The 56,629-nt window shown below is 67.7% G+C and carries 52 protein-coding genes and 1 riboswitch (1 of these 53 cut by a window edge); of the genes, 23 read left to right on the top strand and 29 right to left on the bottom strand.

The window, feature by feature from the left end; genetic code table 11:
* The 5 genes from KBY67_RS02760 to KBY67_RS02780 all read left to right on the top strand — a co-directional run.
* Positions 1-409 (top strand): transposase (locus tag KBY67_RS02760; protein ID WP_255108487.1); only part of this gene is annotated, 409 nt, incomplete at its 5' end.
* 276 nt (positions 410-685) lie between these two features.
* Positions 686-2,008, top strand: coding sequence for an ammonium transporter (locus tag KBY67_RS02765; RefSeq protein ID WP_255108489.1), 1,323 nt, complete (start codon positions 686-688; stop codon positions 2,006-2,008).
* 11 nt (positions 2,009-2,019) lie between these two features.
* Positions 2,020-2,358: a P-II family nitrogen regulator gene (locus KBY67_RS02770; protein WP_255108491.1), complete on the top strand. Its 339-nt coding sequence runs from the start codon at positions 2,020-2,022 to the stop codon at positions 2,356-2,358.
* 68 nt (positions 2,359-2,426) lie between these two features.
* Entirely contained in the window at positions 2,427-3,623 is a 1,197-nt protein-coding gene (locus KBY67_RS02775; RefSeq protein ID WP_255108493.1) for a 4-hydroxy-3-methylbut-2-enyl diphosphate reductase, read from the top strand.
* Positions 3,624-3,788: 165 nt separating this feature from the next.
* Positions 3,789-4,427, top strand: a complete 639-nt coding sequence (locus KBY67_RS02780) for a DUF1997 domain-containing protein (RefSeq protein ID WP_255108674.1) — start codon at positions 3,789-3,791, stop codon at positions 4,425-4,427.
* 78 nt (positions 4,428-4,505) lie between these two features.
* Here KBY67_RS02780 and KBY67_RS02785 read toward each other — a convergent pair whose 3' ends face one another.
* On the bottom strand, positions 4,506-4,964 hold the full coding sequence (locus KBY67_RS02785; RefSeq protein ID WP_255108495.1) for a DUF4079 domain-containing protein: 459 nt from the start codon (positions 4,962-4,964) through the stop codon (positions 4,506-4,508).
* Between the two features lie 100 nt (positions 4,965-5,064).
* Positions 5,065-6,636 carry a bifunctional phosphoribosylaminoimidazolecarboxamide formyltransferase/IMP cyclohydrolase gene (gene purH, locus KBY67_RS02790; protein WP_255108497.1) on the bottom strand — a complete coding sequence of 524 codons (1,572 nt, stop codon included), beginning with the start codon at positions 6,634-6,636 and terminating at the stop codon, positions 5,065-5,067.
* A 73-nt stretch (positions 6,637-6,709) separates the two neighbouring features.
* On the opposite strand from purH, the gene KBY67_RS02795 reads away from it, so the two are divergent.
* On the top strand, positions 6,710-7,378 hold the full coding sequence (locus tag KBY67_RS02795) for a dienelactone hydrolase family protein (RefSeq protein ID WP_315855543.1): 669 nt from the start codon (positions 6,710-6,712) through the stop codon (positions 7,376-7,378).
* Positions 7,379-7,442: 64 nt separating this feature from the next.
* Here KBY67_RS02795 and KBY67_RS02800 read toward each other — a convergent pair whose 3' ends face one another.
* Positions 7,443-7,814 carry a DUF3155 domain-containing protein gene (locus KBY67_RS02800; RefSeq protein ID WP_255108499.1) on the bottom strand — a complete coding sequence of 124 codons (372 nt, stop codon included), beginning with the start codon at positions 7,812-7,814 and terminating at the stop codon, positions 7,443-7,445.
* Positions 7,815-8,220: 406 nt separating this feature from the next.
* Between KBY67_RS02800 and KBY67_RS02805 the strand changes: the two genes are divergently transcribed.
* A complete protein-coding gene (locus KBY67_RS02805) occupies positions 8,221-9,336 on the top strand; it encodes a sensor histidine kinase KdpD (RefSeq protein WP_255108501.1) in 1,116 nt (371 codons plus the stop codon).
* Positions 9,337-9,346: 10 nt separating this feature from the next.
* Here the strand turns inward: KBY67_RS02805 and cobS are convergent, their stop codons facing one another.
* Complete coding sequence (gene cobS / locus KBY67_RS02810) at positions 9,347-10,126, bottom strand: adenosylcobinamide-GDP ribazoletransferase (protein WP_255108503.1); 780 nt, start codon at positions 10,124-10,126, stop codon at positions 9,347-9,349.
* A gap of 53 nt (positions 10,127-10,179) precedes the next feature.
* Between cobS and tgt the strand changes: the two genes are divergently transcribed.
* Together tgt and KBY67_RS02820 are read left to right on the top strand one after the other, a co-directional pair.
* Positions 10,180-11,325, top strand: coding sequence for a tRNA guanosine(34) transglycosylase Tgt (tgt, locus tag KBY67_RS02815; RefSeq protein WP_255108505.1), 1,146 nt, complete (start codon positions 10,180-10,182; stop codon positions 11,323-11,325).
* A gap of 34 nt (positions 11,326-11,359) precedes the next feature.
* Entirely contained in the window at positions 11,360-11,512 is a 153-nt protein-coding gene (locus KBY67_RS02820; RefSeq protein ID WP_006172455.1) for a photosystem II reaction center protein K, read from the top strand.
* Between the two features lie 3 nt (positions 11,513-11,515).
* Here the strand turns inward: KBY67_RS02820 and KBY67_RS02825 are convergent, their stop codons facing one another.
* Positions 11,516-12,247 carry a WecB/TagA/CpsF family glycosyltransferase gene (locus tag KBY67_RS02825; RefSeq protein WP_255108509.1) on the bottom strand — a complete coding sequence of 244 codons (732 nt, stop codon included), beginning with the start codon at positions 12,245-12,247 and terminating at the stop codon, positions 11,516-11,518.
* Positions 12,248-12,340: 93 nt separating this feature from the next.
* Here KBY67_RS02825 and KBY67_RS02830 point away from each other — a divergent pair, with 93 nt between their 5' ends.
* Complete coding sequence (locus tag KBY67_RS02830) at positions 12,341-15,652, top strand: glycoside hydrolase family 15 protein (protein WP_255108511.1); 3,312 nt, start codon at positions 12,341-12,343, stop codon at positions 15,650-15,652.
* On the opposite strand, the gene KBY67_RS02835 is transcribed toward KBY67_RS02830, so the two are convergent.
* The 4 genes from KBY67_RS02835 to psaC all read right to left on the bottom strand — a co-directional run bounded on the left by KBY67_RS02835 (position 15,613) and on the right by psaC (position 20,319).
* Positions 15,613-16,620: a Gfo/Idh/MocA family protein gene (locus KBY67_RS02835; protein WP_255108513.1), complete on the bottom strand. Its 1,008-nt coding sequence runs from the start codon at positions 16,618-16,620 to the stop codon at positions 15,613-15,615. The genes KBY67_RS02830 and KBY67_RS02835 overlap by 40 nt on opposite strands.
* A 102-nt stretch (positions 16,621-16,722) precedes the next feature.
* Positions 16,723-17,985, bottom strand: a complete 1,263-nt coding sequence (locus tag KBY67_RS02840; protein ID WP_255108515.1) for a hemolysin family protein — start codon at positions 17,983-17,985, stop codon at positions 16,723-16,725.
* Between the two features lie 29 nt (positions 17,986-18,014).
* Entirely contained in the window at positions 18,015-19,940 is a 1,926-nt protein-coding gene (gene glmS / locus KBY67_RS02845) for a glutamine--fructose-6-phosphate transaminase (isomerizing) (RefSeq protein WP_255108517.1), read from the bottom strand.
* Positions 19,941-20,073: 133 nt separating this feature from the next.
* Positions 20,074-20,319, bottom strand: coding sequence for a photosystem I iron-sulfur center protein PsaC (gene psaC, locus KBY67_RS02850; protein ID WP_006172463.1), 246 nt, complete (start codon positions 20,317-20,319; stop codon positions 20,074-20,076).
* Positions 20,320-20,467: 148 nt separating this feature from the next.
* Here psaC and acpP point away from each other — a divergent pair, with 148 nt between their 5' ends.
* The 6 genes from acpP (at position 20,468) to KBY67_RS02880 (ending at position 28,398) form a co-directional block, all read left to right on the top strand.
* A complete protein-coding gene (acpP, locus tag KBY67_RS02855) occupies positions 20,468-20,710 on the top strand; it encodes an acyl carrier protein (RefSeq protein WP_006172464.1) in 243 nt (80 codons plus the stop codon).
* 8 nt (positions 20,711-20,718) lie between these two features.
* On the top strand, positions 20,719-21,966 hold the full coding sequence (gene fabF / locus KBY67_RS02860) for a beta-ketoacyl-ACP synthase II (RefSeq protein ID WP_255108519.1): 1,248 nt from the start codon (positions 20,719-20,721) through the stop codon (positions 21,964-21,966).
* A 67-nt stretch (positions 21,967-22,033) separates the two neighbouring features.
* Positions 22,034-24,046: a transketolase gene (gene tkt / locus KBY67_RS02865; RefSeq protein WP_255108521.1), complete on the top strand. Its 2,013-nt coding sequence runs from the start codon at positions 22,034-22,036 to the stop codon at positions 24,044-24,046.
* Positions 24,047-24,081: 35 nt separating this feature from the next.
* Positions 24,082-25,182, top strand: coding sequence for a glycosyltransferase family 2 protein (locus KBY67_RS02870; RefSeq protein WP_255108523.1), 1,101 nt, complete (start codon positions 24,082-24,084; stop codon positions 25,180-25,182).
* 302 nt (positions 25,183-25,484) lie between these two features.
* Positions 25,485-26,543 carry a magnesium transporter CorA family protein gene (locus KBY67_RS02875; RefSeq protein ID WP_255108525.1) on the top strand — a complete coding sequence of 353 codons (1,059 nt, stop codon included), beginning with the start codon at positions 25,485-25,487 and terminating at the stop codon, positions 26,541-26,543.
* Position 26,544: 1 nt separating this feature from the next.
* Positions 26,545-28,398, top strand: a complete 1,854-nt coding sequence (locus KBY67_RS02880) for a SulP family inorganic anion transporter (RefSeq protein WP_255108527.1) — start codon at positions 26,545-26,547, stop codon at positions 28,396-28,398.
* Here the strand turns inward: KBY67_RS02880 and KBY67_RS02885 are convergent.
* From KBY67_RS02885 to ruvB, 7 genes are all read right to left on the bottom strand, one after another.
* The gene (locus KBY67_RS02885; protein ID WP_255108529.1) at positions 28,379-28,528 is read right to left on the bottom strand and encodes a hypothetical protein; all 150 of its coding nucleotides are present in this window, start codon (positions 28,526-28,528) and stop codon (positions 28,379-28,381) included. The two genes, KBY67_RS02880 and KBY67_RS02885, sit on opposite strands and share 20 nt — an antisense overlap.
* A 127-nt stretch (positions 28,529-28,655) precedes the next feature.
* Entirely contained in the window at positions 28,656-30,047 is a 1,392-nt protein-coding gene (thiC, locus tag KBY67_RS02890) for a phosphomethylpyrimidine synthase ThiC (protein ID WP_255108531.1), read from the bottom strand.
* Between the two features lie 94 nt (positions 30,048-30,141).
* Positions 30,142-30,269, bottom strand: a riboswitch (TPP riboswitch).
* A gap of 32 nt (positions 30,270-30,301) precedes the next feature.
* Positions 30,302-30,934 (bottom strand): HEAT repeat domain-containing protein, encoded by a 633-nt coding sequence (locus KBY67_RS02895; RefSeq protein WP_255108533.1) that lies wholly within the window; start codon positions 30,932-30,934, stop codon positions 30,302-30,304.
* Positions 30,935-30,959: 25 nt separating this feature from the next.
* Positions 30,960-31,226, bottom strand: coding sequence for a DUF3188 domain-containing protein (locus KBY67_RS02900; protein WP_255108535.1), 267 nt, complete (start codon positions 31,224-31,226; stop codon positions 30,960-30,962).
* Entirely contained in the window at positions 31,223-32,446 is a 1,224-nt protein-coding gene (locus tag KBY67_RS02905; RefSeq protein WP_255108537.1) for an amidohydrolase, read from the bottom strand. The genes KBY67_RS02900 and KBY67_RS02905 overlap by 4 nt, the downstream gene beginning before the upstream one ends.
* On the bottom strand, positions 32,443-33,249 hold the full coding sequence (locus KBY67_RS02910) for a tetratricopeptide repeat protein (protein ID WP_255108540.1): 807 nt from the start codon (positions 33,247-33,249) through the stop codon (positions 32,443-32,445). The genes KBY67_RS02905 and KBY67_RS02910 overlap by 4 nt, the downstream gene beginning before the upstream one ends.
* Positions 33,249-34,328 carry a Holliday junction branch migration DNA helicase RuvB gene (ruvB, locus tag KBY67_RS02915; protein ID WP_255108542.1) on the bottom strand — a complete coding sequence of 360 codons (1,080 nt, stop codon included), beginning with the start codon at positions 34,326-34,328 and terminating at the stop codon, positions 33,249-33,251. The genes KBY67_RS02910 and ruvB overlap by 1 nt, the downstream gene beginning before the upstream one ends.
* Before the next feature lie 59 nt (positions 34,329-34,387).
* Here ruvB and smpB point away from each other — a divergent pair, with 59 nt between their 5' ends.
* Together smpB and KBY67_RS02925 are read left to right on the top strand one after the other, a co-directional pair.
* Positions 34,388-34,885, top strand: a complete 498-nt coding sequence (gene smpB, locus KBY67_RS02920) for an SsrA-binding protein SmpB (protein ID WP_255108544.1) — start codon at positions 34,388-34,390, stop codon at positions 34,883-34,885.
* A gap of 33 nt (positions 34,886-34,918) precedes the next feature.
* Positions 34,919-35,917 carry an SIS domain-containing protein gene (locus KBY67_RS02925; RefSeq protein ID WP_255108546.1) on the top strand — a complete coding sequence of 333 codons (999 nt, stop codon included), beginning with the start codon at positions 34,919-34,921 and terminating at the stop codon, positions 35,915-35,917.
* Between the two features lie 4 nt (positions 35,918-35,921).
* Here the strand turns inward: KBY67_RS02925 and kdsB are convergent, their stop codons facing one another.
* Together kdsB and KBY67_RS02935 are read right to left on the bottom strand one after the other, a co-directional pair.
* Positions 35,922-36,770, bottom strand: coding sequence for a 3-deoxy-manno-octulosonate cytidylyltransferase (kdsB, locus tag KBY67_RS02930; RefSeq protein WP_255108548.1), 849 nt, complete (start codon positions 36,768-36,770; stop codon positions 35,922-35,924).
* A 28-nt stretch (positions 36,771-36,798) separates the two neighbouring features.
* Complete coding sequence (locus KBY67_RS02935) at positions 36,799-37,308, bottom strand: HIT family protein (protein WP_255108550.1); 510 nt, start codon at positions 37,306-37,308, stop codon at positions 36,799-36,801.
* A gap of 22 nt (positions 37,309-37,330) precedes the next feature.
* Here KBY67_RS02935 and KBY67_RS02940 point away from each other — a divergent pair, with 22 nt between their 5' ends.
* Both KBY67_RS02940 and KBY67_RS02945 read left to right on the top strand, forming a co-directional pair.
* A complete protein-coding gene (locus KBY67_RS02940) occupies positions 37,331-38,263 on the top strand; it encodes a glycosyltransferase family 2 protein (RefSeq protein ID WP_255108552.1) in 933 nt (310 codons plus the stop codon).
* A complete protein-coding gene (locus KBY67_RS02945) occupies positions 38,260-39,336 on the top strand; it encodes a glycosyltransferase family 1 protein (protein WP_255108554.1) in 1,077 nt (358 codons plus the stop codon). Before KBY67_RS02940 ends, KBY67_RS02945 begins: the two co-directional genes overlap by 4 nt.
* Before the next feature lie 16 nt (positions 39,337-39,352).
* Here KBY67_RS02945 and KBY67_RS02950 read toward each other — a convergent pair whose 3' ends face one another.
* The 5 genes from KBY67_RS02950 to KBY67_RS02970 all read right to left on the bottom strand — a co-directional run bounded on the left by KBY67_RS02950 (position 39,353) and on the right by KBY67_RS02970 (position 44,916).
* Positions 39,353-40,270 (bottom strand): hypothetical protein, encoded by a 918-nt coding sequence (locus KBY67_RS02950; protein ID WP_255108555.1) that lies wholly within the window; start codon positions 40,268-40,270, stop codon positions 39,353-39,355.
* Positions 40,267-41,262, bottom strand: a complete 996-nt coding sequence (locus tag KBY67_RS02955; RefSeq protein WP_255108556.1) for a glycosyltransferase family 2 protein — start codon at positions 41,260-41,262, stop codon at positions 40,267-40,269. Before KBY67_RS02955 ends, KBY67_RS02950 begins: the two co-directional genes overlap by 4 nt.
* 32 nt (positions 41,263-41,294) lie before the next feature.
* Positions 41,295-42,368 carry a glycosyltransferase family 2 protein gene (locus tag KBY67_RS02960; protein ID WP_255108560.1) on the bottom strand — a complete coding sequence of 358 codons (1,074 nt, stop codon included), beginning with the start codon at positions 42,366-42,368 and terminating at the stop codon, positions 41,295-41,297.
* A 4-nt stretch (positions 42,369-42,372) separates the two neighbouring features.
* On the bottom strand, positions 42,373-43,143 hold the full coding sequence (locus tag KBY67_RS02965) for a glycosyltransferase (protein ID WP_255108562.1): 771 nt from the start codon (positions 43,141-43,143) through the stop codon (positions 42,373-42,375).
* Positions 43,144-43,245: 102 nt separating this feature from the next.
* Positions 43,246-44,916, bottom strand: a complete 1,671-nt coding sequence (locus tag KBY67_RS02970; protein ID WP_255108564.1) for a hypothetical protein — start codon at positions 44,914-44,916, stop codon at positions 43,246-43,248.
* A 129-nt stretch (positions 44,917-45,045) separates the two neighbouring features.
* Here KBY67_RS02970 and KBY67_RS02975 point away from each other — a divergent pair, with 129 nt between their 5' ends.
* Genes KBY67_RS02975 through KBY67_RS02985 form a run of 3 tightly spaced genes read left to right on the top strand, consistent with a single transcriptional unit; the run spans position 45,046 to position 49,834 of the window.
* Positions 45,046-47,439, top strand: coding sequence for a UvrD-helicase domain-containing protein (locus KBY67_RS02975; RefSeq protein ID WP_255108566.1), 2,394 nt, complete (start codon positions 45,046-45,048; stop codon positions 47,437-47,439).
* Positions 47,436-48,518, top strand: a complete 1,083-nt coding sequence (locus tag KBY67_RS02980) for a hypothetical protein (protein WP_255108568.1) — start codon at positions 47,436-47,438, stop codon at positions 48,516-48,518. The genes KBY67_RS02975 and KBY67_RS02980 overlap by 4 nt, the downstream gene beginning before the upstream one ends.
* Positions 48,512-49,834 carry a CCA tRNA nucleotidyltransferase gene (locus tag KBY67_RS02985; protein WP_255108570.1) on the top strand — a complete coding sequence of 441 codons (1,323 nt, stop codon included), beginning with the start codon at positions 48,512-48,514 and terminating at the stop codon, positions 49,832-49,834. The genes KBY67_RS02980 and KBY67_RS02985 overlap by 7 nt, the downstream gene beginning before the upstream one ends.
* Before the next feature lie 13 nt (positions 49,835-49,847).
* On the opposite strand, the gene KBY67_RS02990 is transcribed toward KBY67_RS02985, so the two are convergent.
* The 6 genes in view from KBY67_RS02990 to KBY67_RS03015 are tightly spaced (at most 19 nt apart) and all read right to left on the bottom strand, a layout consistent with a single transcriptional unit that may run on beyond the window.
* Positions 49,848-51,074 (bottom strand): hypothetical protein, encoded by a 1,227-nt coding sequence (locus KBY67_RS02990; RefSeq protein ID WP_255108572.1) that lies wholly within the window; start codon positions 51,072-51,074, stop codon positions 49,848-49,850.
* Positions 51,074-52,303 carry a hypothetical protein gene (locus tag KBY67_RS02995; RefSeq protein ID WP_255108574.1) on the bottom strand — a complete coding sequence of 410 codons (1,230 nt, stop codon included), beginning with the start codon at positions 52,301-52,303 and terminating at the stop codon, positions 51,074-51,076. Before KBY67_RS02995 ends, KBY67_RS02990 begins: the two co-directional genes overlap by 1 nt.
* A 5-nt stretch (positions 52,304-52,308) precedes the next feature.
* Positions 52,309-53,433, bottom strand: coding sequence for a hypothetical protein (locus KBY67_RS03000; protein WP_255108678.1), 1,125 nt, complete (start codon positions 53,431-53,433; stop codon positions 52,309-52,311).
* Positions 53,426-54,007 (bottom strand): HAD family hydrolase, encoded by a 582-nt coding sequence (locus KBY67_RS03005; protein WP_255108576.1) that lies wholly within the window; start codon positions 54,005-54,007, stop codon positions 53,426-53,428. The genes KBY67_RS03000 and KBY67_RS03005 overlap by 8 nt, the downstream gene beginning before the upstream one ends.
* Positions 54,004-54,816, bottom strand: coding sequence for a 3-deoxy-8-phosphooctulonate synthase (gene kdsA, locus KBY67_RS03010; RefSeq protein WP_255108578.1), 813 nt, complete (start codon positions 54,814-54,816; stop codon positions 54,004-54,006). Before kdsA ends, KBY67_RS03005 begins: the two co-directional genes overlap by 4 nt.
* A 19-nt stretch (positions 54,817-54,835) precedes the next feature.
* On the bottom strand, positions 54,836-56,629 hold the 3' portion of the coding sequence (locus KBY67_RS03015; protein ID WP_315855544.1) for an ABC transporter ATP-binding protein. Its footprint extends 12 nt past the window's final position; the window shows 1,794 of its 1,806 coding nt (coding positions 13-1,806); its start codon lies beyond the right edge, outside the window; it ends in the stop codon at positions 54,836-54,838.

Raw genomic sequence — 56,629 nt, forward strand, 5'->3', positions numbered from 1 at the left:
TGGCCTGGTCCACTCTGTTGAGAGCACCGCCGCCAACGTTCATGAGCTGAACACAGCAGCTGAACGGCTTCATGGGGATGAACGCCTCATCTACGGCGATGCCGGCCACATCGGCATCGAGAAACGAAACGACTTCCAGAACTGCGAGGCTGAGTTCAGGATTGCCATGAAGCCCGGCCAGCGCAGAGTGCTTCCAGAGACACCAGAGGGCAGGCTTCTGGATCTGATTGAGATGGCGAAAGCCCACTTCCGCGCCAAAGTGGAGCATCCCTTTCGGATCATTAAATGTCAGTTTGGCTTCCGGAAGGTCTTCTACCGGGGCATCCGCAAGAACGACCTCAAACTGAAGTTGCTCTTTGCCTTGGCAAACCTCTGGATGGTACGGGAACGAATACCTGATCCAGCGTGATGCAAGGGATTGGTGTGTCTAAAGATCGATAATCATCCAGAAATCAAGCCAGAATGCATGGTGGAAATTACCTAAATGTCCGTTCAAGGACTGCTCTGAGCGAAAAGTGTGCAAAATCTGCTCAGCATCGTCTCATTTACTAGAATGAGACTAGGTTTTTTTGATTAAACCATCTTGATCAGAGCTTCCTTAAAGCTTCTCTCTGGAGTTGGTCATCCCCAACTCCGCCGTTACGGCATAATCCTGCTTGCCGCCGGAGCCGGCTTGCTGCCCTTGATGGCCGGCTCAGCCCATGCGGCCCTCACCAAGATGCCCACCGATGGTGCCGACACCCTGCTGATGCTGATGGGATCGGCCCTTGTGCTGCTCATGACTCCGGGGCTTGCGTTCTTCTACGGGGGGTTCACCCGCGCCAAGAACGTTCTCAACACGATGATGATGAGCTTCTTCCTGATGGGGCTCATCGGAGTGCTCTGGGTCGTGATCGGCTACAGCCTCTCGTTCGGCACCGGCTTCAAGAGCCCCTTCATCGGCGGCCTTGAGTTCATGTGGCTGAACGGAGTGGGCGGGCCGCTCGGTGATGCCCCATTGGCCGATGGGTTCGCGATCAGCGGTACATCCTTCGCCCTTTTCCAGGGAATGTTCGCGATCATCACGCCTGCCCTGATTTCTGGTGCCGTGGTTGAGCGGATCAACTTCAAGGCCTGGTTCTGGTTCTGCCTGCTCTGGAGCCTCCTCATCTATTGCCCCATGGCCCATATGGTTTGGGGCGGCGGTTATCTCGGCAGCTTTGGAATCGGCGCGATCGACTTTGCCGGCGGCACCGTCGTACACATCGCCTCCGGTGTGGCGGCTCTGGTGTCGGCGACCATCGTCGGGCCCCGCACCGGCTATCCAGAAAGCGTGCGTCCACCCCACAACGTGACCCACATCCTTCTAGGCGCGGGCCTGTTGTGGTTCGGCTGGTTCGGCTTCAACGGTGCCAGCTACTTTGCCGCCAAGGGAGCCGGCTTCTCGTTCCTCACCACCACCACCAGTGCCTCGGCCGGCATGCTCACCTGGTGCCTGATCGATTGGTTCAAGAATGGAAAACCCACTGCTGTTGGCGCCGCCAGTGGAGCCGTGGCTGGTCTTGTGGGCATCACCCCTGCCGCCGGTTTTGTCTACATGCCGCAGTCGATCCTGATCGGGGCGGTCACGGCGTCAGCCTGCTTTGTTGCCGTTCAGATCTCCGGCTTCGGCGGTTACGGCGGGACCAAAAAAACCATGCTGGATGAATCCCTCGACGCCTTCTCCGTGCACGGCGTGGGCGGTACAGTCGGCGCCCTGCTCACCGGAATCCTGGCTGCAAAGGAACTTGTTCCTGCCGACTACTTCCCCGTTTCAGCAGAGCTGCTGGCAACTGGTGGAAACTTCGCCCTGTTCGTGTCTCAGTTCAAGGCTGTCCTGATCACCTACGGTTTTGTAGGCCTTGGAACAGTCATCATTCTGAAGGGCCTGAGCGTCGTCATGCCCCTGCGTGTCACTCCTCAGGATGAAGAACGTGGACTCGACTACGTCGCCCATGGCGAAGATGCCTATGAACCCATGACCTCCTGAGGCCCTCTCCAATGCAGCAGATCACAGCAGTCGTCCGTCCTTCCAAGGTGGACGCCGTCAAGGAAGCTCTTATTGCTCTTGATGTGGTTGGCCTCACGCTCACAGACGTGCGGGGCTTCGGCCGCCAGAAAGGCCAAGTTGAGCGCTATCGCGGCAACGAGTTCAGGGTCGATTTCCTGCCCAAGGTGCGGCTCACCACCGTGGTTCCCGAAGACAAGGTGGAGGCCGCCATCGCCGCCATCAGTGAAGCGGCCCACACCGGAGAGATCGGTGACGGCAAGATCTTTGTCACCCCGGTGAGCATCGTTGTGCGGATCCGCACCGGCGAACGCGGCGAGGCGGCTCTTTGAGCGACGGCCCCCACCCCACCGGGCCGGGGGCTTTTCCATAGAGTTGCTGTCATCCGAGTCCTGCTGCCGTGGATACCCGTGCCTTCAAGCGCTCCCTGCACCACTCCGAGCGCTACAACCGCCGCGGCTTCGGTCTGGGCGAGCAGGTGGCGGTCAACCTCCAGGAGGCCTACCAGAGCGAGTTGATCGCCACCATCCGTGAAAACGGTTACGAGCTGCGCCATGGCCGGCTGACCGTGCGACTGGCCGAGGCCTTCGGCTTCTGCTGGGGCGTGGAGCGCGCCGTGGCCATGGCCTACGAAACCCGGCGGCACTACCCCAGTGAGCGGATCTGGATCACCAACGAAATCATCCACAACCCCTCGGTGAACGCGCATCTGCGCGACATGAACGTGCTGTTCATCCGCGTCGAGGAAGGGGTCAAGGATTTCTCCGAGGTGGGCGTCGGTGATGTGGTGATCCTGCCGGCCTTCGGCGCCACGGTCCAGGAGATGCAGCTGCTGAACGAGCGCGGCTGCCACATCGTTGACACCACTTGCCCCTGGGTGTCCAAGGTGTGGAACACCGTGGAGAAGCACAAGAAGCATGCCTTCAGCTCAATCATCCACGGCAAGGTGAAGCACGAGGAAACCCTCGCCACCAGCTCCTTCGCCGGCACCTACCTGGTGGTGCTGGGCCTGGCCGAAGCGCAGATGGTCTGCGATTACATCCTGGGGAAGGGCGACCGTGAGGCCTTCATCAGCCACTTCGCCAAGGCCTCCTCTCCCGGCTTCGACCCCGAGCGGGACCTGGCGCGCGTCGGCGTGGCCAACCAGACGACGATGCTCAAGAGCGAAACCGAGGAGATCGGCCGCATGTTCGAGCGCACCATGCTGCAGCGCTACGGCCCGGCCGAGCTCAACGATCACTTCCTGGCCTTCAACACCATCTGCGACGCCACCCAGGAGCGCCAGGACGCCATGTTCTCCCTGGTGGATGAACCGCTCGACCTGATGGTGGTCATCGGCGGCTACAACTCCTCGAACACCACGCACCTGCAGGAGATCGCCATCAGCCGCGGCATCCGCTCCTTCCACATCGACACCCCCGAGCGGATCGGGCCTGGCAACCGCATCGAGCACATGCCCCTGGGGGGCGATCTGGAGGTGGTGGCCCCGTTCCTGCCTGAAGGGCCCCTGCGGGTGGGCATCACCTCCGGCGCCTCCACTCCAGACCGGGTGGTGGAAGACGTGATCCGTCACCTGATGCAGCTCTGCGGCGACTGAGGCCCGTCGAGCCTCAGCTCCATCGCTGTCACAAGCGCAGAGATTCCCCCTGAAACCTGCAGTTACATTGAGCCCCCATCTCCCGCCATCCAGGGGCAGTCACTCGGGCCACCAGGAGATCGAACAGTTTTGAGCACCGCCCTGTCCCGCGACGCCTCGACGACCGTGGCCCTTCCCCAGGATCCGCCGTCTGCCCAGGGCTCACCGGCCGAGGCCCTGCCGCTGCGCCACAGCGACGATCAGCGGGTTCATCGTTACACCAGCACCTTCGCCGATGTGATGGAGATGCGGGCGCCGTCCCACGTGGTGGGCGACTACCTCGACCATCACGACGGCTGGTTCAGGCGCTGCGCGGCGCCGATGACGGTTCAGCCGCTCGGGCCCAACGGCTATGCCCTGACCCTGGGGCGATTCGGCAATTTCGGCTTCGAGGTGGAGCCCACCATCGGTCTCGAGCTCCTGCCCCAGAGCGAGGGCGTCTATCGCATTCTCACGGCGGCCCTGAGCAACCCCGATGCCAGCCTGCAGGAGATCTACGACGTCGAATTCAACGCCGCCCTGCAGCTGGAAGAGGGCCTGGGCGACCCCCTCACCCAGGTGCGGTGGGACCTGGACCTCTGCGTATGGATCCGGCTGCCGGCGGTGATCGGCCTGCTCCCCGACAAGCTGGTGCAATCCAGCGGAGACCACCTGCTGCGACAGATCGTGCGGCAGATCTCGCGCAAACTCACCTGGAAGGTCCAGGAAGATTTTCACGCCACCCACCAGCTGCCCTGCCCGCCGCGCCGGCGGGCCCCGTTCTGATCCAGGCGGTTCTGGGCTTGCCCATGACAAGACTCCGCTGAGCCGTGAGCAAAGGATCAGATCCCAGCGGATCAGGCTTCAGCGATTGGTCCAGATCTTGTTGACGATCTGCATGCCGGTGACCGCCTGCCAGAGGAAGAGGGTCATCAGGGTCATGTTCAGGCCCACGTGGACCTTGCGGGCGATCAGATTGCCCTTGAGCATCAGCGGCGAGAGGGAGGCCGCCACGGCGATCAGGCTGACCATGGCGATGCCCACCAGCAGGTGAGGCCCCACGAACAGCTTGCCGTTGTTGAGGTAGGTGACGGCCATGCCGCCGAAGCTGCCCAGCACCATCACCGCCAGCACGATCGAGCCGATCTGGAAGTGGCGCTGAGCGAACTTGCCCTTGATCAGCTCCTTGCGCTGCTCCGGCTCGGCGGTGCGGGTCTTCTTGGCCTTGATGCCCAGGCTGAGGGCATAGCCGGAGAGGGCCAGCAACACCCACATCAGCAGCGGGTGAAGGAAATTGAGGTTGAAGGCGAGGGCGTCGGGCATGGTCACGGGGTGAGGCCGTTGGAGGCGAAACTACTGCTCCACGCCCTCCCCGCGCCGTTCACCGCCCGCCGTGCTGCCGTTGAGGGCGTAGCGAGGGTCTTCAGTGCAGGAAGTGGCGCTGGCCGGTGCAGACCATCGCCAGACCGAGCTGATCGCAGGCTTCGATCGATTCCCCGTCGCGCACGCTGCCGCCAGGCTGAATCAGCGCGCTGATGCCGTACTCCGCCGCCAGCCGCACGGTGTCTCCGAAAGGGAAGAAGCCATCACTGGCCAGCACCGCCCCCTGGCCGGCCGCAGCGGCCGCCTCCAGGGCGAGGCGGGCGGAGCCCACCCGGTTCATCTGACCGGCGCCGATCCCCAGGCTGACTCCGCCTCTGGCCACCACGATCGCGTTGGAGCGCACATGGCGCACCAAGCGCCATGCAAAGCGCAGGTCGTCGAGCTCGGCGGAACTGGGCGGCCGCTGGCTGACCACCTGCCAGGCGTCTTCACGGACGGCCTGATCATCGAGGTCCTGGGCCAGCAGGCCACCGAGCACGGTGCGCAGCTGACGCCTTGGCGCCAGGGCCACCGCGGCGGCAGGCAGCTCCAGCAGGCGCAGATTGGCCTTGGTCCCCAGACGCGCCAGGGCCTCCTGGCTGAATCCAGGCGCCACGACGCACTCCAGGAACAGGCTGGTGAGCCGCTCGGCGCTGGCACCATCCACCATCCCGTTAAGGGCCACGATGCCGCCGAAGGCCGAGACCGAATCGGCCGCCAGAGCCCGCTGCAGAGCCTCGGCGATGCTGCCGCCCACCGCCACCCCGCAGGGGTTGGTGTGCTTGACCACCACGGCGGCCGGCTGCACTTCGCCGCCGAAGCCGAACTCGCACACGGTGGCCAGGGCGGCATCGAGATCCAGCAGATTGTTGAAGCTGAGCTCTTTGCCCTGCAGCTGACGGGCCCCGCCCAAGCCCGCCCCTGGCTCGCTGTACCAGCCAGCCTGCTGGTGGGGGTTCTCGCCATAGCGCAGGGTCTGGCGCAAGGGCAACTCCAGCCGCAGGGGGGGCTGCTGCGCAGCGGCAGGCGCCTGCGGCGCGACGGCTGGCTCCAGTTGCTGCGCCAGCCAGGCGCTGATGGCGCTGTCGTAGCTGGCGGTGTGGCGAAAGGCCTCCAGGGCGAGCTGGCGGCGCAGGGCGGCATCCAGCCGACCTTCGGCCAGCGCCGCAAGGAAGTCGGCGTACTGGCAAGGGTCGGTGAGCACCGCCACATCGGCGTGGTTCTTGGCGGCGGCACGCACCATCGCCGGGCCACCGATGTCGATTGTTTCCACCGCCTTCTCCCAGGACACGGCCGGATCCGCCACGGTTTCGCGGAAGGGATAGAGGTTCACCACCACCACATCGATGGGGGTGATCGCCTGGGCCTCCAGATCAGCTTGGTGGGCCGGATCGCCGCGGCGGGCCAGGATGCCGCCGTGGATGCGAGGGTGCAGGGTCTTGACCCGGCCACCGAGGATCTCCGGCGCTCCGGTGTGATCGGCCACACGGGTCACCGGCAGGCCGGCGGCGGCCAGGGTGGTCGCCGTGCCGCCACTGGAGAGCAGGCTGTAGCCATGGCGGTGGTGCAGCGCCGTGGCGAGTTCCACCACGCCCTGCTTGTCCGAAACACTGAGCAGCGCGGTGGGGGCCATGGACGGTCGTGACGGCGTGCTGGCCACAACTTACGCAGCGGCACCCCCCCAAGGGCCGCGATCGCGCAGCACCATGGCCCCAGCTCCGGCCCTGCTGCCGGCGCCCCCACCCGAGCGCGCCGTGCCCCCCACTCCCATGACGGATGACCTTCTGATTCGCGGACCAGCCGCCGCCCAGCAGCGGCTGGTGCTCCTGCATGGCTGGGGCGCCGATGCCGACGACCTGCTGGATCTGGGCGAAGAGCTGGCCGGGCGCTCCACGGGGGTGATCAGCCTGCGGGCACCGGAAGCCCATCCCCACGGAGTGGGTCGCCAGTGGTACGACCTGCAGCAGCCGGAGTGGCCAGGTCTGTTGGGCGCACGGCAGCAGCTGCGCCAGCGGCTGGAGGCCCTGGCGGAGAGCCTGCCCCTGCAGCAGACCATTGTTCTGGGCTTCTCCCAGGGGGCCGCCATGGCCCTCGATGTGGCGGCTGATCTACCGGTGGCCGCCGTGATCGCTTGCAGTGGCTATCCCCCCCCCGGCTGGAGCCCCCATGCCCCCCTGCCGCCGATCCTGCTCAGCCACGGCCGAGCGGATCCAGTGGTGCCCTACGCCGCCAGCGAAGAACTTCAACGGCTCTGGCGCAGCGCCGGCGGCGAGAGCCAGCTGCTGGGCTTCCCGGGGGGCCACACCATCGACCCGGCTCTGTTCCCGTCGATCCGCTCCTTCCTGCTGGAGCACTGGCCGCAGCCATCCCCATGAACAAACCCCCGCGGATCCTGGGATCCAGCGGGGGTTGTTGAGTCCGTGGGCCCGGGGGCTGGGCTCAGACGAAGGCGTATTCGTACTCTTCCATTTCCTCCCAGTCGTCGGAGCCGTTGGCTTCGAGGCCGGCGAAGATATTGTCTTCACCAACCTGATCAACGATCAGGCGCAGGGAAGGAAAGAGGAAATGGTTCTCCTCGGCGTACTGAGCGCTGAACAGGCCCTTTTCGCCCCAGAAGAAGCGATCGGTGGTGTGCTCGTTGCGACGGACGTTGAGCAGAGCAGGCGCCTCAAGGCCGGTTTCGGCGATGTAACGGCGAGCCGCGGTGACCGGCTTGTGTTCTCCAGTCTCCAGATTGTGGGTGGGCACGTGGGCGAGCACGCGCTGACCGGCGAGACGACGGCGACTGATCCGCTTGCGCTTCTTGGACATGAAACAACTCCCGAGGGGGAGATGGAGAGGGATGGGAAGGATGGGCCGGTCTCGCAGTGCGAGACAGATCGGCTTAGCGCCCCTTGGGGGAGCGCAGGCACGTCCAGACATCTGGCAACCGGGAGCGGAATTCCTTGGGCGGCTGCTGGCAGCTGCTCAAGAAATCACCAGAGAGGAAGCATCCTGGAGCGATCCCAGGGGAAAGCTCCGAACAGCAGAGAGAGACGGGCCTCTCACTGCTGTAGCCTCGTTTGCAAGAAAGTGCAACCGATGTGTTCGCTCCTGCACCTGGAGGCCCGCTCGCGGACCGCGAAGTAATGGTCGATACGTAAATCTTAAGGCAGTTTCCGAGATTTTCAGCACGGATCCAGGAATTTTTTTCGAAGGCTCTCCCGTTCAGCTCCAGATGCAGGTGTCACCGCGCTTCCTGACCCTGCTGCAGCTGCAGCTTGAGCAGTTCTCTGACCGCAGCGATCTCCGCTCCCTGGTGGTTTACCTGGCCATGCCCCGGGATGACGGCAAGCTGGCGCTGATGCCGGCTGGCCACTGGCCGCCCCAGCGCAGGGCACTTCCCGCCGTCGATGAAGACCAGAGCCTGCTGCTGCCCAGTGAGCAGCGCCGCTGGCTGCCCCTGCGCCACCAGAGCACCCTGCTGGGCGCCCTGCGGGTGGAGTTGGCCGGCAGCGCCTGGCCCGCCAACCTCCATCCACGGCTGCAGGCGGCGGCCCAGGCGCTGACCGAAGCCCTGCTGCTGGATCTGGAGCACCAGCGCCTGAGCGAGCAGCTGGAGCGGCAGCAGCAGCAGTTGCGCCTGCTGGTCCACCAGATGCGCAACCCCCTGGCCGCCCTGCGCACCTTTGCCCAGCTGCTCAAACGACGGCTCGAGGGCGATCCCGAGAACCGGGCCCTGGTGGAGAACCTGCTGGTGGAAGGGCAGCAGCTGCACCGCTACATCGAAGCGATCGACGGGCTCACGGATCCAACGGCGCTCCAGGCAGGCCCCCAGAGCGCAGGCCCCCTGCTGCTGCCACCATCCCTCCGGACCGGCGAGGCAACGCCGTTGCGGGAGCGGGTCGAACCTCTGCTGCAGCGCGCCGCCGCCACCGCCTCTTTGCAGGGGCGCCACTGGCAGGCCCCCGCCTCCCTGCCGGACTGGCGCGGCGACAGCGCTGTGGTGGCCGAGATTCTCGCCAACTTGCTGGAGAACGCCTTCCGCTACAGCCCCGAAGGAACCAGCGTTGGTCTGCACAGCGCCCTGGCCCCAGGCGGCTGCCCCAGGCTCACGGTCTGGGATGGGGGACTGGCGATCGCCGATCACGAGCACGAATCGATCTTCGGGCGGGGGATCCGTGGGGAAAGGGGTCAGGACCTGCCTGGCACGGGACTGGGGCTGGCCCTGGCCAGGGATCTGGCCCGCAGCCTGGGCGGTGAGCTGAGACTGCTCTGCCCCCCCAGCCGTGCCGCCAGCGATCTCCCCGATGCCGGCAACGCCTTTCTGCTGGAGCTGCCTCCCAGCACCTGAAGCGCAGCGCCTAGCCGGCCCCGGCGGCCAGGGCCGCCAGGGCCAGCAGCAGCAGCGTCAGCGACTCCACCCATTCCACGCAGGCGCCGTAGCTGTCGCCGCTGTGCCCCCCCAGGCGGCGGCCCAGAGCCAGCGGCAGCAACCAGGCCGGCAGCAGACCCAGCCAGCCCTGCCAGGGCCAGCCCATCGACGCCCCCACCAGGGAGAGCGGCAGCAGCAACAGCAGCGCGGGCCTGAGCTCCCGGCGAAGGCCGAGCCAGTGGCGCTGATGGAAGGCCGCTGTGCCGGCGGGGCGCAGATAGGCAAAGTGCTGGATGGCCAGCAACGGGGCGATGCGGCCCCACACCCCGGCCCAGACCAGGGCAAGGGCCAGCAGGGGTCCGAGATTCAGCTCCGCGAGGGTGAGCAGCGCCGCCGTCCGCAGCAGCAGCACCTGCAGCAGAGCGAGTACGCCGCTCGCCCCCACCCGGCTGTCCTCCATGGCCTCCAGGGCCCGATCGCCGGCCGCCAGACCATCGCCGGTGTCCATCACCCCATCGGCATGGATACCTCCCGTCAGCCAGAGGCCCAGGGCCAGCACCAGGGCCACGCGGGCCCCTGCCGGCAGCCAGGCTTCGGCCAGGCACCAGAGCAGTCCCTGCAGCAGTCCCTGCAGCAGTCCGATCCAGGGGGCGAAGCGGGCAATGCGCTCGAAGCGGGGCTGGGGCCGCGGCCAGGCGGGCAGCACCGTATAGAAGATCCAGGCCCCGGCCAGGTCCCGCAGCCAGGGGGGCGCCGCCGGGGGCCTCATCGGCCAGCCCCCGGGACGCGATCTAGGTTCAGTCCCGAACTGTTCCAGCCGCCGTGACCCGCTCCGCCGCAGCGGCTGATCCCTTCCTGTTCGAGACCACGGCCCACTGCCCCAGGACCCAGGCCCGCTGCGGTGTCTTTCACACACCCCACGGCAGCGTCGAAACACCCCGTTTCATGCCGGTGGGCACCCTCGGCACAGTGAAGGGGGTGACCCCGGCGCAGCTGGCGGCCACCGGCGCCCAGATGGTGCTCGCCAACACGTATCACCTGCACCTCCAGCCCGGGGAAGCCATCGTGGCGGAGGCCGGCGGGCTGCACCGCTTCATGGGCTGGGATGGGCCCCTCCTCACCGATTCGGGTGGGTTCCAGGTGTTCAGCCTCGGGGACATCAACGTGATCAGCGACGAGGGGGTGGTGTTCCGCTCGCCCCGCGACGGCTCGCGCATCAACCTCACACCGGAGCGGTCGATGCAGATCCAGATGGCGCTGGGGGCCGATGTGGCCATGGCCTTCGATCAATGTCCGCCCTATCCCGCCAGTGAAAACGACGTGGCCGAGGCCTGCCGCCGCACCCATGCCTGGCTGGAGCGCTGCGTCGCCAGCCACAATCGCCGCGACCAAGCCCTGTTCGGCATCGTCCAGGGGGGCACTTTCCCCCATCTGCGCGAGCAGGCGGCACGGACGGTGAGCGCCATGGACCTGCCCGGCATCGCCATCGGCGGCGTGAGCGTTGGCGAGCCGGTGGAGTCGATGCACCAGATCGTGCGCCAGCTGGCGCCGCTGCTGCCCCGGGATCGCCCCCGCTACCTGATGGGGGTGGGCAGCCTGCGGGAGATGGCGATCGCCGTGGCCCAGGGCATCGACCTCTTCGACTGCGTGCTGCCGACCCGCCTCGGACGCCACGGCACCGCCCTGGTGGGGGGCGAGCGCTGGAACCTGCGCAATGCCCGGTTCCGCCACGACCACAGCCCACTGGATTCCAGCTGCGCCTGTCCGGCCTGCACCGGCCACAGCCGGGCCTATCTGCACCACCTGTTCCGCAGCGGCGAACTGCTGGGCCGGATCCTGCTCAGCCTGCACAACCTCACCCAGCTGATGCGCTTCAGCGCAGCCATGGCCACGTCCATCCGCGAGGGCTGTTTTGCAGAGGATTTCACTCCCTGGGAGCCCGACTCCAGGGCCGCTCACACGTGGTAGCGTCCAGCCCATATCACGATTTCGACGTTCAGGGATGGTCTTCTCCACACTGATCACCGCCACCACCCTGGCCCAGCTTCCCGAGGCCTACCAGGCCTTTGGTCCCCTGGTCGACATCCTGCCGATCATCCCCCTGTTCTTCCTGCTGCTGGCCTTCGTCTGGCAGGCCTCCGTCGGCTTCCGCTGACCTTCAACCGCCCCGCAGCACCGCCCAGGCAAACGCCGGCAGGGCCAGCATCCGCCGCCAGCGGCTCGGTTCCTGGATCAGCCGGTACAACCATTCAATCTGCAGGGCTCCCATCCAGCTGGGGGCCCTTTTTTTGGTTCCGGCCCAGACATCGAAGCTGCCGCCCACCCCCATCCAGAGGCCGGGCTGGCCCCGATGCAGGCGCTGGATCCAGATCTCCTGGCGGGGGACCCCCAGGGCCGCCAGCACCAGATCCGGCTGGCTGGCCTGCAGGCTGGTCTCCAGCCCCGACCAGGCTTCGGCGGGCTGATAGCCGTGCACTGTGGCGATGAGATCCAGGCCCGGCAGACGCAGCAGCAGCCGCTCCTTCAGGCGCTCCATCACCTCAGGAGACGCCCCCACCAAAGCCACCCGCCAGCCGCGCTCGGCGGCCTCCACCAGCAACCGATCGGCCAGCTCGATGCCCGGGCTGCGCCGCACCCGGTGCCCCTGCCGCCCCAGGGCCCAGACCACCCCGGCCCCATCGGGGATCACCAGCTCGGCGGCGCGGATCACATCCCCGAGGGCCGGATCCTCGAGGGCCGCCATCGTCATCTCGGCGTTGAGGGTGACGATCTGGCCACCACCGCGGCCGTGCAGCGCCAGGGCGGCCTCGGCCACATCAGCGCAGACATCGATCGGCAGCCCCAGCACCTTCGAGCGCAGGCCAGCGGGAACCTGAGTTTCCGTCACCATCACGGCCAGGTCCCTTCGAACCGCAGGGGAGAATCCAGCAGAGTACCCATCTGCGGCGCAGATCCCTCCATCAACCTCGCTGCCAGGCCGACCATGACGAGCGAGTGGACCAGCGACGGCGGACTGGAGCCGCCCCTGCAGGAGCAGCTGGGTCCGCGCCAACTCAGCGATGAGGAGGCCCGCGAGCTGTTGCGCCACCTCGACGACCAGATCGAGCGGGTGGTGCTGGCCCGCCAGCATCCGATCACCGGCCTGCTGCCCGCCAGCACCGCCAACACCGTGCACGGCAATTACGGCGATGCCTGGGTGCGCGACTGCGTCTACTCGATCCAGTGCGTCTGGGGGCTGGCCCAGGCCCACCGCCGCCTCCATGGCCCCTGCACCCGCAGCCATGAGCTGAACCAGCGGGTGCTGCAGCTGATGCGCGGGCTGCTCACCGCCATGCTGCGCCAGTCGGCGAAGGTGGAGCGCTTCAAGCGCAGCCTCGATCGCCTCGATGCCATCCACGCCAAGTTCGACACCGGCACGGGCCATCCGGTGGTCTCCGACGACGGCTGGGGGCATCTGCAGCTCGATGCCACGGCCCTCTATCTGCTGCAGCTGGCCCAGCTGACCAGGGCCGGGCTGGTGGTGGTGCAGAGCAGCCACGAGCGGGATTTCCTCCAAAACCTGGTGTATTACGTGGCGCGGGCCTACCGGATCGCCGATTACGGCATCTGGGAGCGGGGTGACAAGGGCAACCACGGCGAGCCGGAGCGCAACGCCAGCTCGATCGGTCTGGTCAAGGCGGCCCTGGAGGCCCTCGAAGGCCTCGACCTCTACGGCCCCCACGGCGATGGCAGCTGCTGCCTGCACATCCCCCATCCGGCGATCGTGCGGCTGCGCCGGGCCCTGCAGGCCCTGCTGCCGCGGGAATCAGCCAGCAAGGAGGTGGACAGCGCCTGCCTCTCGGTGATCGGCTACCCCGCCTGGGCGGTCGAAGACCCCGAGCTGGTGGAGCGCACCCGCCGCAAGATCCGCCGCGACCTCGGTGGCGCCTACGGCTACAAGCGCTTTCGCCGCGACGGCCACCAGACCCTGGTGGAAGACCACGAACGGTTGCACTACCAGCCGGAGGAACTGGCCCAGTTCGAGGGCATCGAGTGCGAGTGGCCCCTGTTCTTCGCCTACGAGCTGGTCACGGCCTGCTGTGAGGAGCGCTGGGGTGAGGCCTGGCACTGGCGACGGCGGCTGGAGGCGGTGAGCGTGGACGTGGATGGCGTGCCCGAGCTGCCCGAGCTCTACCTGGTGCCGGCCGAGGCGATCGAGGCGGAGCGGCTCCACCCCGGCACCCAGGAGCGCGTTGCCAATGAGAACGTGCCGCTGCTCTGGACCCAGAGCCTCACCTGGCTGGGTGACCTGCTGCTCCACGGTTTGCTGACACCGGAGGACATCGATCCCAGCCACAGGCGCCTGCCGGCTCCGCTGGGGGCCGAGCGGGTGCTGGTGGCCCTGGTGCCTGAGAATGAGTCCATCGCCGCGGCGCTGGAGCAGGCCGGCCTGCCGGTGACTCATTCCCAGGGTTCGGTGCGGGTGGCCAGCTCCAGGGAGCTGGGCCGACGCATGGCCTCGGTGGGTGCCAACAGCAGGCTCGGCCTCAGTGGCTATCCGCCGGTGCGGATGGAAACCATGGCCACGGCACTTCTCTACCGCAGCCCCGCCGGCAAGGGCGACGCCGGCAGCGACGAGATGATGGCCTTCCTGCCCTCAGTGCTTGAGGAGGGCACCTTCTACCTGGCGGACGACCCCGAACAGCTGGCGGACACGGTGGCCAGCGAACTGCGGCTGCTGCAGCGGCAGTGGCGCGGCGATGGCCTGCCCCTGCTGCTGATCCCCCTGGCCGCCAGCCCCTTTCAGCGCGATCCCGCCGCCCTGATCCGCCTGGGGGACTCCCTGCGCAGCGGCCTGGTGGAGGGGGTGCCGGTGCAGCTCGATCGCCTGGAGGGATTGATCGATCAGGTCTGCTGGGAGGAGCTGCCGCCCCTGCTGGAGCAGCCGCCGGCCAGGCGCAGCCAGTCGGCGGCCCCGATGCTGCGCAGCAGCACCAGCCAGCAGCCGCTGACGATCCAGCAGGAGCAGGAACTGGAGGACATCACCATCCCCGGCCTGGCGGATCTGCTCTGGCGCAGCACCTCGCTGCCGGAGCAGGCGGAGGTGCTTGAGCAGCTGGTGCAGCGGCTGGGGCAGAGCGCGATCCTGCAGGGCCCAGCCAGCGCCGGACCGCTGAAGCTGCAGGCGCTGGTGGAGGAGATCTACCGGCGGGGCCTGGCGGAGGGCGACTGGAACGTGGTGCGGCGCTGCGCCGGTCTGATGCAGCTGGTGCATCCCCAGCTGGAGGATGCCCTCACCGACATCCTGGTGCGTCAGAAGCAGGTGGTGGTGGGTCGGAACTACACCCATGACTCCTTGATCAGCCAGCCCCAGGGCAGCGCGATGATCGGCGCCATGATCCGCCACTTCAGCGGCGACGACGGCCGCGAGTGGATGCTGCAGCAGGAACTGCTGCTGGCCCTCGACGGCCTGGGCCGCTCGGAGCCGGAGCTGCTCAGCGGCAGCCTGACGATCCAGCTGGGGCAGCTGCTGCTGCTGCTCACCGGCGAGCTGGCAGCCGAGCGGGATCTCACCGCCGACGACGCCTTCGAAGCGCTCTGCGATCTGCCGCCCCACGCCATCCGCCGCCGGCTGCGCACGGTGCTGGCGGATGTGGAGCACGCCCGCGAGGCCCTGCGCCGCAAGGAGCAGCTCCACCTGAGCGGGCGGGTGCTCTGGGAGGTGCCCGATCCCCTCGACGACCTGCCCCTGGGCAAGGGCTGCGGCTGGATGCAGCACCGCCAGCGCCTGGGCGCCCTGCAGCGGGTACCGCGCGATTTCTACGCCGGCATCTGGGATCTGCTGCACCACTGCCGCGGCCTGGTGATCGGCGACAAGCTGGAACGCCGCAACCGCCTGGTGAGCGAGCCCCTGCTCTCGGAGAAGACCCCTGGCGAGCGCAACTTCGCCGCCCTGGTGGAGCACCTGCTCAACAAGATCGAGGCGCCGGAATACCGCCAGCTCTGCACCGAGACCCTGCTCTCGCTGGTGGTGTTCGTGGGTGCCAACACCCAGGTGCGCTTCGACGACTACCTGGCCCTTGATGTGGTGATCGGCCACGCGGTGCGGGTGGGCTGGCAGCAGACCCATCCGGAGCTGGCTGGGAAGGACTATGCCCAGCAGAAATCAGCCGCCTGGGATCTCTTCTATGCCTCGTCTCCGGCCTGCTGCCGCCGCTGGCAGATCCTTGCCCTCCGCGACCTCACCGAGGTCGCGGAGGGGGCCGCCGTCGTTGCTCAGATCGGAGCGTCGAGGGCCATGCAGAGCGAGGGCTGATCCACCGCCAGCTCGATCAGGTTGGCGAGCATCAGCGCCCTGGAGGCCTGCTGGCCATCGACAGCCGGCACCTCCCGGCCACGCAGACAGAGCAGGAAGTGCTCCAGCTCGGCATAGAGCGGCTCGATCGAGGTGGTGCTTACTTCCTCGATGAAGCCATCATTGCGATAGAGCAACTCGCCGTGGTCGGCCGAGACCCACTCATGGGCGCGGCGGTGGATGTGCAGCCGGCGGTTGAGGAAATCGGTTTCCACCAGACTGGCGCGGCAATGGGCGCTGAGGCTGCGGATCTTGCGGTGGGCCATCTTGCTGGCCGTGAGGCTGGCCACCACCCCGTTGCTAAAGCCAAGGGTGGCATTGACGTAGTCGATCGGGCCCTCGGAACTGCGCCCACCCGCCGCCGCCAGCCGCACCACCTGGGAGCCGGCCAGCTCGAGCACCAGATCGATGTCGTGGATCATCAGATCAAGCACCACCGAGACATCGTTGGCGCGATCGGCATGGGGGCTGTGACGGCGTGCCTCCAGCACCACCACTTCTTCGTTGGCCACCACCTTGAGCAGTTCGCGGAAGGCGGGGTTGAAGCGCTCGATGTGGCCCACCTGAAGCTGGCGACCCGCCAGTTCCGCCGCCCCGATCAGGGCGCTGGCCTCCTCCTGGCTGGCGGCGATCGGCTTCTCGATCAGCACATGCAGACCGGCCTGGAGGCAGGCCATGCCCACCCGATGGTGCAGCAGGGTGGGCACGGCGATGCAGACCGCCTCGACCTGAGGCAGCAGGTCGTCGAAGTTCTCGAACCAGCGGCAGCCGAACTGCTCAATGGCCAGCTGGCCGCGGCGTTGATCGGGATCGGCCACTCCCACCAGCTCGGCGTCCCGCAACAGGCTCAGGACCCTGGCGTGGTGCCACCCCATGTTGCCGATGCCGATGACCCCCACCTTGACCGGGGTGATGGGATCGCTGCTCATCGTCGCACCAGCACACCCGCCAACGTGATCTCCAAGCGTTCCAGTACAGGCATTATCAATGATCATCCGCTCCGGTTGCGTCAGCGCTGCTGAGTCGTTGCCTCAGTCGGAGGCGCGGCGAGTGATCTGAACCCGCTCGATGCGGGGGCCGTCCATGGCGCTGATCTCGAACTGGTGTCCCTTCCAGCGCAGGCTCTCCCCGGGGGCCGGGATGTGTTGCAGCCGCTCCAGCATGAAGCCAGCCAGGGTGTGGTGGCCGTCGGCCTCCGGCAGGGCGAGGTCAAGCTGGCGGTTGAGCTCGAAGATCTCCAGATCGCCCGCCACCAGCCAGGTGTCGTCCTGAAGGCGCTGCAGGTTCTGGCGGATCGTGATCAGATCATCCTCATCGCCGACGATCTCGCTGGTGAGGTCGGCCACCGTCACCAGGCCCTCGGTGCCGCCGTGTTCATCCACCACCACCAGCAGGGGCTGACCGCTGCGGATCAGCGGCAGCAGCACCGCCAGGGACACCGTTTCCTGTACCCGTGCCACCGGGGTGATGAAGGGGGCCAGGAGCGTGTCGCCCTGCAGCTGCCCCTGGGCAATCGGTTCGGCCAGGCGACGCAGATCGAGCACACCGCGCACGTCATCAAGCGACTGACCGATGACGGGGAAACGGGCGTGGGCGGTGGCATGTACGGCCTCCATCATCTCAGCGAAAGTGACCTCCAGGGGGAGGGTGACCATGCCGGAGCGGGGCACCATCACCTCCCGCACCTGGGTGTCTCGCAGGGAGAACACCCCTTCGAGAATGCTGCGCTCATCCGGCAGCAGACCGGTGACGCTGTTGGATTCGATCAGGGTTTCCAGCTCGCCGGCGGAGAGGGCGGGCACCAGCTCATCCCAGTTGCGCGGCAGACCCAGCAGGCGCAGCAGACCATTGGCGAACCGCTCCACCAGAATCAACAACGGCCAGAGCGTACGGATCACCCACTCCAGCAACGGCGCCAGCTGCAGGGCCGAGCTCTCCGGCCGGTGCATCACCCAGGCTTTGGGGGCCACACCGCCGATCACGGTGGCCAGCCCCACCAGGCCCAGGAACACCACCACATCCAACCAGAGGCGCTCAGCCCCGGGATCGAGCCGCACCGCCAGACCACGGCCAGCCCAGCCGAGGGCCACCATCGCCAGGGCCACCCCCAGCTGGGTGGCCACCAGAACCCGGCGCAGGCGCTGCTGCAGCCGCTCCACCGAGAGGGCACCGCCGTGACCGTCGGCGGCAAGCACCTTGACCCGGCTGGGCCGCAGGTGAATCAGGGCGAACTCGCTGGCGGCGAAGAAGGCCAGCAGCGCCAGCAGGGCCAGCAGCAGAACGAGCAGGCGCATGGGAAGGAGAGCAGCGAGCAGGTTGAGGTTCACTCCACGGTGACGCTCTTGGCCAGATTGCGGGGCTGATCCACATCAAGGCCGCGGTGGGCGGCGATGTGATACGAGAGAAGTTGCATCGGAATCACCGTCAACAGGGGGCTGAGCAGCTCATCCACCTCCGGCACCGGCAGAAGCACATCGAAGATCTCGGTGTCGGGGCCGCGCGGGGCCACACCGATCAGCCGGGCATCGCGGGCCTTGGCCTCCTGGGCGTTGGAGAGCACCTTGTCGAAGACGCTGCCGGGCACCGCGATCGACACCACCGGCACCCTCGCATCCAGCAGGGCGATCGGGCCGTGCTTCATCTCACCGGCCGGGTAGCCCTCGGCGTGGATGTAACTGATCTCCTTGAGCTTCAGGGCCCCTTCGAGGGCGATCGGGAAGTTGATGCCACGGCCCAGGAAGATCACATCCTGGGTGTCGGCGAACTGGTGGGCCAGCTCGGCGCAGAGCAGATCCTGCTCTTCCAGCAGCACCTGCAGCTGGGCGGGCAGGGCCCTCAGCCCGGCCACCAGCTGAAGCAGCTGGGCCGGGGAGCAGCTGGAGCGGCGCTCGGCGAAGGAGAGGGCGAGGCCGTAGAAGGCCAGCAGCTGGCCGAGGAAAGTCTTGGTGGCGGCCACACCCACCTCGATGCCGGCGCCGATGTCGAGCAGGTGGGGCACCAGCCGGCCCAGGGAGCTCTCGGGCCGGTTGGTGATGCCCAGCAACCTGGGGGCGAAGGCCGGATCGGCAATCAGCTCCCGGCGCTTCTGCTCCATCTGCAGCGCCGCCAGGGTGTCGGCGGTCTCACCCGACTGGGTGACGCCGATGGTGAGGGTGTGGGGTACCAGCGGCGGCGGCGCGTAGCGGAATTCGCTGGCGTAGTGCACCGCGGTGGGCAGTCCCGCCAGTTGCTCCAGCAGGTAGGCCCCCACCTGGGCCGCATGGCGACTGGTGCCGCAGGCGAGGATCTGAATCCGCTCCACCCCGTCGAAGAGCTGATCCGGCAGCGGCAGGGCCACCAGCGACGGGGTGCCGGGCACTCCCAGCGATTCAGTGGGCAGATGGCGGGCCACCCACAGCGCCGCCGTTTCCGGCTGCTCGTGGATCTCCTTGTGCATGAAATGGCGGAAGCTGCGCTTGTCCGCCACGTGCTCGGTGCCCTTCAGCAGACTGGGGGCGCGCGTCACCCGCTCCGCCGTTGGCCCGTAGAGCTCGATGCCCAGCGGAGTGAGCAGGGCCGTTTCGCCGTCTTCGAGCGGAAGGATGGTGCGGGTGAACCCCGCCAGGGCGGGGGTGTCGCTGGCGCAGAGGAATTCCCCCTCCCCCAGACCGATCACCAGCGGCGCCTGACGGCGGGCCACCACCACCGCACCGGGGGCGGCGGCCCAGACCACAGCCAGGGCATAGGCCCCATGCAGCTGGGGCAGAACCCGCTGCACGGCTTCGAGCAGCAGCTGGGGGGAGGGCTGGTGGCCCGAGCGCTGCAGCACAGCCAGCGTCCGGGCCACCAGGTGGGGGATCACCTCGGTGTCGGTGTCGGAGCGGAAATGAACCCCCTCAGCCTGCAGCGACTCCCTGAGCAGGCGGTGGTTTTCGATGATGCCGTTCTGAACCACCGCCAGGCTGCCGCTGCCATCGAGATGGGGGTGGGCATTGCGCTCCTCCGGCTTGCCGTGGGTGGCCCAGCGGGTGTGGCCGATGCCGCAGTGGCCCAGGGCCCCCTGGGCCTCGTAGCGGGCGGTGAGGTTGACGAGCTTGCCTTCGGCCCGCAACAGGGCGAGTCGCCCGGCTGAGTGGCCACTGCCAGGCTCGGGCGCTTCGACGGTGGCGATGCCGGCGGAGTCGTAGCCGCGGTATTCGAGCTGGCGCAGGCCCTCCAGCAGCAGGGGGGCCGCCTCACGGGAGCCGATGACCGCAACGATGCCGCACATGGCTGAAGGGCCGGACTTTGGCTGTTTCTAAAGGATCAGCCCCCGCGCGCCCAGTGCGCTGGACAGGAACGGGGTGCAGGCATGAAAAAAGCCCGACAAAGCCGGGCCGAGGTGCACAGAGCGGATGAAGGCCTCAGTAGGCCAGACCCATGCTCCGGCTGGTTTCATCTCCTAAATAGACGCGGATGCTGAGGAAGTCGGTGGGGCAAGCGGTTTCGCAGCGCTTGCAACCGACACAGTCTTCGGTGCGGGGCGATGAGGCGATCTGGCCAGCTTTGCAGCCGTCCCAGGGAACCATCTCGAGGACGTCGAGAGGGCAGGCACGGACGCACTGAGTGCAGCCGATGCAGGTGTCGTAGATCTTGACTGAATGGGACATGCCCGGCCAGAGAGCGAACGGCGTCTGGTCAAAGTACTCAACCAGTTCGGAAGCCCAGGGTCAGGGGCCCGAGGCCGTCATCCTTTTTCATACGGGCCAGGGAGCCGTTCAGGGCGACCCGTAGGATGCGGCCTCCCACACACCGGCCATGTCACAGGAAGCGATCTTCGAGAAAGTCCGTTCGATCGTTGCCGAGCAGCTCAGCGTCGATGCCGCTGAAGTGAAGCCAGAGTCGAACTTCCAGAATGATCTGGGCGCCGACTCGCTCGACACGGTGGAACTGGTCATGGCCCTGGAAGAGGCCTTCGACATCGAGATTCCCGACGAGTCGGCCGAAGGCATCACCACCGTCGGTGACGCCGTCAAGTACATCCTGGACAAGCAGGCCTGAGGGTGTCGATGGTGGAGGGTCTCCGCCGTGTCGTGGTCACGGGCCTCGGCGCGGTCACACCGATCGGCAACGACGTTTCCCAGTACTGGGACGGCTTGCGGCTCGGCTCCAATGGGGTGGCAGCGATCACCCTGTTTGATGCCTCACGGCATGCCTGTCGTTTTGCGGCCGAGGTGAAGAACTTCGATCCCAGTGGTGTGTTGGATCGCAAGGAGACCAAACGCTGGGACCGCTTCTGCCAGTTCGGCGTGGTGGCCTCCAAGCAGGCGGTGGAGCAGGCGCAGCTCGTGATCGACGAGAGCACCCAGCACCGCATCGGTGTGGCGATCGGCTCGGGCGTGGGCGGCCTGCTGATGATGGAGACCCAGGCCCATGTGCTCGCCGACCGGGGACCTGATCGGGTCAGCCCGTTCTGCGTGCCGATGATGATTCCGAACATGGCGGCCGGGCTGACCGCGATCGCTCTGGGGGCCAAGGGTCCCAGCAGCGCTGTCTCCACGGCCTGTGCGGCTGGATCCAACGCCATCGGCGATGCCTTCCGCCTGATTCAGCTGGGCCTGGCCGACGCGATGGTGTGTGGCGGAGCTGAATCGGCGATCACGCCCTTGGGGGTGGCCGGCTTCGCCAGTGCCAAGGCGCTCTCCTTCCGCAATGACGACCCCGCCACGGCCAGCCGTCCCTTCGACGCCGAGCGCAACGGCTTCGTAATCGGCGAGGGCTCCGGGATCCTGGTGCTCGAAAGCCTCGAAAACGCCCGCGCCCGGGGAGTGGAGATCCTCGCCGAGGTGGTGGGCTACGGCATGACCTGCGACGCCCACCACATCACTTCGCCCACGCCGGGGGGCCTCGGTGGCGCCGAAGCGATGCGCCTGGCCATGGCCGATGCGCGGCTGGAGCCCGAGCAGGTGGATTACGTCAATGCCCACGGCACCAGCACCCAGGCCAACGACAGCAACGAGACCGCGGCGATCAAGGCGGCCCTCGGCGAGCACGCCTATCGCATCCCCGTCAGTTCGACCAAGTCGATGACCGGCCACCTGCTGGGCGGAAGTGGCGGCATCGAGGCGGTGGCTGCGGTGTTGGCGATAGGCCACAACCTGGTACCACCTACGATCAACTATCAAAATCCAGATCCGGCCTGTGATCTGGATGTCGTGCCCAATCAGGCGCGGGAACAGAACCTGAACGTCGTGCTCTCCAATTCGTTCGGATTTGGCGGCCACAACGTCTGCCTTGCCTTCCGTCGGATGCGCTGAAGGCCTGGCCACGCCAGTCATCCGCCGCCCGGAACGCCCACTCCCCTCCTCACACCTCCCCCCAACCATGGTCGCCGCCCCCACAGTGGACACCCTGTCCGTCGACAACCTCTGCGTCAACAGCATTCGCTTCCTGGCGATCGACGCGATCAACAAGTCCAACTCGGGGCATCCAGGCCTGCCGATGGGCGCGGCGCCGATGGCCTACGCGCTCTGGAACAACCACCTGCGCCACAACCCGGCCAACCCCAAGTGGTTCAACCGCGACCGCTTTGTGCTCTCGGCCGGCCATGGCTGCATGCTGCTCTACGCGCTGCTGCACCTGAGCGGCTACGACAGTGTCTCGATCGAGGACATCAAGCAGTTCCGCCAGTGGGGCTCCAAGACCCCCGGCCACCCCGAAACCTTTGAAACCCCCGGGGTTGAAGTCACCACCGGACCTCTAGGTCAGGGCATCTCCAACGCCGTTGGTCTGGCGATCGCCGAAGCCCACCTGGCCGCAAAGTTCAACCGCCCGGGCGCCCCGCTGGTCGATCACCACACCTACGTGATCATGGGCGACGGCTGCCACCAGGAGGGCATCTCCAGTGAAGCCGCCTCTCTCGCCGGCCACCTGGGCCTGGGCAAGCTGATCGCCCTCTACGACGACAACCACATCACGATCGACGGCAACACCAAGGTGTCGTTCACCGAGGATGTGCTCAAGCGTTATGAGGCCTACGGCTGGCACGTGCAGCACGTGGCCGAAGGCAACACCGACATCGAAGCGATCAGCAAGGCGATCGAAGCGGCCAAGGCCGTCACCGACAAGCCCAGCCTGATCAAGGTGACCACCACGATCGGCTACGGCTCCCCCAACAAGGCCGACACCGCCGGAGTGCACGGCGCCGCCCTGGGCGCTGAGGAGGCCGATCTGACCCGCAAGTCACTGGGCTGGACCTACGGTCCTTTCGAGGTTCCTGAGCAGGCCTACGACCAGTGGCGCCAGGCCCGCGAGCGCGGCGCGGCCCTGGAAGCCGAGTGGGACAACACCCTGACGGCCTACCGCAGCGAGTACCCGGCCGAAGCCGCCGAATTCGAGCGCATGCTGCGCGGTGAACTGCCCCAGGGCTGGGGCAGGAATCTGCCTCGCTTCACCCCCGAAGACAAGGGTCTGGCCACCCGCCAGTACTCCTACAACGTGCTCAACGCGATCGGCCCCGACCTGCCCGAGCTGATCGGCGGCTCCGCCGACCTCACCCACTCCAACCTCACCGACATCAAGGGGGAAGGCAGCTTCCAGAAGGGCAGCGAAGCCAACCGCTACCTGCACTTCGGTGTGCGCGAGCACGCCATGGCGGCGATTCTCAACGGCATCGCTTATCACGACAGCGGCCTGATCCCCTACGGCGGCACCTTCCTGGTGTTCGCCGGCTACATGGTGGGCGCCATGCGCCTCTCGGCCCTCAGTGAGCTGGGTGTGATCTACGTGCTCACCCACGATTCGATCGGCCTCGGCGAAGACGGTCCCACCCACCAGCCGGTGGAAACCCTGGCCTCGCTGCGCTCAATCCCCAATCTGCTGGTGATCCGCCCCGGCGATGGCAACGAAACCAGTGGCGCCTACCAGGTGGCGGTGACCAACCGCAAACGACCCACGGTGCTCGCCCTCAGCCGCCAAGCGATGGTCAACCAGCCGAACTCGGCCCCCGAGCATGTGGCCAAAGGTGGCTACATCCTGGAGGACAGCGACGGCAGCCCCGAGTTGATCCTGATCGGCTCCGGCACCGAACTGGACCTCTGCGTGAAGGCGGCAGCCCAGCTGCGCGGCGAAGGCCGCAACGTGCGGGTGGTGTCGATGCCCTGCGTGGAGCTGTTTGAGGAGCAGGACGCCGGGTACCGCGAGTCAGTGCTGCCGGCTGCGGTGCGCAAGCGTCTGGTCGTGGAAGCGTCCGGCTCCTTCGGTTGGCACAAGTACGTCGGCCTCGACGGTGACACCGTTTCGATCGACCGCTTCGGTGCCTCCGCCCCTGGCCCCACCTGCCTGGAGAAGTTCGGCTTCACCGTGGAGAATGTGGTCGCCAAGGCCAAGGCGCTCTGAGCCGCTCAGCCTCCACAATCCAGGCACCGGCTTCAATGACTGCACCCGAGCGCCTGTCCATCGTTCTGCCGACGTACAACGAACGGCAGAACGTCGGCAGGATCCTGGAGGAACTGCTGCCGCTGAAGCAACACTTCGATCTTGAAGTGCTGTTCGTGGACGACGACTCGGCCGATGGCACAGCCGATCTGGTCAAGCAGCTGGCCCACGGTCAGGCTGGGGTGCGCCTGATCCGTCGGGTGGGGCGTGCCGGCCTGGCCAGCGCCATCAAGGAGGGCATCCTCGATGCCACCGGCGATGTGATTGTGGTGATGGACTGCGACGGCCAGCACGAACCGGCGGCAGTGGAAGCGGCGGTGGAAGCCCTGCTCAGCAGCGGCAGCGATCTGGTGGTGGGCAGCCGTTTCCATCCTGACGCCGCCATCCATGGGCTGAGTGAGAAGCGCACACGCAATTCCACCTGGGCCAACACGATCGCCCGCTACAGCCTGCCGGGCTACCGCCGCCTCACCGATTACATGAGCGGCTTTTTTGCCCTGAGGCCGGAGGCCGTGCTTCGCCATGTGCGGCGGGTAGATGTGAACGGATTCAAGTTTCTCTACGAGCTGCTCTCGATCAGCCGCGGATCGCTGCGGGTCAGTGAGATCCCCCTGCGCTTCCAGGCCCGGGTGGCCGGTGATTCCAAGCTGGATCTGGCGATCGTCTGGGACCTGGGGGTCTCGATCCTGCACACATTGCTGCTGCGCGCGATCCCCCGCCGCGCCATCAGTTTTGCACTGGTGGGCCTGAGCGGAGTGGCGGTGCAGATGCTGGTGGTGCAGGCGTTGATGAGCACGGATGGGCTGGCCTTCAAGCAAGCGCTGCCGATTGCGGTGGTGGTGGCCGCCAGCACCAACTACCTGATCAACAACGCCCTCACCTTCCGCTTCCAGCGCCAGCAGGGAACAGCCCTGCTGAAGGGACTGCTCAAGTTCCTGCTGGTGGCCTCCCTGCCGGTGCTGGCCAATGTGGGCGTGGCCTCCACCTTCTACAACCTGGTGTCCCGCAACACGTTCCTGGCCCAACTGGCCGGCATTTTGGTGGTGTTTGTTTGGAACTATGCGGCCTCCTCGCGGTTCGTGTGGAACACGCCCTAAGCAGCGGATCCCACCACCGCTCCATCCTTACGACCCAGGATTGGCACGCCATCACGGTGCGTGAGGATCACTGAGCTGACCACTCCATCGGGCGCAGGACCAATGGCCGAACTCCTCGCCTGGCAACCAAAGCGTTGGCAGCCCTCGCCATTCTTGTGGTGTCATGGCTGGTGTGACGCATGACACGGCAGGCTTGAATCCGCTGTGTTGGCGTAAATGCCTGGGGACCTTTCCGGAGGTCGTGATGAATAGAAGTAACAAATAGATTTCCAATTCCCATCATTCCCTTCCTACGCTAGTAGTTGGCATCCGATCAGGACGACGTGTCTGGCTCCTGCTTTTACCAGATCGGCAGCAGCGGCCCTCCGAAGCGCGTCGGGACGGCCAGGGCTGCTGTGGCGGCAGCGGAGGAGTGTGGTTTCGCCTGGTTGCACTACAACGAGGCCACCAGGGTGGAGCTCGAGGAGCTGGTGGGGTTGCTCGGCCTGCATCACCTTTCGATCGAGGATTGCTTTGATGAAAATCAGATTCCCAAGATCGAAGATTTTCCGAATAATACATTTATTCTCTTTAACACGTTTGAGTATGGCAATGGTGCCCTGGAGGTGGGTGAAATCAATTTGTTCATCGGTGAGAAGTTCCTGGTCAGCATCAGTCACTTCAGCGCAGGCCGGCGGCCCTTTCTAGAGGGAATTCAACGCCTAGTCGAGAAGAGCTTTGAGGGGGCGGTGGAGCGGCAAGGGCCTTCCCAGGTCATGCACCTGATTCTGAATGATGTTGTGGATCAGAAGTTTGTTGCCATTGAGGCGCTCGAGGACGAGTTGGACGATGTGGAAGGGGCCCTGATCTCGGACCCAGCGAGCTTCAAGCCGGCCGAATTGATTCGGTTTAGGCGGTATCTGCTAAGGCTTCGCAAGAGCCTCTTTCACGAACGCGAGATCCTCGGGAGGATATGCCGCAGGGATTGTCCGTTCATCTCAGAGCAGTCAATCTATCATTATCGCGACATCTACGATCATCTTGTCAGATTTTTCGAGCTGACTGAATCCTATCGAGATATCGTTACCAGCTTGATGGAAATGTATCTTTCAATGTTAAATAATGAAATGGCTAAAGCGGCCAATGAAACAAATATTACCGTCAGGCGGTTGACATTGATCACCACGATCTTTATGCCGTTGACGCTGCTTGCCGGCATCGGGGGGATGTCCGAATGGTCGATGATCACAGGCCCCAAGAACTGGAGGGTGTCCTATCCGGCGTTCATGCTCGTCATGATCATCATCGCCTTCGCCAGTTACTACGTCCTCAGCAGGCTGGACCGGAAGCGAACCGGTTCGAGGCGAAGCAGGCCTCTTTGACATGGGCGCCTCGACACCTCCCCCAACGCCCCTCTCCCCCTCTGCCAACCCACGCATCAAGCGGCGTCAAACTCCCACTGGCTGGAGGCGATGGGTCCCTGGTCTCTCTGCCATCGGCCACTACAGGGTCGCCTGGCTCCGCCATGACATCATGGCCGGCCTCGCCTTGACGGCCGTGCTGCTGCCGGTCGGCATTGCCTACGCGGTGGCTTCCGGTGTTCCACCCATCTGTGGCCTGTATGCCACCATCTTCGGCTTGCTCGCCTATGCCCTGTTCGGCCCCAGCCGGATGCTGGTCCTGGGACCGGACTCTTCGCTCGTCGCCCTCATCCTCGGCATCGTGCTGCCGCTATCTGCGGGTGATTCCCAGCGCGCCATGGCCCTGGCCGGAATGCTGGCCCTCGTCTCCGGCAGCCTGTGCGTTCTTGCGGGAACCGCTCGCCTGGGTTTCATCACCGAATTGCTCTCCAAGCCGATCCGCTACGGCTACATGAACGGCATCGCTCTGACCGTGCTGGTCAGCCAGCTGCCTGCCCTGTTCGGTTTCACGGTCAAGGGAGACGGACTGCTGATCGAAGCCCAGGCCTTTGTGGCAGCGGTGCTGGCCGGAAGCACGAACGGGGCAGCGCTGGCCCTTGGCATCGGCACCTTGGTGATGATCGGGCTCCTGAGGCGCAGCAGGCGCGTCCCGGGGGTTCTGCTGGCTGTCGTTGCCGCGACCGTCATCGTCTCAGTGCTGAATCTTGCGACCCGATTCGGAGTGACGGTGCTCGGTCCTCTTCCCAGAGGGCTGCCCGCTTTGTCCATCCCCACCATCAGCACGGGCGACCTCGTGCCGGTGTTGCTCGGTGGCTGCGCCATCGCCCTCGTGTCGTTCGCTGACACGAGCGTGCTGTCGAGAACCTATGCCGCGCGACTGGGGGACACGATCGATGCCAATCAGGAGATGGTCGGATTGGGCGCAGCCAACCTGGTCGCAGGTTTGTTTCAGGGCCTCCCCATCAGCGCAAGCACGTCGCGCACTCCGGTGGCCGAGGCGGCAGGCGCCAAGACCCAGTTGACCGGAGTCGTCGGTGCAGTCACGGTCGCCGCGTTGCTCCTGGCGGCGCCGAACCTTTTGCGAAACCTGCCAACCGCCGCGCTGGCAGGGGTAGTGATTGCTTCAGCGATTACCTTGATCGAGGTGGCTGACCTTCGACGCATCTACCGCATCCAGCGCTGGGAGTTCTGGCTGTCGATGGTCTGCCTGGCCGGGGTCGCTGTCTTTGGCGCCATTCCTGGTATCGGGCTGGCGATCGCCATTGCCGTGATCGAGTTTCTCTGGGATGGCTGGCGTCCCCACTCCGCTGTCCTGGGACGGGTCGATGGTGTCAAGGGGTATCACGACATCGGCCGTTACCCGGAGTCACGCCTGGTCCCGGGCCTGGTTTTGTTCCGGTGGGATGCGCCCTTGTTTTTCGCCAATGCCGAATTATTTCGGGATCGCGTGATGACGGCCCTTGAGTCATCACCATCTCTGGTGAACTGGCTCGTCGTGGAGGCCGAGCCTGTCACCAGCATTGATGTCACCTCCGCAGACACTCTGGATGAGCTGGATCACACCTTGGCGAAGGCCGGAATCATGCTCGGCTTCGCCGAGATGAAAGATCCAGTCAAAGACAAACTCAAGCGCTTCGGGCTGTTCTCACAATTTGGAGAAGAACGGTTTTTTGCCACGGTTGGGCAGGCCGTCAGCTGTTATCTCAAAGCCCACGCCGTTGATTGGGTTGACTGGGAGGATCAAGCCAAAGCCAGCGCTGACGCTTCCTGTGACCAAGGGACATCCGATGGCGGCTTCAGGCGAGCCGGCGGTTGAGCAGGCCCGCCAGCAGCAGGGCGAGCGCTGTGGTGATCATCACGGTGAGGATCCCGGAGGGCTGCAGCGGCGCGAGGCTGAGCAGCTGCTGCAACCCGGGAAAGGAATCCGAGTCGAACACTCTCGGCATCAACGATGCTTGGGCGGGCCCGTGAACCACTTGTGCATTAGGACCCACCCACAGATCCCCGATCAGATCCCCGATCAATCAGGCCAGTCCTGGGAAGAGGCCTTGCCAAAGCCCAGAGCCTCCTGGTTCAGACCCCCACGGGTTGGCCCGCTGCGGCGGCCTCCTGCGCCTTCAGCACCTCCTCGAGACCAGCCAGATCCTCGTCGGTGATCTTGGTCTGCATGGGGCAGTGCTTGGGACCGCACATCGAGCAGAACTCGGCCTGCTTGTAGATGTCGGCGGGCAGGGTTTCGTCGTGGTACTCACGGGCCCTCTCGGGGTCGAGGGAGAGATCGAACTGCCTGTTCCAGTCGAAGGCGTAGCGGGCGCGGCTGAGTTCGTCGTCGCGGTCGCGGGCGCCGGGGCGGTGGCGGGCGATGTCGGCGGCGTGGGCGGCGATCTTGTAGGCGATCAGTCCCTCACGCACGTCTTCGGCATTGGGGAGGCCGAGGTGCTCCTTCGGCGTCACATAGCAGAGCATCGCCGTGCCGTACCAGCCGGCCAGGGCGGCGCCGATGGCGCTGGTGATGTGGTCGTAGCCCGGGGCGATGTCGGTCACCAGGGGGCCGAGCACATAGAAGGGCGCCTCACTGCACTCCTCCATCTGCTTCTTGACGTTGAACTCGATCTGGTCCATCGGCACATGGCCCGGACCTTCCACCATCACCTGGATATCGTGCTCCCAGGCGCGGCGGGTGAGCTGACCCAGCGTTTTCAGTTCCGCCAGCTGGGCGGCATCGGAGGCATCGTGCTGGCAGCCGGGGCGCAGCGAATCACCCAGGGAGAAGCTGCAGTCGTAGCGCTTGAAGATCTCGATGATGTCATCAAAGCGCGTGAACAGCGGGTTCTGGCGATGGTGATACAGCATCCACTGGGCCAGGATGCCGCCGCCGCGGCTCACGATCCCGGTGAGGCGTCCCTTCACCAGCGGCAGGTGCTCGATCAGCAGGCCAGCGTGGATGGTCTGGTAATCGACGCCCTGCTGGCAGTGCTTCTCGATGATGTGCAGGAAGTCGTCTTCGTCGAGCTTCTCGATCGAGCCGTGCACGCTCTCCAGCGCCTGATACACAGGCACGGTGCCAATCGGCACCGTGGAGGCGTTGATGATCGCCGTGCGCACCTCATCGAGGTTGACGCCACCGGTGGAGAGGTCCATCACCGTATCGGCGCCGTACTTCACCGCCAGGCGCAGCTTGGCCACTTCCTCATCGAGGTCGGAGGCGTTGGGGGAGGCGCCGATGTTGGCATTCACCTTGCATCTGGAGGCGATGCCGATCGCCATCGGCTCCAGATTGGTGTGGTTGATGTTGGCGGGGATGATCATCCGGCCCCGGGCCACCTCCTCCATCACCAGCGATTCAGGCAGCTTCTCGCCCTTGGCCACATAAGCCATCTCCTCGGTGATCACACCCTGGCGGGCGTAATGCATCTGCGACACATTGGCGTCACCACGACGCTTCTCAATCCAGGCGCTGCGCATGATCGACTCGTGAAAAGGGCGTTCGGACCGGGGGCCGCTGGGAGGCGATGGCACAACTCCGGATCCGGGCGCCACCGGGACCGATCGGACCGCGGTTGCATTCGGGACACTTCCCTGCGCCGGCACGACCCGGATCAGGTTCGGAGGGTGTGATCTCAGCCAGGGCCTGAAGCGCTCTTCCGGTGGGAAGCGTGCTCGGGCCGGGCACCCCTAGTGACGCCCAAAACCTAGCAAGCCTGGCCGGAAACGGACTCTCAGCCCTGCAGACCATTGAGGACCGCCGCCACCACCCGATGGTCGGGATCCTGCTGCAGGCCGATCAATCCCTGGCGCGCCGCCTCACTGATCTCCGTCTGTTCCGAGTTGGCGCCGGCATCCCGGACGATCCGGCCGAGAATCTCAGTGCCGCCCACGCGCACGCTGCCATCGGTATCGGCGATGGCCATCTGGGCCAGCTCCAGCAGCACGCCGGGCTCGATCTCCGCCTGCTCCGCCAGGGCCGAGAGGATGCTGCAGCGCACCAGCCACTGGTCGTCGGCCACGAACGACTGGCGCAGCAGTGGCCAGGCCCGCTCCACCCCGTAACTGGCCAGGGCATTGGCGGCTTCGGCGCGCACATTGGCGTCCTCATCGGCGCTGAGGGCCGTCGTCAGGGCCTGCCAGCCCGCCTCGTTGCGCTTCACCCCCAGGCCCGCGCAGCTGATCGAGCGCGCGATGAACTGTTCCTGCTCCAGACCCAGCAGCAGCAGCGGCACCGCCTGCTCCGCCTCCAGCCGCCGAAGCCCCACCAGCGCCGGCAGGGCGCGGGCTGGATCACCGGAGACGATGGCCTCGCGAATCTGCTCTGGGTTCAGGCCAGCCGGGTTGACGGAGTCTTGATCGGCCATGGCCTCGGCTCAGGGTTCGGGTGCTTCACCCTCCCACCCCATTCACGTGACCGGCGCCGGGGGCCTGCGCCTGCCCCGGTGTGGCCTGCTGCAGCGCCTCCAGCAGGGTGCGCCGATGCCGGGCCCGACGCACACCACTGCTGACCAGCAGTCCACTGCCGATCAGCAGGGCTGGCACCGCCTCAAGCCGCTGGTTCCCGCGGCGAGAGGCCATGCTCACCAGTGCCAGCAGGATCAGCAACGGGGCCGAGAGGGCCAGCACCATCCTCAGGGCGGAACGGGAGCGGCTCAAGCCTGGCGCTCCATCCACAGCAGCAGGCTGAGGGTGAGCACCTGCACGCCCACGGCCAAGGACCCCTCATCGGGATTGAAACCGCCGTTATGCAGGGGCGCACAGCCCTCGGCCCCCGCCACTCCCAGCCGGAACATCGTGCCCGGTGCGGCGCTGAGCAGCTGGGCGAAATCCTCGGCCCCCAGCGACGGTTGATCCAGGCGCAGCACCTGCTGGCGGCCCAGCAACGCCTGGGCTGCTTCTTCAACGATGTCGGTGAGATCGGGGTCGTTGTGCACCGGCGGCGAAATGCAGCGATAGCGCACGCGGGCCTCGCCGCCGTAGCCCCGGCAGATGGCATGGACCGTGTCCTCGATCCAGCCCGGCAGCTCGGCGTGCACGGTGGTGTCCAGGCAACGGACGGTGCCCAGCAGGCGCACATGGTCGGCGATCACATTGAAGGCCTTGCCCCCTTCGATCCGCCCGAAGCTCACCACCACCGGGTGCAGCGCATCGAGCCGGCGGCTGATCGCCTCCTGCAGGCCGCTCACCACCCGGGCCGCGATCCAGATCGCATCGGTGGACTGGTGGGGCCTCGCCCCGTGTCCCCCTTCCCCCAGCACCTCCACCTCCAGCTCGCCGGCGGCGGCGGTGAGGCTGCCACTGCGCACGCCGATCGTTCCCACCTCCAGGCTGGGGAACACATGCAGCCCGAACAGGGCCTGCACCCCCTCCATGGCGCCATCGGCCAGCATCCAGGCGGCCCCCTGGGCCGTCTCCTCCGCCGGTTGGAACAGCAGCCGCACCCGTGCGCCCAGCTGGTCCGCCAGGGGGGCCAGCAGCCGCGCCACACCGAGCCCCACGGCGGTGTGCAGGTCGTGGCCGCAGGCATGCATCAAGCCCTGCTGGCTGGAGGCAAAGGCCAGGCCGGTGCGCTCCTCCACCGGCAGGGCATCCATATCCACCCGCACGGCCACCAGGGGCGCGTCCCGGGGGCCCAGCTCGCCCACCACACCGGTGCGGCCCACGCCTTCGCGCACCTGCCAACCAAGCAGGCGCAGTTCACCGGCCACCAGGGCCGCCGTCTGATGTTCGGCGCCGCTCAGTTCGGGGTGGGCATGGACATGGCGGCGCAGGCCGATCAGCTCGGGCGTGGCCTGCTCCAGGGCCCTGGCCAGATCCAGCCGCTGCCACAGATCCGCCGCGGTGCCGCTGGAACGGGGTGGGGCGGCAGAACTCATCGCTGGACCAACTGGAGAAAATTCTCGAGAGCCTGCACCGGCCCCGGGGGCCAGCGTCGGATCTCCAGCAACCATTCTGGCTGGCGGTAGCGGGGATCCAGGCCCGAGGCCGCCGCCCAGTTGCTTTCGGCTTCACCGACGGCGCCCCGCTGCCAGAGCAGGGCCGTCAGCGCCGCCCGCGCATCGGCGAACAGGGGATAGCGGCGCACCAGCTTGCGCAGGTCCTGCTCAGCCTTGGCCGGCTCCCCCAGCTGAAAAGCGGCCAGGGCCGCACTGGAGCGGGCCATGGCGAAGCCCGGCCGGGCCGCCGCCGCCGCCTCGAAGCAGTCCCTGGCCTGATCCCAATGGCCGAGGGAGCCCTGCACATTGCCGAGGTTGTAGAGGGCGGAGGCGTCTTCGGGATCCCGCTCCAGGATCCAGTGGTAATCGGCGGCGGCCCGCTCCCACTGGCCCAGGGCCTCTTCGGCGGTGCCGCGGTTGAGGTGGGGATCTGGGTTGATCGGATCGAGCGCCATCGCCCGCTCCTGATCGGCGATCGCGGCCTCAGCCCGCCCCAGGGCCAGTTGCACATTGCCGTGGTTACTCCAGGCGGCGGCATCCCTGGGGGCCTGCTGCAGCACCTGGTCCCAGAGGGGCAGGGCATCGCCGAAGCGGCCCTCGCGGCTGGCGGCGAGGGCCTGCTCGAACACCTGCGGCAACGGAACGGCGGGGCTGGCCCAGAGCGGCGCCGGGCCCGGCAGCAGCAGGGCCAAGGCCAGAGCGATCGCCAGCAGACCCCGCCTGATGCCCAGCCAGCTGGGCATCAGGCGGCCTCCGGCCAGCCCAGGTGGCGCCGTGCCGCCTCGGTGGCCACCCGGCCCCTGGGGGTGCGTTGCAGGAAGCCGAGCTGCAGCAGGAAGGGCTCCACCACGGTTTCCAGGGTGATCGGGTCTTCGCCGAGGCCGGCGGCCAGGGTATCGAGGCCCACGGGGCCGCCGCCGTAGCCGCCGAGCAGCAACTCCAACAGGCGGCGATCGCTGGCATCGAGGCCGCGGGCATCCACCCGGTGCAGGCTGAGGGCCTCGGCCACCAACCGCGGGCCGATGCGCGCCTCCCCCTGAACACTGGCCACATCACGCACCCGCCGCAGCAGCCGGTTGGCGATGCGGGGCGTGCCGCGGCAGCGGCGTGCCACCTCCACGGCCGCCTCCGCCTCCAGCACCAGGCCGATCAAGCCAGCGGCCCGCTCGACGATGGCCTGCAGGTCATCGACGGTGTAGAACTCCAGCCGCTGAATCAGGCCGAAGCGGTCGCGCAAGGGTGAACTCAGGGCCCCAGCCCGCGTGGTGGCACCCACCAGGGTGAAGGGCACCAGCGGCACCGCCCGGGTACGGGCCGTGGTGCCCTTGCCCACGGTGAGATCAAGGCGGAAATCCTCCATCGCCGGATAAAGCAGTTCCTCGGCCACGCGGTTGAGCCGGTGGATCTCATCGATGAACAGCACCTCATGGGGGCGCAGATTCACCAGCAGCCCGACAATGTCGCGGGGACGCTCCAGGGCCGGGGCGCTGGTGATGCGGCAGCGCACCCCCAGTTCCTCCGCCAGCACCAGGGCCATGGTGGTCTTGCCGAGGCCAGGCGGGCCGTAGAGCAGCACATGATCGAGCGCTTCGGCCCGCTGGCGCGTGGCCTCCACAGCGATGCCTAGCACCTGCTTGAGCTCGCTCTGGCCGATGTAATCACTCAGGCGCCGCGGCCGCAGCCCGTCTTCGCGGTTGGGCAGGGGAGCTTCGGCCTCGGCCTCCAGCGGATCCTGGCCTGGGCCGGTCTGCTGCTGGCGCGGATCCAGCAGCCGCGGCGGCGGCTGGGCGCCGGATCCGGCTGCGGAGGAGACGATCGCCATGGCCCCGACAGTAGGCAGGCCAGGCCGTGGATAGGGTCAGCTCAGCAGAGGGGAGGTCGATGGCCAAAGGCGCAGGCAAGAAGGCGGCCAAGGCGGCACGGGATGCCTCCAATCGGCTCCTGGCCGACAACCGTTTCGCACGGCATCAATACGAGATCCTCGAAACCTTGGAAACGGGCATCGAGCTGGTGGGCACCGAGGTGAAGTCGATCCGGGCGGGCAAAGCCAACCTGCGCGACGGCTTCGGCCTGATCCGCAGCGGTGAACTGCAGCTGCACAACGTGCACATCTCGCCCCACAGCCACGCGAGTGCCTACTTCAACCACGAACCCCTGCGCACCCGCAAGCTGCTGGCCCACCGCCGCGAGATCGACAAACTGCGGGTGGCGCTCGACCAGAAGGGCCTCACCCTGGTGCCCCTGAACCTGCACCTCAAGGGCTCCTGGATCAAGCTCACCCTCGGCCTGGCCAAGGGCCGCAAGCTCCACGACAAGCGTCAGGATGAGCGTCGCAAGGACGCCGACCGGGAGGTGCGCTCTGCTCTCGCCCGCCTCTAGCCATACAGTCCCCAGCACTGGCGGGGCACCGGGATGTCGGCACTGACGCGCTGTCTTCAGGAAGAGGCGGCCGCCATCGCCGCCGCCTCCGGGCGCCTGGATGCCGCGCAGGTGGATGCAGCCCTGGCGCTGCTCGATCGCTGCGCCGACCAGCGCGCCAAGCTGGTGATCACCGGCGTGGGCAAGAGCGGCATCGTGGCGCGCAAGATCGCCGCCACCTTCTCCTCAATCGGGCTGATGGCCCTCTACCTCAACCCCCTCGATGCCCTGCACGGGGATCTAGGGGTGGTGGCCCCCGAAGATGTGGTGCTGCTGCTCTCCAACAGCGGCGAGACCCAGGAGCTGCTGGAGATCCTGCCCCACCTGCGCCGCCGCGGCACCGGCCGCATGGCGCTCGTGGGCCGGGTGGCCTCAAGCCTGGCCCGGGGCTGCGAGGTGGTGCTGGATGGCTCCGTCGACCGGGAAGTGTGCCCGCTCAACCTGGCGCCCACCGCCAGCACCGCCGTGGCCATGGCGATCGGCGATGCCCTGGCGGCGGTGTGGATGGAGCGGCGCGGCATCTCACCGGCTGATTTCGCCCTCAACCACCCCGCCGGTGCCCTGGGCAAGCAACTCACTCTCACCGTGGGGGATCTGATGGTGCCCACCGCCAAGCTCCATCCCCTTGAAGAGGACGCCAGCCTCAGCGCCGTGATCGCCGGGCTGACCGGCGATGGGGTGGGGGCCTGCTGGGTACGCCGGGCCAACTCCAGCACCCAGCTGGCCGGGCTGATCACCGACGGCGACCTGCGCCGGGCCCTGGAGCAGCACGCGCCAGCCCAGTGGGCTGAGCTGCGGGCCGCCGATCTGATGACCGTCGATCCGATCACCGTGGCGGCGGATCTGCTGGCGGTGAAGGCCCTGGAGCGGATGGAGTGCAACCGACGCAAGCCGATCGGTGTGTTGCCGGTGCTGGCTGCGGGGGGACCGATGCTGGGCCTGCTGCGCCTGCACGACCTGGTGCAGGCGGGCCTGACCCCCTCGGCCGGCTGAGCGCTCAGCCGGCAGCAGAAGCAGCAGCAGCGATGGCACGGGCCTGCTCCAGCTGCTCGGCGGTATCCACCGAGAGGAAATCACCATCGACGGGGAAGGTGCCCACCGGAATGCCCGCCTCGATCAGCCGCAGCTGCTCCAGCTTCTCGATCTGCTCCAGCGGTGAAGCCGGCAGCTCGCTCCAGCGCGCCAGCACATCGGCCCGATAGCCGTAGATGCCCACATGGCCCCAGTAGGGGGCGTGCTGGGGCCAGTCGGCGGGCTCAACGCCGCGCACATGGGGCAGGGCCGAACGGGAGAAGTAAAGGGCACGACCATCGGCTGCCAGCAGCGTTTTGACCACATTCGGGTTGTGCACCTTCTCCGCCCCCATCCGGTACACCGGGGTGAGCACAGCAGGACCTGGGGTGGTGCTGGCGAAGGCCTCGGCCATCGCATCGATCACCGCCGGATCGATGAAGGGCTGATCCCCCTGCACGTTGATGATCACCGTGCGGGCGGGATCCGGCGGGGGCGCATCAGGGCTGGCCCCCGCCGCCGCGGCCAGGGCCGTGAGCGCCTCCACCACCGAAGCGAGACGGTCGCTGCCGGAGCTGCAGGAGGCCGCTGTCATCAGCACGGGGAACCCCCAGGCTCCTGCTTCCCGGCGCAGCAGGTCGCTGTCGGTGCAGAGCACCACCGCAGCGGCCCGGCTGGAGCGCCGGCAGCACTCCAGCACCCGCCGCAGCATCGGCTGCCCGCCGATATCGGCCATCACCTTGTTGGGCAGTCGCGACGACTCCAACCGTGCGGGCACCGCCACCAGACAACGCCAGGGGGCCGCTGCTTCCTGCTGAAGGTGGGCCTCGTTCACCGCTGGATCCCGGTCGCTGCAGCGCAGCCTATCGCCAGGCAGCGGTGAGCTCCCGGGCCTCCCGCACCAGCTCCTCCACCTGCTGATCCGCAGCCGCGGCCCGCTCGCCCGAGGCCACTGCCCGGTAGAGATCCGCCGCCTTCCACGCCTCCGTGGCGGGGTCCTCCCCGTGGCGGGGAATCAGGTGAACATGCAGATGCCGGGCCCCTTCCCCAAAGGCGATCGCGTACACCCGATCGCAACCAGTGAGCTCCTTCACCAGGGCCGAGCAGCGTTGCAGGACCGGACCGAAGGCCACGGCCTCCTCCGGCAGGAAGTCGATCGGTCCACCGAGATGGCGACGGGCATCCAGCAGCAGCCAACCCGCCAGGGGTGCCGGCCGGGGGTGATGGCGCAGCAGCCAGAGGTCCTGGCGAAGGATTTCATCGCGGGACACCACCTCGCCATCACCATGGAGGAGGCAGATGCCGCAGGGGCCTTCGCCCCTGGGCTGGCCTTGGTCCTGCTGCGAAACTGCCCTCAGCTGCGGGTCGCCCATCACTGCCGTTCCTCCCGGTTCCGTGCCCGTAGTGCTCAGCGTGGCCTATCACAGCCTCGATGCCCTGCAGCAGCTGGGGACCGATCTGGCCCGCCAGAGCCTGTCGCCGATCCGCTGGCTGGTGGTGGACAACAGTCCGCTCTCGGCACCGCTACGGGTCAGCGACCTCAGCAGTGCCAGCTGCGGCCCTGAGCTGGAGCTGGAACTGGTGGCGGGGAGTGAAGGCGATGGCTTCGGGGCGGGCTGCAACCGGGGTTTCGAGCACCTGGCCCGGCGGGGCTGGGGGGGCTGGATCTGGCTGCTCAATCCCGACACCGCCCTGCCAACCGGCCATGAACTGGAGCGGCTGAGTGAGGCCCTGGCGCAACTGCCGCCCCGGGCGCTGCTGGGCACCGCCGTACGCGCCGGAAGCGGAGAGCTCGAGCCCAGCGGCGGCTGGATCGATCCCGGCCTCGATTTCCGCCGGCGGCGGGTGGATGAGGCCAGCCTGGCCACTGCTGCCGCGTCTGCCACTGCCATCCCTGGCGGCGCCGCGGTGCAACTCGACTGGCTGAGCGGCTGCAGCCTGTTGATGCGACCCAGCGCCCACAGCCCGCCCGCCCGCTTCGATCCCGCCTTCCCCCTCTACTACGAAGACATGGACCTCTGCCTGCGGCTGGGGGAGGCGGGCGCCCCGGTGCTGTGGTGGCCGGCGCTGGCGGTGACCCACCAGCGGGGTGCGGGCAGTCACACCCCCAGCGAGCGGCGCCAGCGACTCTCGACCCTGAGTTATCTGCGCTTCCTGCGCCGCCACCGACCCGGCTGGGTGCTGGCCCTGCGCAACCTGAGGCTGCTGCTGATGACGCTGCTGCGGCTGCCGGGGCGGCCGAAACGCAGCTGGGCGACGCTGGTGGCGATGGCGGAGGCCATGGGTCCATTCCCCACCGCTTCGCCGGCGGTTCCCCCAAGGCGATGAGTTCGGTGATGCCCCTGGCCCTCTTCAACGGCAGCTACCTCGGGCAGCGGCCAACCGGCATCGGCGTGGTGGCCCGGGAATTGGCGGCGGCCCTGGATCCGGCCCTGGTGCCGCTGCTGGATCCCTGCGGCGGCGATCGCCCCGGCAGCCTTGCCATCCCCGCTGACCTCTCGCCCGAGCACGGCCGCGCCGGCCACTTGCGGCGCCTGCTCTGGACCCAGCGGGAGCTGCCGAAACTGCTGCGCCGCAGCGGGGCGTCGCTGCTGCTCTCGCCCCTGCCGGAAGCCCCCCTGGGGCGAGGGGTGCGCTCCGTGGTGCTCGCCCACGACCTGCTGCCTCTCCGCTACCCGCAGCTCACCCCTCTGCTGGCGTACCACCTGGCCTACGTGCCGCTGGTGCTGCACCGGGCCGTGCGCGTGCTCTGCAACTCTGAAGCCACGGCCCAGGAGGTGCACCAGCGCCTGGGCGTACCCGCGAGGCGGTTGGTGCCGATCCGCCTGGGCTTCAGCCCGGGGCTGCTGCGGCCCCTGGGGCTGGAGCGGCAACCGTTTTTCCTGGTGCTCGGCCGCCACGACCCCCACAAGAATCTGGAGCGGGTGCTGAGGGCCTTCGCGGGGCTGCGCGACCGCGACCACCGCCTGGCCCTGGTGGGTCCCCAGGATCCCCGCTACACCCCTCGCCTGCAGCGCCTGGCCAGCGAGCTGGGCATCGCCGGTCGCTGCGACTGGCGCCCCTGGGTGAGCGACCAGGAGCGGCTGGAGCTGCTCAACCGTTGCCGCGGGCTGGTGATGGCCAGCCTCTGGGAGGGTTTCGGGCTGCCGGCCCTGGAGGGGATGGCCTGCGGCGCCCCGGTGATCGCCGCCGAAGCCGGGGCCCTGCCGGAAGTGGTGGGGGAGGCCGCCCTGCGGGTGGACCCCCGCCAGGTGGGCGCCATCGGGGCCGCCATGGAAGCCCTGATCGAGCAGCCGTGCCTGGCCGCCCAGCTGGGGCAGGCGGGCCTGCTCCAGTCCCGCCGCTTCCGCTGGGCCGACACCGGCCGCGCGGTGGAGGAACTGCTGCGGCAACTGGCCTGAACCGAAGCCAACCGGATCAGGCCAGGTTCACCGCCGGATCACGACTGGCCAGGCGCAGCACCAGGGCGCGCAGGTGGGGATCGCTGCTGGCCGGCAAGGCCACCAGCAGGGGCGATCCAGCCGGACGCAGGGCCAGGGCTGCCAGCAGGGCCATGCTCTCCCCCACCACAATCAGGCCAGGAAAACCGGCGATGCGCTGCTCCAGCATCATCGGGACATCAGCTGCCGCCGGTGGAGCTTGAGGTGGCAGGGGCCACGAGCGCTTCGAGGGCACCGGGTGGGGCACCAGTTGCCACGGCCGGGGCAGCTGGTGCGCTGTCGGCAGCAGCCGCTCCACCCCAGGGGAATCCACGATCAAGGTGCCCGGCGCTTCAGCCGCGGGAGGGGCGACAGCCTCCGGTGGGGGGACAGCCGGAGGAGCAGCGGACAACGGCCCAGGCCTGGGTGCGGCCTGGTAGAGCGGCCCCAGCTCCAGCAGCTGAAAGCGTCCGCACCAGGGGGCCCGGCCATCGCGCTGATCTGAGAAGAGGGCCAGGGGCGTTCCCGGCGGGAAACGTCCGGGATCGAGGGCCCTTGGCTGGGCGCGGTACTGATCAAGGCCGTCATCGAGCAGGAGCAGTCGGGGACTGCGGCGCACCAGCCAGCGCAGGGCCCGGCCCGCGCCGCGCAGGTGGGGCAAACGCACCTCCTCCACCAGCCGGAGGCTGGCGAGCAGGGCCAGGGCCGCCATCACCACCGGCTGGATCCGCAGGCGCAGGGGCCAGAGCTGACGGTCGTGGGGCTCCAGGCGCAGACGGCTGCTCTCCAGCACCAGCACCTGCAGCACCGGCGTGGCCCATCTGAGCTGAGCCAGCGGATCCGGCAGGATCCCCCGGCGCAGGCGCCGTGCCGCCTCCAGGTGGATTGCGTTGAACACAAAGGTGAGCCGGATCACGTCGGCCGGCCGGCCGGCCGCTTCATCCCCTGCAGCCGGCCGCGACCGAGAGAAAGCAACCAGACCGGCAGCTCCAGCAGCCGCCGGACCGTGTGCCAGTGGAGGCGATGCCACCAGCGCACCGGCCAGACCCCGTGGCGATCCAGGGGCACCAGCTTGATCGGCAACCGCTCCAGAAAGATCTCCGGGATGGCCAGGAAGCAGCCCCAGAAAGCCATGCGCCGGGCGTGATCCATCTCATCGGCACTGTCCGCCGGAGGCTTCGGCAGGCTGCCCGGCTCCAGGCGCCAGAGCCCGGGCTGGAGCTCCTGGTAGAGGCAGCGGCCACTGGCGGCACCCCAGGGGCAGTGGGCGGCCACCAGGCGGTTACCGAGGCGGGAGGCCCGCATCGTTGCCAGGCCGAGGCTATGGCGCAGGCTGCCTCGGCCGTTCGCCTTGGGCTGGCCCATACGCTCCTCATTGGAGTGGGTGATCACCCCAATGGCGGCGGCGGGGATCTCAGCCAGCGACCACCCCTGCTGGAAGCTCAGGCGCCCGCGCAGGTCCTTGTCCTCGAAGCCCCAGCCGCGCATGCACTCGTTGAACCCTCCCACCGCCTCGAAGCGCTCACGGGTCATCAGGAACTGGCCGTAGCGTCCCTCGCCGCCGTTGCCCACCCAGAGGGGTCCAGCTGCCAGCAGCGCCTCTGGATCGAAGCCGGCGGTGGGCCAGCAATCGGCGTCCATGCGCATCAACCGATCGCCACAGGCCTGCGCCAGGGCGAAGTTGTAGGCGCGGGAGGGGTTCCAGCGCTTCTCCCCCTCGACGCGCAGCAGGCGCAGCCGCCCATCGGCTGGCAGATCCGTGCGGCGCAGGGGCTGCTCACTGCTCCAATCCACCACCAGGTGCTCTTGGTGGTGGGGCCAGGCGGCCACTGCGGCAGCAGAGCGCAGCAGATGTTCCCGCCGGTTCATGCAGACGGTGACCAGGCTGAGGGAGGGGATCGCGCCCACGGGCGATGGCAGCGCCAATTTAAGAACGGGACTCAGCCCCTTGGCCGCCGCCAGGCCCATTGCAGGACCTCGCGCACCAGGGCCAGGGCGAGCACGGGCAGGTGCAGCAACTGACGGCCACTGAGCCAGTAGAGGCGATGCCACCAGTACACCGGCCAGGCCCCACCCCGCGCCGGGGGCACCAGGGGGTAGGGCATCTGCTCCAGGAACACCTCCGGTATCGCCAGGAAGGTGCTCCAGAAAGTCATGCGCCGGGCATGATCCACCTCCTCCTGCAACGCCGGGGAGGGCTGGGGGAGGCTGCCTGGCTGCAGCCGCCACAGCCCCGGGGCCTGCTCCAGATAACGGCAGGCCCGCGAGCGTCGTCCCCAGGGATGCTGGGCCGCCAGCAACCGGTTGGCCAGACGGGAAGCCCGCATGGCGGCGAACCCCTGGGAGCGCCGCAGCCCGAACCAGCCCGCGGCCGCGGCCTGCTCGGCCCGCTCCTGATCGCTGTGGGGGATCACCTCCAGCCAGTCGGCGGGGATGCGGGCCGGCTGCTGCCCCAGCCGTTGCACCAGCCGCGCCGCCAGGTCCTTGTCGTCGAAGCCGTAACCCACCAACACTTCGTTGTAGCCGCCCACCGCCGCCAGCAGTGAGCGGGCCACCATGACCTGGCCCTTGCGGCCCTCGGGGCCACTGCCAAGGGCGCAGAGGATGGACCGGGCACCCTCTGAGAGAGCCGGATCAGCGGCCTCAAGAGCCACCCTCAGCCCAGCGGCGGCGGGATCGAAGCGCTCGCTCGGCCAGCAGTCCGCATCGAGCTTGAGCAGGAGGGAGCCCCGGGCCTGGGCGATGGCGAAGTTGTAGGCACGGCACAGGTTCCAGCGGCCTTCCCCCTCCACCCGCAGCAGGCGCAGGCGGGGATCGGTGGGCAGGTCGCCCCTGCGCAGGGGCTCGGTGCTGCTCCAGTCCACGATCAGGTGTTCCTGGTGGTGGGGCCAGCGGCTGAGGGCGGCGGCCGATCGCAGCAGGTGGTCGCGGCGGTTCATGCAGACCGTCACCACACTCAGGCCGGGCACCACGCCCAGCCCCGGCACCACTGGCTCCGTTGCGCGCGCGCCCAACGGGTCAGTCCCAGAGCCTGAGGGCGTCGTCGCGGGCGGAGAACCATTCCGCCGCCAGCGGGCCGCCCATGGTGCGCTGCTCCCGGAACCAGGGGCCCCCCAATGTCCAGTGGAGCAGGGTTGGGCCTCCTTCGGCCACGGCGGCCGTCGGGGCGGCCTGCACATCCACCAGGTGGTTCCAGCGACCGTCGAGGGCACCGATCTCATGGTCTCCAGCCAGCCAGTGGAAGCGGTGCAGCTCCAGGCCGCTGGCGCTGTTCACGTAGTCGGGCGTGAGCGCCTGGCAGCGGCCGCAGTTCAGCAGCATCAGGGAGCTCCAGTTCTTTTTCGGGTAGGCGCTCTGCACCTCGCCGAGGAATTTCACGGTTTCCGCCGGCACGTGCTCGTGCTGAACGCACATCAGGGCGTAGTCGTCGTTGCGTTCGGCCCAGAGTTCGGCGATATCACCGCGGCAGAGCATGTCGCAGTCCATGAAGACGGCCCAGCCCTGATAGCCCATCAGATAGGGCACCAGGAAGCGGGTGAAGGAGAAGGCCGTGCTCTGCTTCGGATCCTTCTGCCGGTGATAGAGACCCTGCTGCTCCAGCTGAGGGGTCACCAGAGGTGTGATCGCCAGCGGTGCGCTGCTGTGCTGATAGAGGCTGTCGATCAGCACAGTGGTGGCGGCCCGCTCGCGCGGGTCGTAGCCAATGAAGATGGGGATCGGTGCCGGACCCCGCCGATCCGTTGCCGCGATCACGCTGGAATTGACTGCGACAGGGGAGGGCTGTTCCATGGGGCCAATCCTGCGGACATTGATCGGGGGTCAGAGTAAGGGCTGGACGTTGCTTGCCCGAGGCCGGCTCAGCCTTGCCTCGGCAGGGGCCTGACCGAAGGCTTAACGCAGGTTTCCCTCTCGGCAGCGGTTTCTGAAGGTGGCAAGCTTTCCAGCAACCACCTCGCGCAAGTTGTCCGAGTTGGCATAGAGCAGGACGCAGGGTCCGGAACCGTCTTCCCGGCATCCCAGCCGACCCGATGGGGGCCCATAGGCGGCAAGAACGTCCTTGACCTTGATGAGGCTTGGCTGTTCTTCATCGACCCTCAGATACACGAAGCTGAAGGTCCCCAGCCGCTCACTGAGGGGTGCATCCAGAGGCTGAGCTGAGGCGGAAAGGAAGGCCTCCCGATTGTGCGCCCAGAGATCAGGCTCGCCATCGCTGTCGATGGGAAGCACCTCAACGCTGCCACGGGATACAGCCGTCAGATGGGCACCCCAGAAGTCGGACAAGCCTCTGTGATGTCCCAGCGAAGCCAACCGTTCCAGCATGACCCCGTCGGCTGGGTCATACCGGCTCTGAAAGCGGGCGGCCAGAGGGGGTGACGCCACACGCAAAAGGACCCAGGCCATGGGCAGGGCAAGGAGAAGCGCCAGGACGGCACCCAGGACTGACCTTCTCCCCGTCATGGCCAGCGGGGAAGCCGGCGCGCCTGCGGCTGGGAAGACCAGCATCGCGATCATGACAAGCATCAGCAGGGGCAGGGTGAGGAAATAGCGCCGTGGAGTGTCGGGAAGAAACCAGCTGTAGACATGGGGACTCAGGGCTGAAAGAGCCACGGCCAGGGCCACGGGCCCCAGGGACGTAGTGGCGCGAAACAGCAGGAGCAGACCCAAGGCTGTGGCCAGGAGAACGAGGGGCGAGTCCCGGTACTCCGCCAACAGGTTGCTGTCCGGAAAGACGCCCAGGTTGAACCCGCACTGGAGATTGAAGGAGCGTGCGGCGATCACCCCAAGCAGGGCCGCCCCCAGCAGTGAAACCAGCAAGGGCCCCATCTGGCTGCGCAGCCACCCCTGCACAGGGTCCGTGCGCCCGGCCTCCCGGCTCACCCCGGACGAGCTGAGCAGGATCAGCACAAGCCCCATCCCCACCGGAGCGACGGCCGTGAAGAGCAGCAGCACATTGGACAGGGTGCCGATGAAAGCCAGTGCCACAAGGGCGGCGGCAGCCAGGCGGGATCGCAGCGGCGACCGGCTCCTGACCATGAGGGCCATCAGGACCAGCAGCAGCAGCGTGTTGAACACGTTGCCGCCGTGGTGCACAGGTGTCTGCGTGAGCCCGATCGCTTCTCGATAAAGCGGGCTGACCTGCACCAGGACGGAGGTTCCCAGCACGGTGACCACCCACGCCCACCAGCGGCTCAGAGGGGTTGTCAGAAAGATCAGCGCTCCCTGCAAAGCCAGCAGCAGGGACCCGATCAGGATGGAGTACCAGGCCAGAAGCAGCTCGATGGTTTCCGGGCCGTCCATCCATTGGAGCCCTAGCCCTGCCCGCAGGATCAGCAGATCCGGCAAGAAACTCGGGATTCTTGCCAGCCGAAGCTCCTGAAGGCTGTCCACCCGGCCATGGGTCAGCAGAAGCAACTGGGTGATCGGTGCCGAGCTGTCCGTGTTGAGAACCACCTCGCCCTGATTCCAGGTTGCGAGGATGATCCCTCCCGCCAGCCAGGCCAGCAGGAACACCAGATCGGCAGCCGCCCGGGCTGCGATCACGGTGACATCGTCGCGGCTCAACGGCGTTCGCAGCATGGACAGGAACGAGGCTTTGCTGTTCTCCCCCGAACCAGCTGGGCTCTGCTGAATAGCCCGGGAGTCGCCAGGACAGGACCTGAAAGCCAGCCAGGCGTCGATACAGTAGGTGCAATGAGCTTCCTCGCCGGCCTCAACGACGCGCAGCGCCGAGCGGTCGATCACCACAACGGCCCCCTGCTGGTGGTGGCCGGGGCGGGCAGCGGCAAGACCCGGGCCCTCACCCACCGCATCGCCCACCTGATCGGCCACCACGGCGTTGATCCCCACCAGCTGCTGGCGGTCACCTTCACCAACAAGGCGGCGCGGGAGATGAAGGAGAGGCTGGAGGTGTTACTGGCCCAGCGACTGGCCGGAAGCCAGTTCGGCCAGCCCTTCAGCACCCTGCAACCCCAGCAGCAGCGACAGCTGCGCAACCGCATCTACCGGGAGGTCACCAAAGAGCTCTGGATCGGTACCTTCCACGCCCTGTTCGCGCGGCTGCTGCGCTTCGACATCGACAAGTACAAGGACCCGGAAGGGCTCAGCTGGACCCGCCAGTTCTCGATCTACGACGAATCCGACGCCCAGACTCTGGTCAAGGAGATCGTCACCCAGGAGCTGGGCCTCGACCCCAAGCGCTTCGAGCCCAAGAAGGTGCGCTGGGCAATCAGCAATGCCAAGAACCAGGGCTGGCTGCCGGATGTGATGGAGGCCAAGGCCGAGGGGATGCGCGGCCGCAAGGAGGCCGAGGCCTACCGGCTCTACCGCCGTGCCCTGGCCGCCAACAATGCCCTCGACTTCGACGACCTGCTGCTGCTGCCAGTTCAGCTGCTGCAGAGCAACGAGCAGGTGCGCCACTACTGGCACGGCCGCTTCCGCCACGTGCTGGTGGACGAATACCAGGACACCAACCGCACCCAGTACGACCTGATCAAGCTGCTGGTGACCGGCGGCCGCGACCCCGAAACCTTCAACGACTGGGGCGGGCGCTCGGTGTTCGTGGTGGGCGACGCCGACCAGAGCATCTACAGCTTCCGGGCGGCTGATTTCACGATCCTGATGGGCTTCCAGGACGACTTCGGCGACCGGGCCAGCGACGAGGCCACCCGCACGATGGTGAAGCTGGAGGAGAACTACCGCTCAACCGCCACGATCCTGGAGGCGGCCAACGCCCTGATCGCCCACAACAGTGAGCGCATCGACAAGGTGCTGCGCCCCACCCGCGGCGAAGGCGAGCTGATCACCCTCACCCGCTGCGACGACGAGATCGCTGAGGCCGAGGCCGTGGTGCACCGCCTACGGATGCTGGAGGCGGCCCACCCCGAGCTGCGCTGGGGCGACATGGCGATCCTTTATCGCACCAACGCCCAGAGCCGGGCGATGGAGGAGTCGCTGGTGCGCTGGGGCATCCCCTACATCGTCGTAGGGGGTCTGCGCTTCTACGACCGGCGCGAGATCAAGGACGTGCTGGCCTACCTGCGCCTGCTGGTGAACCCCGCCGACAGCGTCAGCCTGCTGCGGGTGCTGAACGTGCCCCGGCGCGGCATCGGCAAAACCACGGTGCAGCGTCTCAGCGACGCCTCCGCCCAGCTGGGCATGCCGCTGTGGGAGGTGGTGAACGATGCGGAGGCCGTGCGCTCCCTGGCCGGTCGCTCCGCCAAGGGGCTGCTGCAGTTCAGCGAACTGATCAGTGATCTCAGCGGCCGCACCCAGGACGCGCCCCCAGCGGAGCTGGTGCAGCGGGTGATGGAGCAGAGCGGCTACCTGGCCGAACTGATCACCGAAGGCACCGATGAGGCCGAGGAGCGGCGGCGCAACCTGCAGGAACTGGTCAACGCCGCCCTGCAGTATCAGGAGGAGAACGAGGAGGGGTCGCTGGAGGGTTTCCTGGCCTCCGCCGCCCTGGCCAGCGACGCCGACAGCAAGGACACCGCCGCCGACCGGGTCACCCTGATGACCCTGCACGCCAGCAAGGGGCTGGAGTTTCCCGTGGTGTGCATGGTGGGGCTGGAGCAGGGGCTGTTCCCCAGCTACCGCTCCCTGGAGGATCCCTCCGCCCTGGAGGAGGAGCGGCGCCTCTGCTACGTGGGCATCACCCGCGCCAAGGAGCGGCTGTTCCTCTCCCACGCCAGTGAGCGGCGGCTATGGGGCGGCATGCGCGAGCCGGCCATTCCCTCGGTATTTCTCTCGGAGCTGCCGCCGGAGCTGGTGCAGGGCGACATCCCCCAGAGCGGTGGCGCCGCCATCCGGCGAGAGCAGCGGCTAGATCGCCTCACCCGGGTGGACCGCGAGGAGAGCCAGCGGGTGGCCGCCGGCGGCAGCGCTTCGGCCCCCACCAATGCGGTGCGGCGCCGGGCGCCGGCGCGGGCCTGGGCCATCGGCGATCAGTTGCGCCACGCCAGCTTCGGCGACGGCACGATCACCCACCTGTTCGGCAGCGGCGAGAAGATCTCGATCGCAGTGAAGTTCGAGGGCATGGGCCCGAAGATCCTCGATCCGCGCCTGGCACCGATCGAGCCCCTGTGAGCCCGGCCGCCAGGGCGCTGGTGCTCAGCGGAGGGCTGATTCACCTGGTCAACCAGCTGGCGGTGGTGCTGGAGCGGCCGGAGTTGCGCGGCGGTGCCGCCGAGATCGCCCTGCTGCTCACCGGAGCCATCACCTGGGATCCCCTGCGCCTGGCCGAGCAGCACGGGGCGATCGAGCGCTGGCTGGAGCAGCTGCGCCAGCTCGATCCCCCTGCCATGGCCCCGGTGCACCTGGTGATGAAGCCGGAGGAGCTCAGGCCCGGCCGCTTCGATCTGGCCTGTCTCAACAACCAGTGGCAGCGGGTGCAGCGCGAGCCCTGCGAGCGGCTGGAGATCCCCACCTGGCTGATCTGCGGCGATGGCCTGGGCCTGTATTACCGCTGCGCCCGTGAGCTGAAGGCGATCCTGCCCAGCCTGCTCAACCGACCGATTCCAGAGCCGCACCGGCGGGTGCACACAGCACTCGAAGGACCCCAACCGTGCTGGCATCGCCCCCATGGGCCGATCGATCCCGTGCCGCTCAGCACGCGCTCGCGGCTGTTCGAGGCCCTGGTGGCCAGCTTCGATGGGGCCTGCGCAGCGTTCGTTGAAGCCTGCCTGGCGGCCACCCGGCCGGAGCGGCCGCTCTGGCTCTGCTCCCTGCCCAACCTGGCCCATCAGTTCCCCAAAGAGCGCCTGCCACCGGCCCTGCTCGCCGCCTGGATTGGCCAGCTGCCGGGCTTCGATCCAGCCCTGGACCGGCTCGTGCTGATCGAGCACCCCAAGGCACCGAACGCCGGCAGCTTCGGGCCCGAAACACCTCAGGGGGTGGCTGCCGTGTTGCGCAGCGCCGTGCCGGTTGAGGTGCTGGTGCGGGCTCTGGAGCAGGCGGCCCCCGGCCGGCGCCTGGTGGTGGCCGGCCTCACCTCGGCGGTCTACGGCGTGCGCAGCCTCAGCGGCGCCGAGGTGGTCTGGCTGGGCCTTGGGCCTCTCTGGGCCCACAACCCCCGCTACCGGCGCCATCCCCTGGAATTCCTGCATCGTCTGGTGCGGGTGCGGCGCATGGCCTGGCTCACCCGACGACTGGTGACCCCGTGCTGATCCAGCTCGAGCCGCCCCTGCGCCGGGCCCTGCAGCTGGTGGTGGAAGCTGCCGCCCCCCTGCCGGTGGCTCTGGTGGGCGGGGCCGTGCGGGATCTGCTGCTGCACCGGGTGCACAGGGATCCCTGGCGGGGCCTGCCCGATCTCGACCTGGTGGTGGAGCAATCCAGTGCTGAAGAGGGCCCGCCCGCCGCCCACCGCATCGCCCGCCAGCTGGCCGAGCGGCTGGGCCCCAGCCTGCGCCGCTGCCAGCTGCACGAGGAGTTCGGCACAGCCGAACTCAACATCGACGGGGTGCTGCTGGACCTGGCCACCGCCCGGCGGGAGTGGTACAAGGAGCCCGGCGCCAATCCCAGCGTCAGGTATGGCTCCCTGGCGGATGACCTGGCCCGCCGCGATCTGAGCATCAACGCCATCGCCCTGCTGCTGGATGCCGAGCAACTGGAGCAGGCCGAGGCGGCGCACGCTGACGCTCTCGAGAGCCAGCTGCTGGACCCCTTCGGCGGCCGGGAGGATCTGGCGGCCCGCCGTCTGCGCTTCCTGCACGGGCACAGCCTTGAGGACGATCCCACCCGGATCGTGCGGGCCGCCCGCTACAGCGCCCGCCTGGGCCTGGAGCTGGCCCCCGAAGCGCTAGCCCAGTGGCAGCGCACCCTGGCGGCCTGGCCCTGGCGCCGGGCTGAGGTCAACCCCGGCGGCAGCCCGGGGGTGCCACCCTCCCTGGGCAGCCGGTTGCGCAAGGAACTGGAACTGCTGCTGGGGCGCGAGCCCTGGCCGCGGGCCCTGGAGCTGCTGCAGCACTGGCAGGCCCTGGAACTGCTGGATTCGAGTCTGCAGCACGACCTGAGCTGGCGGCAGCGGCTGCGCTGGGCCCAGCGGCTGCTGGCCCTGGCGCAGTTGCCCCCCTGGCCTCAGGAGCAGTGGTTGATGCTGGCTTTGCTGGCCCCCTTGGCCGACCCCGTGGCCCTGGCCGACCAGCTGCAGCTGCCCCACCGCAGTCAGCAGAGCCTGCGCGGACTGGTGCGGCTGCGACACTGGCTGGCTGAGCCCGGCCTTGAGCCTGGCGCCAGCCCGGCGCAGCTGAGTTTGGTCCTGGAGCGGGGGGGGCTGAGCCCGGAGGTGGTGATCCTGGCGCTGGTTAGCCGTCCGCCTGGGGTCTGGCGACGGGGGCTGCTGCGCTGGTTGCTGCGCTGGCGCTGCCTGGCCTCCCCCATCAGCGCCCGGCAGCTGATGGAGGCGGGATATCCCGCAGGACCGGCCCTGGGGGAGAAGTTGCGCCAGCTGCGCAGGCAGCGCCTCGATCAGGAGCGCTGGTGAGGCCGGGGCCCGCTCACCAGCGCACCTGCCAGGGCCAGCGATCGGGCACGCAGAGAAAGCCGTCGTTATGGCCGCAATCGAAACCGGCGGAGGGAAGGATGCGGCCCTCGAACCAGTACTGGAAGGTCACGTAGAGCGCCGGAATGACGCACCAGTGGGCGTCGTAGTGGTTCAGCCAGATCAGGAAGCTGATCAGCAGCAGGAAACCGACGCTGTCGGCCAGGCGGCTGGTCACCTGCGGCAGCCACTGGTGCGTGATCGAGGCCTGGATCAGCAGGTAACCCACCCCGAAGACCATCAACAGCCGAGTCTGGTCGCAGCGCAGCAACCGCCATGGCGAGAGGCGCTTCTGGGCGCAGGCCAGCAGAAAGCCCAGGGTCAGGGCACGCTGGAGACGGCCAACGATCTTGCGGATCGAATAATCGCTGAAATAGGCATCCGTGGAGTAGTCCTGCAGCCGCTGCAGAGCCGTGAATCCCACCAGGGCGATCAGGCCACCACCAGCAAGCAGCAGCGACAGCACCAACCAGCGCCGCCAGCCCGCCAAGGCCCAGAGGCTTCGGCAACGCCCGGCCGCCCGGGCCATCGACTCCGGCAGGCTCATCGCCAGGGGGCTGAGGCTGATCAGCAGATTCCAGACGATGGTGCTGTGGGTGAGCGCCGAGAGGATCACCCCCAGCCCCAACCAGAGGCGGCGGGGGCGGAACTGCCGGGCCGCCCAGAGCATCAGCGGCAGCAGCAGCAGCACCGCCAGGGCCTGACGGCTGTGGGCGTTCTGCATGAAGCCCCGCAGCATCGGGCTGCAGCAGATCAGCAGGCTCCACCAGCCTCCCCAGGAGGGCACCCTCCAGGCCCGGGCCATCAGTAGCGCCGCCGCCGCGTAGCCACTGGCCACAAGTCCATGCACCGCCGCCATGCGGTAAGGCAGCAGCAGCAGCAGCGGCCGCAGCAGGCGCCAGAGCGGCTCCGGTGGCCCCCGCTCCGGATCCACCGCCAGATAATGGGAAAAGCGGGTGGTGTCGCTGTTGCCCCAGCTGCCCAGGGTGAAAAACACCAGCACCAGCACCAGCAGCACAGCAGCAGCGCTCCACCACAGCCGCGGCCGCCGGTAGGCGCCGGCCAGATGCAGCAGCAGCGCCATCACCACCTGGGCCAGAAACAGCACACCCATCAGCCCCGGGGCCTGGGTGACCTGGTCGATCCGGAAGGGAGCGTCGAGCGGAAAGGCCGCAGCCAGCATCAGCGTGAGGGGAGATCCCAGTAACGGATCTGCCAGGGCCAACGATCAGGAATGCAGAGGAAGTTGTCGTCGAGACCGCAGCTGAGCAGGCGCGAGGGCAGCAGACGCTCCATCAGCCAGTAATCGATCGTGACGAACAAGGCTGGCAGCACCGCCCAATAGCACTGGTAGCGGTTCAACCAGGCCAGGTACACAAGCAACAGAAACAGGCCCACCACATCGGCCAGCCGACTAGTGATCTGCGGGAACCATACGGCCTGCACTGACCACTGCATCAGGTGGTACAGCAGACCGAACAGGATCAGCTGGCGGGTCACCGCACAGCTCAGCAAGGTGCGCCAGCCCAGCCGCCGACGCCAGCAGCTGAGCAGCAGCCCCAGGGCCATCGCCGCCTGCAGCCTTCCCACCGCCTGATCCAGGGGGTACTGGTTGAAGTAACTCTCCTGCTGCACGTAGACCGCCAGCTTCTCCAGTGCCGTGGGCAGGGCCAACGCCACCAGCAGCACCAGGCCGGCGGCCAGGGCCGCCAGGGCGATGACAGCAGCGGGCCGGCGCAGGGGCCAGCGGGTCAGCCCCTGCGGCCTCGCTCGCCCCACCAGCAAGCGGGGCAGAAGCGCCAGGGCGAGGGAGCCAGCGAAGGCTGTGTGCATCGTCAGTGAGAGCAGGGCGGCCAGGGCGACCCAGCGCCGCTGCAGCGCCAGTAGCTGGCCCGCCCAGAGCAGCAGGGGCACCAGCAGCAGCGTGGCCAGGGCCTGGCGGCTGACGCCGTTCTGGAGAAAACTGCGCAGCATCGGACTGCAGCAGAGCAACAGGCTCCACCAGCCACCCCAGGCCAGGGCTCGCCAGCGCCAGGCCAGCAGCAGCGGAACCAGGGCATAGCAGGCCACCACCAGCCCATGCACCGCCGACATGCGGTAGGGCAGGCGCACCACCCAGGGGGCCGCCAGCACCCAGAAGGCCTCCCCCTTGACCCGGGAAAGATCGAAACCGAAGTAGTAACTCAGCTTGGTGGTATCGCTGTTGCCCCAGCTGCCCAGGGTGAAGAACAGGGCCACGAGGGCCACCAGGGCCAGACCGGCCGTCCACCAGAAGAGGACCCGCTGGCGCACGCCCGCCCAGGCCAGGGCCGACGCCAACGCCAGCTGGGCGGCAAAAAGACCGGACAGCAGCAGCGGCGCCGACCTCACCTGATCGAGGCGAAACGGAGCAACCGAAGGGAAATCCAGCACGGGACTCAGGCGGCCAAGCTCGAGCCGCGCCGGTTCAGCAAGAGCTGGCGCAGGGCCTGCTCTTGCTGAACCGCATCGAAACCCCAGTAGGGATCCAGCAGCCCCCGCACGCGCTCCTGGGCACCCGGCTCAGCCGACCCCAGCTCCCGCCGCAGCAGGGCGCTCAGGCGCTGTCGCTCGGCCCACTCACCGGCCTCCTCCTCGGCCTTGGCCCCCGCCAGGGTCGAGAGGTCCTGCTGGGCTTCCGCCTCGATCCAGTGCAGCCTTGTCCCCAGGGCCACCCCGTAGCCGAGGTGGGTGCCGAAGGCGTTGCTGGCCAGCCCATCACTGAGCTCCAGCAGGGTGCGCAGCGAATCGAGGAACCAGGGGTTGGAGCGGTGCCCATTGCAGGCCACGATCCACTCCGGCGGCAGCGGCAGCTGCTCGGGATCCTTCCAGTGGCGCAGCCAGATCAACGAGCGGTAACCGCCGGCCTCCATCAGGGCGCGCACTTCCGCCACGCAGTGGTCGAGATCCATGCGCCGCTCCACCTGGTCCCAGCTGTGGGCCAGCACCACCAACAGGGTGGGGCCCAGCTCGGCACGCAAGCGGCTGATCGCCTCAGCATCGAGCAGGGGCCGGGCGTAGGCGATCCAGGGGCCGATCGGATGGGCCGGCAGCCCGAAGCGCTCCCGCAGCCAGCTCGCCCGCAGGGGTCCCATGCAGAGATAGCCACGGGTCCAGGGGCGCGGACTCTCAAAGGTGGCCCCCCGGCTCACCTTGAGGCCATGCTCCAGCAGATGCGGCAGCGGCGAACCGATCAACGGCAGGCCCGCATGGCGCTTGAGCTGGATGTCGTGGCCGTAGTGGTGGGAGGAATTCTCCAGTTCGCGCCGGGCGGGGCTGAAAAACGGCTTGGTGGAGGCGGCGGAGCGGAAAGCGTGGCGATCCCAGAGATCGGCGCTCACCTGGGGGGCGAAGGGCCGCTGGCCGAAAGCCTGATGCACCAGCCCCCGGTAGGCGGCCAGGGCCTGCCACTCATCCCGGTCCAGTCGCTCCAGCCGGCTGAGCGGACCGAGCCACCCACTCCTCAGGGCCTGGCGCAGACCGGCGCGCAACCGCTGGCGCAGGCCCGCGGGACGCTTAACCATTGCGGTCACGCCAGCCGGTGCGGCTCAGCTCCCGCCACTCCCCCCGCGCCCGCAGGATCGCCTCGGCCAGACCGCGCACGGCGCCATGGCCGCCATCGGCAGCGAGCACCGCATCAGCCTGGCGGCGCAGGGGCGTCACGGCATCGGCCGGGCAGAGCAGCAGGCCCACAACCGGCCGCACCGCCAGATCGTTGAGATCGTCACCCACAAAGGCCGTCTCGGCAGGGCTGATCCCCAGGCTGCTCTGCAACCGGGCCAGGGCCACGGGCTTGTCCTTGACGCCGGTGAGGCAGTGGCCGATGCCCAGGTAGCGGGCCCGCTGTTCGCTGGCGCCGCCCTTGCCGCCGCTGAGCAGCGCCACCTCCAGACCCGCCTGCTGCAGCAGCCGGATGCCCAGGCCATCGCGCACATCAAAACGCTTGATCACCTCCCCGGATTCCGTGGTCCAGAGGCCCCCGTCGGTGAGCACCCCATCCACATCCAGCACCAGCAGACGCAGGGCCCTCAGCCGCCCGCGCCAGCGCCAGGCCAGCAGGGCCGGCTGGCGCAAGGGCCAGGCCAGTGAGACGCTCACAGCACCGTGACGGCCTCCCCCTGCTCCTGCAGGGGGGCGCGAATGGCCAGCAGTTGCTCCAGGAACGGCTCGACCCGGTGCAGGGGCACCATGTTCGGCCCATCACTGAGGCCCTGATCGGGGTCGGGATGCACTTCCATGAACAGGCCATCGATGCCCACCGCGGCCGCGGCCCGCGCCAGGGGCGCCACGAATTCACGCTGGCCGCCGCTGCTGCTGCCGCGGCCACCCGGCTGCTGCACCGAATGGGTGGCATCGAAGATCACCGGGCAACCCAGGGCGCGCAGCTGGGGCAGGCTGCGGAAATCAACGACGAGGGTGTTGTAGCCAAAGCTGGAGCCCCGCTCCGTGAGCCAGAGGTTCTCCACACCGGCCTCACGCAGCTTGGTCACCACCTGGGCCATATCCCAGGGGGCGAGGAACTGGCCCTTCTTGACGTTGATGGTCTTGTCGGTGCCGCGCACCGCCTCGGCCGCCGCCAGCAACAGATCGGTCTGGCGGCAGAGGAAGGCGGGAATCTGGAGCACATCCACCACCTCGGCCACCTGGGCTGCCTGCTGGCTTTCGTGGATGTCGGTGAGCACCGGCAGGCCGAAGCGCTGCTTCACCTCCTTGAGCACCTCCAGGCCGCCGCTGACACCCGGCCCCCGGAAGGAGCCGCCGGAACTGCGGTTGGCCTTGTCGAAACTGGCCTTGAAGATGTAGGTGATGCCCAGGCGCTGGGCGATCGCCTGCATCCGCTCAGCCACCTGGAACACCAGCTCGGGGCTTTCGATCACGCAGGGGCCGGCGATCAGGGTGAAGCTCATGGGGGGAAGGAGGAGGGCGTCAGCTGACCAGCTTGCGTTCCAGGGAGGCCAGATCCCGGAAGGTGTCCGAGCGCTGCTTCAGCTCCTCGAAGGTACCGGAGGCCTTGATCTTCCCAGCCTCGAACTCATAGATGCGATCACAACGCATCACGGTGCTGAGCCTGTGGGCGATGACCACGGTGGTGCAGCGCCGGCCCACCACCTCTAGGGCCTCGATCACCTCGTTCTCGGTGCGGTTGTCGAGGGCACTGGTGGCCTCATCGAGCAGCAGGAAGCGGGCGCGGCGATAAAAGGCCCTCGCCAGGGCCAGGCGCTGCCGCTGGCCGCCGGAGAGCTGCAGACCGTTCTCACCCACCGGCGTATGCAACCCGTAGGGCATCTCACTGACGAAATCCGCCAATTGGGCCGCGTGCAGCGACTCCCAGACCTCATCGGTGTCGACGGTCAGCTCGGAGAGGCCAAAGGCCACGTTCTCGAGAATGCTGGCGTCGAGCAGGTTGATGAACTGCGGCACCTGGGCGCAGCTGGCCTGCCAGGCCGGGATGTCCAGATCATTGACAGGAATGCCGTCGAGCTCAAGACAGCCCGGGTGGGGGTGAAGCAGGCCCAGCAACAGGTGGGCTGTGGTGGTCTTGCCGCTGCCGGTGGAGCCCACCAGGGCGATGCGGGACCCCACGGGGATCGAAAGGCTCACCCCCTTGAGCACGGGCTCCGGGCTGCCGGGATAGCTGTACCAGGCGTCGCGCAGGCGGATGGTCCGGGTGGGGAAGATGCCCTCGGGGCTGGGCACACCGGGGGTCTGCAGGGTGGCCCGTTCCCTGGGCAAGTTGAGATATTCGAGGGTCTTGTCCATCACCGGCAGACCGCCGCGCAGCTGGGTGAGGGCTGAGAAGAAGTCCTGCAGCGGAGGGGTGAGCCGCAGGGCCACCACCGCCAGGGTGGAGAGAAAGGGGATGATCTCGGTGATGCGGCCGCGATCACCGCTGAGCAGGGCCGGCACGGCCCCCACCGCAAAGATCAGGGTGATGCCGAAGGGCTCGATCAGCATCCGCGGCAGGGTGGGCAGCAGCTCCGAGGCCCAGGAGTACTGCTTGGCCTTCTCCCCGGTCGAGACAAAGGCATCGCGGAAATAGCCCTCCGCGCCGGTGAGGCGGATGTCGCGTATGGATCCCAGCGACTCCATCAGGATGTGGGCGCTGCGCGACTCCAGCCGGAGCTTCTGCTTGGAGGCATGGCGCAGGTACGGGGTGATCAGCAGCGACAGGGTGAGGTAGGCCCCCACCAGCGAACAGATCAGGATCACCGCCAGCCAGCGGCCCACCACCAGCACCCCGAAGGACAGCAGCAGGATCGAGAAGATGCTGCCCACCATGCGCAGCAGCGGATTGACCACCGAATTGGAGGTCTTCTTGATATGGCTCAGCAGCAGGGTGGAGAGCTTGGCTGTGCTCTTGGAGAGATGGAACTCATAGCTCTGGGCCAGCACCCTGGAGTGGATCAGATTGCAGAGATCAATCCAGATCTTGGCGGTGAGGCGCTGCTGGAAGTACTGCAGCCCCACCTTGGAGAAGGAGCCCACCCAGGAGAGGGCAATCAGCAGCAGGATCAGCCAGAGGCTCTGATCAACCGGATTGCCGCCGAAGACCTTGACGCCGGGGAGGGTGTTCGGCAGCTTGCTGCCCACCAGCGCCCCCATCAGCCGGCCCACCATCGCCACGGTGGCCAGATCGATCAGGCCGGGGATGATCGAGAGCGGCAGCAGCACCTTGAGGGCGCGCATCCGCTCCGGCGGAAGGTAAGCCAGCAGGCTTCG

Source organism: Synechococcus sp. RedBA-s (genome assembly GCF_024345495.1).
Lineage (GTDB): Bacteria > Cyanobacteriota > Cyanobacteriia > PCC-6307 > Cyanobiaceae > Regnicoccus_A.

Coding starts and splice junctions, on each gene's coding strand:
- KBY67_RS02885 (WP_255108529.1), bottom strand. CDS start 28,528: ATGCCGAGAGTGTTCGACTCGGATTCCTTTCCCGGGTTGCAGCAGCTG.
- acpP (WP_006172464.1), top strand. CDS start 20,468: ATGTCACAGGAAGCGATCTTCGAGAAAGTCCGTTCGATCGTTGCCGAG.
- KBY67_RS02765 (WP_255108489.1), top strand. CDS start 686: ATGGCCGGCTCAGCCCATGCGGCCCTCACCAAGATGCCCACCGATGGT.
- fabF (WP_255108519.1), top strand. CDS start 20,719: ATGGTGGAGGGTCTCCGCCGTGTCGTGGTCACGGGCCTCGGCGCGGTC.
- KBY67_RS02805 (WP_255108501.1), top strand. CDS start 8,221: ATGCAGGTGTCACCGCGCTTCCTGACCCTGCTGCAGCTGCAGCTTGAG.
- KBY67_RS02820 (WP_006172455.1), top strand. CDS start 11,360: ATGGTCTTCTCCACACTGATCACCGCCACCACCCTGGCCCAGCTTCCC.
- smpB (WP_255108544.1), top strand. CDS start 34,388: ATGGCCAAAGGCGCAGGCAAGAAGGCGGCCAAGGCGGCACGGGATGCC.
- purH (WP_255108497.1), bottom strand. CDS start 6,636: ATGGCCCCCACCGCGCTGCTCAGTGTTTCGGACAAGCAGGGCGTGGTG.
- KBY67_RS02990 (WP_255108572.1), bottom strand. CDS start 51,074: ATGCTGGCTGCGGCCTTTCCGCTCGACGCTCCCTTCCGGATCGACCAG.
- KBY67_RS02895 (WP_255108533.1), bottom strand. CDS start 30,934: ATGGCCGATCAAGACTCCGTCAACCCGGCTGGCCTGAACCCAGAGCAG.
- KBY67_RS02975 (WP_255108566.1), top strand. CDS start 45,046: ATGAGCTTCCTCGCCGGCCTCAACGACGCGCAGCGCCGAGCGGTCGAT.
- KBY67_RS02770 (WP_255108491.1), top strand. CDS start 2,020: ATGCAGCAGATCACAGCAGTCGTCCGTCCTTCCAAGGTGGACGCCGTC.
- KBY67_RS02825 (WP_255108509.1), bottom strand. CDS start 12,247: ATGGTGACGGAAACTCAGGTTCCCGCTGGCCTGCGCTCGAAGGTGCTG.
- KBY67_RS02880 (WP_255108527.1), top strand. CDS start 26,545: ATGGGCGCCTCGACACCTCCCCCAACGCCCCTCTCCCCCTCTGCCAAC.
- KBY67_RS02835 (WP_255108513.1), bottom strand. CDS start 16,620: ATGAGCAGCGATCCCATCACCCCGGTCAAGGTGGGGGTCATCGGCATC.
- KBY67_RS02795 (WP_315855543.1), top strand. CDS start 6,710: ATGGCCCCAGCTCCGGCCCTGCTGCCGGCGCCCCCACCCGAGCGCGCC.
- KBY67_RS02965 (WP_255108562.1), bottom strand. CDS start 43,143: ATGGAACAGCCCTCCCCTGTCGCAGTCAATTCCAGCGTGATCGCGGCA.
- KBY67_RS02870 (WP_255108523.1), top strand. CDS start 24,082: ATGACTGCACCCGAGCGCCTGTCCATCGTTCTGCCGACGTACAACGAA.
- KBY67_RS02935 (WP_255108550.1), bottom strand. CDS start 37,308: ATGGGCGACCCGCAGCTGAGGGCAGTTTCGCAGCAGGACCAAGGCCAG.
- tkt (WP_255108521.1), top strand. CDS start 22,034: ATGGTCGCCGCCCCCACAGTGGACACCCTGTCCGTCGACAACCTCTGC.
- KBY67_RS02925 (WP_255108546.1), top strand. CDS start 34,919: ATGTCGGCACTGACGCGCTGTCTTCAGGAAGAGGCGGCCGCCATCGCC.
- psaC (WP_006172463.1), bottom strand. CDS start 20,319: ATGTCCCATTCAGTCAAGATCTACGACACCTGCATCGGCTGCACTCAG.
- KBY67_RS02830 (WP_255108511.1), top strand. CDS start 12,341: ATGACGAGCGAGTGGACCAGCGACGGCGGACTGGAGCCGCCCCTGCAG.
- KBY67_RS02945 (WP_255108554.1), top strand. CDS start 38,260: ATGAGTTCGGTGATGCCCCTGGCCCTCTTCAACGGCAGCTACCTCGGG.
- KBY67_RS02785 (WP_255108495.1), bottom strand. CDS start 4,964: ATGCCCGACGCCCTCGCCTTCAACCTCAATTTCCTTCACCCGCTGCTG.
- KBY67_RS02905 (WP_255108537.1), bottom strand. CDS start 32,446: ATGAGTTCTGCCGCCCCACCCCGTTCCAGCGGCACCGCGGCGGATCTG.
- KBY67_RS02840 (WP_255108515.1), bottom strand. CDS start 17,985: ATGCGCCTGCTCGTTCTGCTGCTGGCCCTGCTGGCGCTGCTGGCCTTC.
- KBY67_RS02800 (WP_255108499.1), bottom strand. CDS start 7,814: ATGTCCAAGAAGCGCAAGCGGATCAGTCGCCGTCGTCTCGCCGGTCAG.
- thiC (WP_255108531.1), bottom strand. CDS start 30,047: ATGCGCAGCGCCTGGATTGAGAAGCGTCGTGGTGACGCCAATGTGTCG.
- kdsA (WP_255108578.1), bottom strand. CDS start 54,816: ATGAGCTTCACCCTGATCGCCGGCCCCTGCGTGATCGAAAGCCCCGAG.
- glmS (WP_255108517.1), bottom strand. CDS start 19,940: ATGTGCGGCATCGTTGCGGTCATCGGCTCCCGTGAGGCGGCCCCCCTG.
- ruvB (WP_255108542.1), bottom strand. CDS start 34,328: ATGGCGATCGTCTCCTCCGCAGCCGGATCCGGCGCCCAGCCGCCGCCG.
- cobS (WP_255108503.1), bottom strand. CDS start 10,126: ATGAGGCCCCCGGCGGCGCCCCCCTGGCTGCGGGACCTGGCCGGGGCC.
- KBY67_RS02910 (WP_255108540.1), bottom strand. CDS start 33,249: ATGCCCAGCTGGCTGGGCATCAGGCGGGGTCTGCTGGCGATCGCTCTG.
- KBY67_RS03000 (WP_255108678.1), bottom strand. CDS start 53,433: ATGGTTAAGCGTCCCGCGGGCCTGCGCCAGCGGTTGCGCGCCGGTCTG.